The 54357-nt window shown below is 65.3% G+C and carries 47 protein-coding genes and 4 pseudogenes; 25 read left to right on the top strand and 26 right to left on the bottom strand.

What is annotated here, in order from left to right; genetic code table 11:
* Positions 1 to 277: 277 nt before the first annotated feature.
* The 7 genes from SJH88_RS06485 to rpmH form a co-directional block, all read right to left on the bottom strand.
* A complete protein-coding gene (locus tag SJH88_RS06485; RefSeq protein WP_274753950.1) occupies positions 278 to 1828 on the bottom strand; it encodes a class I SAM-dependent DNA methyltransferase in 1551 nt (516 codons plus the stop codon).
* A gap of 209 nt (positions 1829 to 2037) precedes the next feature.
* Complete coding sequence (locus SJH88_RS06480; protein ID WP_274753949.1) at positions 2038 to 3360, bottom strand: tyrosine-type recombinase/integrase; 1323 nt, start codon at positions 3358 to 3360, stop codon at positions 2038 to 2040.
* Between the two features lie 239 nt (positions 3361 to 3599).
* Complete coding sequence (gene mnmE / locus SJH88_RS06475) at positions 3600 to 5042, bottom strand: tRNA uridine-5-carboxymethylaminomethyl(34) synthesis GTPase MnmE (protein WP_274753948.1); 1443 nt, start codon at positions 5040 to 5042, stop codon at positions 3600 to 3602.
* Between the two features lie 204 nt (positions 5043 to 5246).
* Positions 5247 to 6950, bottom strand: a complete 1704-nt coding sequence (gene yidC / locus SJH88_RS06470; protein WP_234687297.1) for a membrane protein insertase YidC — start codon at positions 6948 to 6950, stop codon at positions 5247 to 5249.
* Positions 6947 to 7219: a membrane protein insertion efficiency factor YidD gene (gene yidD, locus SJH88_RS06465; protein WP_081770599.1), complete on the bottom strand. Its 273-nt coding sequence runs from the start codon at positions 7217 to 7219 to the stop codon at positions 6947 to 6949. The genes yidC and yidD overlap by 4 nt, the downstream gene beginning before the upstream one ends.
* Positions 7220 to 7222: 3 nt before the next feature.
* Positions 7223 to 7723 (bottom strand): ribonuclease P protein component, encoded by a 501-nt coding sequence (locus tag SJH88_RS06460; RefSeq protein WP_274753947.1) that lies wholly within the window; start codon positions 7721 to 7723, stop codon positions 7223 to 7225.
* Between the two features lie 61 nt (positions 7724 to 7784).
* The gene (rpmH, locus tag SJH88_RS06455) at positions 7785 to 7919 is read right to left on the bottom strand and encodes a 50S ribosomal protein L34 (protein ID WP_042412105.1); all 135 of its coding nucleotides are present in this window, start codon (positions 7917 to 7919) and stop codon (positions 7785 to 7787) included.
* Between the two features lie 344 nt (positions 7920 to 8263).
* Between rpmH and dnaA the strand changes: the two genes are divergently transcribed.
* From dnaA to SJH88_RS06430, 5 genes are all read left to right on the top strand, one after another.
* A complete protein-coding gene (dnaA, locus tag SJH88_RS06450; RefSeq protein ID WP_042412104.1) occupies positions 8264 to 9673 on the top strand; it encodes a chromosomal replication initiator protein DnaA in 1410 nt (469 codons plus the stop codon).
* 117 nt (positions 9674 to 9790) lie between these two features.
* Entirely contained in the window at positions 9791 to 10912 is a 1122-nt protein-coding gene (gene dnaN / locus SJH88_RS06445) for a DNA polymerase III subunit beta (protein ID WP_042412102.1), read from the top strand.
* A gap of 148 nt (positions 10913 to 11060) precedes the next feature.
* On the top strand, positions 11061 to 13643 hold the full coding sequence (gene gyrB, locus SJH88_RS06440; RefSeq protein WP_043378395.1) for a DNA topoisomerase (ATP-hydrolyzing) subunit B: 2583 nt from the start codon (positions 11061 to 11063) through the stop codon (positions 13641 to 13643).
* A gap of 214 nt (positions 13644 to 13857) precedes the next feature.
* Positions 13858 to 15645: an allophanate hydrolase gene (gene atzF / locus SJH88_RS06435; protein WP_274753946.1), complete on the top strand. Its 1788-nt coding sequence runs from the start codon at positions 13858 to 13860 to the stop codon at positions 15643 to 15645.
* An 83-nt stretch (positions 15646 to 15728) separates the two neighbouring features.
* Positions 15729 to 16412, top strand: coding sequence for a GntR family transcriptional regulator (locus tag SJH88_RS06430; RefSeq protein WP_043378390.1), 684 nt, complete (start codon positions 15729 to 15731; stop codon positions 16410 to 16412).
* Between the two features lie 57 nt (positions 16413 to 16469).
* Here the strand turns inward: SJH88_RS06430 and SJH88_RS06425 are convergent, their stop codons facing one another.
* The 5 genes from SJH88_RS06425 to SJH88_RS06405 all read right to left on the bottom strand — a co-directional run bounded on the left by SJH88_RS06425 (position 16470) and on the right by SJH88_RS06405 (position 20267).
* Entirely contained in the window at positions 16470 to 17288 is an 819-nt protein-coding gene (locus tag SJH88_RS06425) for an alpha/beta hydrolase (RefSeq protein ID WP_274753945.1), read from the bottom strand.
* Positions 17288 to 18088, bottom strand: a complete 801-nt coding sequence (locus SJH88_RS06420; RefSeq protein ID WP_274753944.1) for an ABC transporter ATP-binding protein — start codon at positions 18086 to 18088, stop codon at positions 17288 to 17290. Before SJH88_RS06420 ends, SJH88_RS06425 begins: the two co-directional genes overlap by 1 nt.
* Positions 18081 to 18941: an ABC transporter permease gene (locus SJH88_RS06415; protein ID WP_274753943.1), complete on the bottom strand. Its 861-nt coding sequence runs from the start codon at positions 18939 to 18941 to the stop codon at positions 18081 to 18083. The genes SJH88_RS06420 and SJH88_RS06415 overlap by 8 nt, the downstream gene beginning before the upstream one ends.
* 71 nt (positions 18942 to 19012) lie before the next feature.
* Positions 19013 to 19951, bottom strand: a complete 939-nt coding sequence (locus SJH88_RS06410) for an ABC transporter substrate-binding protein (protein WP_045265774.1) — start codon at positions 19949 to 19951, stop codon at positions 19013 to 19015.
* Between the two features lie 13 nt (positions 19952 to 19964).
* Positions 19965 to 20267, bottom strand: a complete 303-nt coding sequence (locus tag SJH88_RS06405; RefSeq protein ID WP_274753942.1) for a hypothetical protein — start codon at positions 20265 to 20267, stop codon at positions 19965 to 19967.
* Between SJH88_RS06405 and SJH88_RS06400 the strand changes: the two genes are divergently transcribed.
* The 5 genes from SJH88_RS06400 to SJH88_RS06380 all read left to right on the top strand — a co-directional run bounded on the left by SJH88_RS06400 (position 20266) and on the right by SJH88_RS06380 (position 23146).
* Positions 20266 to 20820 (top strand): PepSY domain-containing protein, encoded by a 555-nt coding sequence (locus SJH88_RS06400; protein ID WP_274753941.1) that lies wholly within the window; start codon positions 20266 to 20268, stop codon positions 20818 to 20820. The genes SJH88_RS06405 and SJH88_RS06400 overlap by 2 nt on opposite strands.
* 15 nt (positions 20821 to 20835) lie before the next feature.
* The gene (locus tag SJH88_RS06395; protein WP_042412082.1) at positions 20836 to 21153 is read left to right on the top strand and encodes a hypothetical protein; all 318 of its coding nucleotides are present in this window, start codon (positions 20836 to 20838) and stop codon (positions 21151 to 21153) included.
* 263 nt (positions 21154 to 21416) lie between these two features.
* Positions 21417 to 21818 carry a YkgJ family cysteine cluster protein gene (locus tag SJH88_RS06390; RefSeq protein WP_043378377.1) on the top strand — a complete coding sequence of 134 codons (402 nt, stop codon included), beginning with the start codon at positions 21417 to 21419 and terminating at the stop codon, positions 21816 to 21818.
* 24 nt (positions 21819 to 21842) lie between these two features.
* Positions 21843 to 22250: an NUDIX hydrolase gene (locus tag SJH88_RS06385; protein WP_274753940.1), complete on the top strand. Its 408-nt coding sequence runs from the start codon at positions 21843 to 21845 to the stop codon at positions 22248 to 22250.
* Between the two features lie 38 nt (positions 22251 to 22288).
* Positions 22289 to 23146: a protein NO VEIN domain-containing protein gene (locus tag SJH88_RS06380; protein WP_274753939.1), complete on the top strand. Its 858-nt coding sequence runs from the start codon at positions 22289 to 22291 to the stop codon at positions 23144 to 23146.
* Positions 23147 to 23294: 148 nt separating this feature from the next.
* Here SJH88_RS06380 and SJH88_RS06375 read toward each other — a convergent pair whose 3' ends face one another.
* The 3 genes and pseudogenes from SJH88_RS06375 to SJH88_RS06365 all read right to left on the bottom strand — a co-directional run bounded on the left by SJH88_RS06375 (position 23295) and on the right by SJH88_RS06365 (position 26352).
* On the bottom strand, positions 23295 to 24611 hold the full coding sequence (locus tag SJH88_RS06375; RefSeq protein ID WP_042412076.1) for a hemolysin family protein: 1317 nt from the start codon (positions 24609 to 24611) through the stop codon (positions 23295 to 23297).
* 54 nt (positions 24612 to 24665) lie between these two features.
* A pseudogene (locus tag SJH88_RS06370) lies at positions 24666 to 25513 on the bottom strand (undecaprenyl-diphosphate phosphatase).
* 350 nt (positions 25514 to 25863) lie between these two features.
* Positions 25864 to 26352, bottom strand: coding sequence for a hypothetical protein (locus SJH88_RS06365; protein WP_274753938.1), 489 nt, complete (start codon positions 26350 to 26352; stop codon positions 25864 to 25866).
* Positions 26353 to 26412: 60 nt separating this feature from the next.
* Here SJH88_RS06365 and dinG point away from each other — a divergent pair, with 60 nt between their 5' ends.
* The 4 genes from dinG to SJH88_RS06345 all read left to right on the top strand — a co-directional run bounded on the left by dinG (position 26413) and on the right by SJH88_RS06345 (position 31680).
* Positions 26413 to 28578 (top strand): ATP-dependent DNA helicase DinG, encoded by a 2166-nt coding sequence (gene dinG, locus SJH88_RS06360; protein WP_081770598.1) that lies wholly within the window; start codon positions 26413 to 26415, stop codon positions 28576 to 28578.
* Positions 28579 to 28939: 361 nt separating this feature from the next.
* The gene (locus SJH88_RS06355) at positions 28940 to 29293 is read left to right on the top strand and encodes a zinc ribbon domain-containing protein YjdM (RefSeq protein WP_234687311.1); all 354 of its coding nucleotides are present in this window, start codon (positions 28940 to 28942) and stop codon (positions 29291 to 29293) included.
* Positions 29294 to 29445: 152 nt separating this feature from the next.
* A complete protein-coding gene (locus SJH88_RS06350) occupies positions 29446 to 30735 on the top strand; it encodes a putative DNA modification/repair radical SAM protein (RefSeq protein WP_274753937.1) in 1290 nt (429 codons plus the stop codon).
* A 3-nt stretch (positions 30736 to 30738) separates the two neighbouring features.
* Complete coding sequence (locus SJH88_RS06345) at positions 30739 to 31680, top strand: TIGR03915 family putative DNA repair protein (protein WP_274753936.1); 942 nt, start codon at positions 30739 to 30741, stop codon at positions 31678 to 31680.
* Positions 31681 to 33116: 1436 nt separating this feature from the next.
* Here SJH88_RS06345 and SJH88_RS06340 read toward each other — a convergent pair.
* Positions 33117 to 33479, bottom strand: coding sequence for a Spy/CpxP family protein refolding chaperone (locus SJH88_RS06340; protein ID WP_274753935.1), 363 nt, complete (start codon positions 33477 to 33479; stop codon positions 33117 to 33119).
* Positions 33476 to 33658 carry a hypothetical protein gene (locus SJH88_RS06335; RefSeq protein ID WP_274753934.1) on the bottom strand — a complete coding sequence of 61 codons (183 nt, stop codon included), beginning with the start codon at positions 33656 to 33658 and terminating at the stop codon, positions 33476 to 33478. Before SJH88_RS06335 ends, SJH88_RS06340 begins: the two co-directional genes overlap by 4 nt.
* A 287-nt stretch (positions 33659 to 33945) precedes the next feature.
* Here SJH88_RS06335 and SJH88_RS06330 point away from each other — a divergent pair, with 287 nt between their 5' ends.
* Positions 33946 to 34938 carry a recombination-associated protein RdgC gene (locus tag SJH88_RS06330; RefSeq protein ID WP_274753933.1) on the top strand — a complete coding sequence of 331 codons (993 nt, stop codon included), beginning with the start codon at positions 33946 to 33948 and terminating at the stop codon, positions 34936 to 34938.
* Positions 34939 to 35109: 171 nt separating this feature from the next.
* On the opposite strand, the pseudogene SJH88_RS06325 reads toward SJH88_RS06330, so the two are convergent.
* The 3 genes and pseudogenes from SJH88_RS06325 to SJH88_RS06315 all read right to left on the bottom strand — a co-directional run bounded on the left by SJH88_RS06325 (position 35110) and on the right by SJH88_RS06315 (position 37958).
* Positions 35110 to 36017: pseudogene (locus SJH88_RS06325) on the bottom strand (sensor domain-containing diguanylate cyclase).
* Between the two features lie 391 nt (positions 36018 to 36408).
* Positions 36409 to 37596, bottom strand: a complete 1188-nt coding sequence (locus tag SJH88_RS06320) for an acetyl-CoA C-acyltransferase family protein (RefSeq protein ID WP_274753931.1) — start codon at positions 37594 to 37596, stop codon at positions 36409 to 36411.
* Between the two features lie 167 nt (positions 37597 to 37763).
* On the bottom strand, positions 37764 to 37958 hold the full coding sequence (locus tag SJH88_RS06315) for a heavy-metal-associated domain-containing protein (RefSeq protein WP_274753930.1): 195 nt from the start codon (positions 37956 to 37958) through the stop codon (positions 37764 to 37766).
* Between the two features lie 277 nt (positions 37959 to 38235).
* Here SJH88_RS06315 and SJH88_RS06310 point away from each other — a divergent pair, with 277 nt between their 5' ends.
* From SJH88_RS06310 to SJH88_RS06285, 6 genes are all read left to right on the top strand, one after another.
* Complete coding sequence (locus SJH88_RS06310) at positions 38236 to 39909, top strand: methyl-accepting chemotaxis protein (protein ID WP_274753929.1); 1674 nt, start codon at positions 38236 to 38238, stop codon at positions 39907 to 39909.
* A gap of 327 nt (positions 39910 to 40236) precedes the next feature.
* A complete protein-coding gene (gene mnmG / locus SJH88_RS06305) occupies positions 40237 to 42201 on the top strand; it encodes a tRNA uridine-5-carboxymethylaminomethyl(34) synthesis enzyme MnmG (RefSeq protein WP_042412060.1) in 1965 nt (654 codons plus the stop codon).
* Positions 42198 to 42869: a 16S rRNA (guanine(527)-N(7))-methyltransferase RsmG gene (gene rsmG, locus SJH88_RS06300; protein ID WP_042412058.1), complete on the top strand. Its 672-nt coding sequence runs from the start codon at positions 42198 to 42200 to the stop codon at positions 42867 to 42869. The genes mnmG and rsmG overlap by 4 nt, the downstream gene beginning before the upstream one ends.
* Positions 42870 to 43065: 196 nt before the next feature.
* Positions 43066 to 43836: a ParA family protein gene (locus SJH88_RS06295; RefSeq protein WP_274753928.1), complete on the top strand. Its 771-nt coding sequence runs from the start codon at positions 43066 to 43068 to the stop codon at positions 43834 to 43836.
* 61 nt (positions 43837 to 43897) lie between these two features.
* A complete protein-coding gene (locus SJH88_RS06290) occupies positions 43898 to 44464 on the top strand; it encodes an RBBP9/YdeN family alpha/beta hydrolase (RefSeq protein ID WP_274753927.1) in 567 nt (188 codons plus the stop codon).
* Between the two features lie 9 nt (positions 44465 to 44473).
* Entirely contained in the window at positions 44474 to 45388 is a 915-nt protein-coding gene (locus tag SJH88_RS06285) for a ParB/RepB/Spo0J family partition protein (protein WP_154164147.1), read from the top strand.
* 59 nt (positions 45389 to 45447) lie between these two features.
* Here the strand turns inward: SJH88_RS06285 and SJH88_RS06280 are convergent.
* Positions 45448 to 46275 (bottom strand): annotated as a pseudogene (locus SJH88_RS06280) (hypothetical protein).
* 62 nt (positions 46276 to 46337) lie between these two features.
* Positions 46338 to 47057, bottom strand: a complete 720-nt coding sequence (locus tag SJH88_RS06275) for a tetratricopeptide repeat protein (protein WP_231907197.1) — start codon at positions 47055 to 47057, stop codon at positions 46338 to 46340.
* Positions 47058 to 47128: 71 nt separating this feature from the next.
* On the opposite strand from SJH88_RS06275, the gene SJH88_RS06270 reads away from it, so the two are divergent.
* Positions 47129 to 47986, top strand: a complete 858-nt coding sequence (locus SJH88_RS06270) for a class I SAM-dependent methyltransferase (RefSeq protein ID WP_274753926.1) — start codon at positions 47129 to 47131, stop codon at positions 47984 to 47986.
* A gap of 60 nt (positions 47987 to 48046) precedes the next feature.
* Here the strand turns inward: SJH88_RS06270 and SJH88_RS06265 are convergent, their stop codons facing one another.
* Entirely contained in the window at positions 48047 to 48949 is a 903-nt protein-coding gene (locus tag SJH88_RS06265) for a helix-turn-helix domain-containing protein (protein ID WP_154164146.1), read from the bottom strand.
* Positions 48950 to 49021: 72 nt separating this feature from the next.
* On the opposite strand from SJH88_RS06265, the gene SJH88_RS06260 reads away from it, so the two are divergent.
* Positions 49022 to 50293 (top strand): MFS transporter, encoded by a 1272-nt coding sequence (locus SJH88_RS06260; RefSeq protein ID WP_420921722.1) that lies wholly within the window; start codon positions 49022 to 49024, stop codon positions 50291 to 50293.
* A gap of 244 nt (positions 50294 to 50537) precedes the next feature.
* Here SJH88_RS06260 and SJH88_RS06255 read toward each other — a convergent pair whose 3' ends face one another.
* Together SJH88_RS06255 and SJH88_RS19870 are read right to left on the bottom strand one after the other, a co-directional pair.
* The gene (locus tag SJH88_RS06255) at positions 50538 to 51950 is read right to left on the bottom strand and encodes an FAD-binding oxidoreductase (RefSeq protein WP_274753924.1); all 1413 of its coding nucleotides are present in this window, start codon (positions 51948 to 51950) and stop codon (positions 50538 to 50540) included.
* Between the two features lie 129 nt (positions 51951 to 52079).
* Entirely contained in the window at positions 52080 to 52508 is a 429-nt protein-coding gene (locus SJH88_RS19870; protein ID WP_479680501.1) for a hypothetical protein, read from the bottom strand.
* A gap of 68 nt (positions 52509 to 52576) precedes the next feature.
* On the opposite strand from SJH88_RS19870, the gene SJH88_RS06245 reads away from it, so the two are divergent.
* Positions 52577 to 53149, top strand: a complete 573-nt coding sequence (locus tag SJH88_RS06245) for a cob(I)yrinic acid a,c-diamide adenosyltransferase (RefSeq protein WP_274753922.1) — start codon at positions 52577 to 52579, stop codon at positions 53147 to 53149.
* A gap of 170 nt (positions 53150 to 53319) precedes the next feature.
* Complete coding sequence (locus tag SJH88_RS06240) at positions 53320 to 54219, top strand: LysR substrate-binding domain-containing protein (RefSeq protein ID WP_274753921.1); 900 nt, start codon at positions 53320 to 53322, stop codon at positions 54217 to 54219.
* 9 nt (positions 54220 to 54228) lie between these two features.
* Here the strand turns inward: SJH88_RS06240 and SJH88_RS06235 are convergent.
* Positions 54229 to 54357, bottom strand: a pseudogene (locus tag SJH88_RS06235) (amino acid dehydrogenase); the annotation flags it as partial.

Genomic DNA, 54357 nt, shown 5'->3' with positions numbered 1-54357 from the left:
CAGGCCAGACAGCAGTTCTTCGGGTACGTCGTGTTTCTTGGTGTTCATAGTGTTTACGGACAGGCCGGCTTGCGCCGGCTGTTGATTGGCCGTTTACACAAAATTTTGCACACCCTCGGTCTGTCGAAAGCTTGTGATTCGCCCGTCAGAGTTCGTCACGTCTCCCGTCTGGATAAACGGATACGGTCCGCCATAAAGGTGAGCTGCATCTCTTGGTCTGTGCTTCGACTTGCCTCGATCAAATTCCCCGAGCGAGGAAATTCTCTGCACCCTCCACTCAGAACTCATACCCCAGCCCCCCCAGCTTCGCCCGAATCACCGCATCCAGCTCCGCACCCTTGGCCATTTGCTCGCCCAGCTTTTCGGTGAGCTTTTGCATCTTGTCGGCAAACGCTTCGTCGTCGTCTTCCACCTCTTCCGCGCCCACGTAGCGGCCGGGGGTGAGCACATGGCCGTGCTGGGCAATCTCGGCCAGGGGCACGCTGCGGCAAAAGCCTTTCACATCCTCATAGCTGCCCGCGTCCGGCTCGCCGCGCCAGGCAGCCACCACGGCTTCGATGCGGGCGATGGTGTCGTCCGTCAACTCGGCCTGCACGCGGCTGATCATGCGGCCCTGCTTGCGGGCATCGATGAACAGCACCTCGCCCTTGCGCGTTTTCTGCTTGGCCAAAAACCACAGACAGGCGGGGATTTGGGTGTTGAAGAACAACTGGCCGGGCAGGGCCACCATGACCTCGACCACGTCGGCATTGACCATGGCGGCGCGGATCACGCCTTCATTGTTCTGGCTGGAACTCATGCTGCCGTTGGCCAGCACAATGCCTGCGCGGCCCGTTGGCTTCAAGTGGTGCAGCATGTGCTGCAACCAGGCGTAGTTGGCGTTGCCGTGGGGTGGGTCGCCATATTCCCAGCGCGGGTCGCCTTCCAGGCTGCCGTGCCACCAGTCGCTGATGTTGAACGGCGGGTTGGCCAGGATGTAGTCGGCCCGCAGGTCGGGGTGCTGGTTGCGGGTGAAGGTGTCGGCAGGCTCGCGGCCCAGGTTGTAGTCGATGCCGCGAATGGCCAGGTTCATGGCGGCCAGGCGCCAGGTGGTGGGGTTGGCCTCTTGGCCGTAGATGCTCACATCGCCCAGCTTGCCGCCGTGGGCTTCGATGAATTTTTCAGACTGCACAAACATGCCGCCCGAACCGCAGCACGGGTCGTACACCTTGCCTTCGTGTGGGGCCAGGATGGCGACCAGGGTTTTGACGATGCTGGCAGGCGTGTAGAACTGCCCGCCCCGCTTGCCCTCGGCACTGGCGAACATGCCCAGGAAGTATTCGTACACCTGGCCCAGCACGTCGCGCGCCACGGCGGGGTCGTCACCAAAGCCGATGGTGGACACCAGATCCACCAGCTCGCCCAGCTTGCCGTCAGGCAACTGCGCACGGGCATAGCGTTTGTCGAGGATGCCTTTGAGCTTGGGGTTCTCGGCCTCAATGAGGGTCAGGGCGTCGTCAATGCGTTTACCAATGTCGGGCTGTTTGGCCGCGTTGCGCAGGGCTTCCCAGCGTGCGCCTTCGGGCACCCAGAAGACGTTGGCCTCTTTGTAGTAGTCGCGGTCTTCCAGCTCGGCGGCAATGTCGGCGGGGTCGGCATCGCCGTAAAAGTATTCGTCGTTCGGGTCGGCCAGGCGCTGCATCAGCGTGGCGTGGTGCGCGGCGAAGGTGTCGGAGATGTATTTAACGAAGATGAGGCCGAGCACCAGGTGCTTGTATTCGGCGGCGTCCATGTTGGCGCGCAGCTTGTCGGCGGTGGCCCAGAGGGTTTTTTTGATGTCGTCGAGCATGGGGAAGAACAGGTACGGTCAGGGTCCCAAGAGACACTGGCTTGATTTGTAACTGCATTCATCTTAGCGGCGATCCGTAGGCCTCCCGGATGCCCAGGCGGCCTATCCGGCAGAGTGGCGCCAACCTGCAGGCCCAAAGATGAGCCCGCAGGCAGCGCCAGCAGAGGCATTGCCCCTGTCAAAGGCCGTGGGGGAGTCCCGACAGGGGCTCACGCCGCCTGGTACGTCTTGCCAAACCGACCGATGATGACTTTGCGACCCTCGTCAATCTGGTTGTCTACAAAGTCCGCCCACCACTGCAACATATCGCGGCGCTGCTCCGCATATTGCGCCCGGTTGTAAACGCCACGGATGCCTTTTTGCTCGTGCGCCAAGGACTTTTCAATCCAGTCTGAGTTGAAACCGGCTTCATGCAACAGGGTGGAAGCTGTACGGCGGAAATCGTGGATCACAAAATCCCGGACCTCCAGCTCCAAAGCACGCACGGCCACATTCAGGGTGGACTGAGAGATGGGTTGGTACAAGCTGCTGCGGCTGGGAAACACCCATTGCGACCCGCCAGCCAGGCCCTTCAACTCTTCAAACATGGCCACGGCTTGGCGCGACAGGGGGACAAAGTGAGGCCGGTCTTTCTTCATGCGCTCCATCGGGATGCACCACTCGGCGTTTTCCAGATCCAGCTCTTCCCAGCGGGCATGCACCAACTCGGTCTTGCGCACCATGCACAAGATGAGCAGGTGCAGCGCCAGCTTGTGTGCACGCTTCATGCCGGACTGGTAAATCCCACGCAGCAAGCGCCCCACTTCCTCGGGGCTGAGGGCCACGTCCCGGCTGCGCGCCTGGGCGATGAACTTGGCCTCGATCGCTGCCGCAGGATTGAATTGCATCTTCTGCCGCGCAATCGCATAGGCAAAAAGGCGCTTCAACACATTGCGGGTTTGCAATGCCATTTGGTCGGCGCCACGCGCTTTGATGCGGTCGGTGATGGCCAGCACATCCTCGACCGTTACGTCCGACACCTGCTGGGTCCCAATCGCCGGAATGATGTCCTTCTCCAGCACCCGCCGCACATTGCGCGGGTTGCTATTGGATGGTTCGGCAATCTCTGCAAACCAGCGCCACGCAAAGGCAGCCACCGAATCCTCTTGCTGGCGCTGCTCTTCTTTGGCACGGGCCTTCTCAGTCGTTTTCTGGCACCAGTGCTTCAGATAACTATCCGCCAACTCCTTGGCAGCAGGCGTGGCATCTGCAGACACCAGATCGCCCCGCTTGAGTGCCATCGGTGACACGCCCCGGGCCGCCAAGGCTTTGGATGCCTCCCGCCAAGCACGCGCATCCCCCAAGCTGTAGACCGGGTATTCACCCAGGGTCACTTTCTCCTGCTTGGCGCCACGCCCCCCCATGCGATAGCGCAAGCGCCATGTCTTTTGGCCACTGGGCAAGACCTCGACAAACAAGCCGCCTTCATCGGCTTCTTGGTACGACTTGTCGCGTGGTTTCAATGCTTTGAGCTTGGTGTCCGTCAGTGGCATGGGCGCAGTCTCCTCGAGGAGGTGTGCCCATGGGAAGCAAGGTGATTGCTTAAAAAATCATCAAGGGCACACCAACATATTTCTGATGGGCACACCATTCTCAAAATGGGCACACATCTGGGCACACATTCTGACGGATCCACGCGGAACATCCAAGAACAACCTGGATGAATATCAATGATTGATCAATGGGTTGCAGATCAGAAAACAGAACAATCCGGACCGTTGCGGAACCAAATTTATTTTCCGATGCAGAAGCTCGAGAAGATCACGCCCAGCAGGTCGTCGGATGTGAATTCGCCCGTGATGCTGTTCAGCGCCGTCTGCGCCAGGCGCAGTTCTTCGGCCAGGATGTCCAGCGCCGGGCCGGGCACGTTCAGCTGCGCGTGCGCCTCCTCCAGATGGGCGCCCACGGCCTGCAACGCCTCCACATGGCGCGCGCGGGCGATGTACAGGCCCTCGGCCGCCGACTGCCAGCCGGCCACCTGCAGCAGGCGCTGGCGCACGGCATCCAGGCCGTCGCCGGTGCGCGCCGACAGGCTCAGGCTGGCCTCGCTGCCCTGGCGGCCCGCCAAGGGCGCCAGCGGCTGCATCAGCGCGCCGGGTGCGGCCAGGTCGGTCTTGTTCCACAGGTCGATGACGGGAATGTTCGGCGCAATGCGGTCGGCCAGCGTGTGCGCAATCTCCAGATCGTCGGCGACGTAGCCGGCCTCGCCCATGCGCGAGAGGTCGTGCAGGAACAGCACGGCATCGGCGGCGGCGATCTCGTCCCAGGCGCGGGCAATGCCGATGCGCTCCACCTCGTCCTCGCTGTCGCGCAGGCCGGCGGTGTCGATCACGTGCAGCGGCACGCCGTCGATCTGGATGGTCTGTTGCACCTTGTCGCGCGTGGTGCCAGCGATCGGGGTGACGATGGCCAGCTCGGCCCCGGCCAGCGCGTTCAGCAGCGAGCTTTTGCCGGCATTGGGCTGGCCGGCGATCACTACCTTGATGCCTTCGCGCAGCAGCGCGCCCTGCTGGGTGCGCGCCAGCACCTGGCCCAGCTGGTCGCGCAGCGCGTCCAGCTGGCCATAGGCGTCGGCCTTTTGCAGGAAGTCGATTTCTTCCTCGGGGAAGTCCAGCGTGGCCTCGACCAGCATGCGCAGGTGGACCAGGGCTTCGCGCAGCTCGCCGATCTCGCGCGAGAAGTCGCCCGACAGCGAGCGGCTGGCGCTGCGCGCCGCGGCTTCGGTGCTGGCGTCGATCAGGTCGGCAATCGCCTCGGCCTGGGCCAGGTCGATCTTGTCGTTCAGAAACGCGCGCTCGGTGAACTCGCCGGGCTGGGCCAGGCGCAGGCTTGGCAGGACCGGGGCACCGTCGGCCCCCGGCGCCTGCGCGGCCTCCAGGCAGCGCGCCAGCAGCAGCTGCAGCACCACGGGGCCGCCGTGGGCCTGCAGCTCCAGCACGTCCTCGCCGGTGTAGCTGTTCGGGCCGGGGAAGTACAGCGCCAGGCCATGGTCGATGGGCGCGCCCTTGGCGTCCTTGAAGGGCAGGTAGCTGGCCTCGCGCGGCTTCAGGTCCTTGCCCAGCAGGTGGCGCACCAGGGCGCCGATGGCCTTGCCGGAGACACGCACAATGCCGACGGCCCCGCGCCCGGGGGCGGTGGCGATGGCGACGATGGGATCGGAATGGCGGGCAAGCATGGCGTCACGTCCTCAGTGGGGGCGGTGCCCATGATAGCCAGGGGCACGCAAAACAGGCTTTCAAAACAGGAGCACACTGCGCTCGGCACTCAACGACTTCGCAGTCAATCGGCTGCAAAACGCAGTCCCGGCGCGCGCAGTGCGCTCTTGTTTTAAAAACCAAAGGCCGCTTGCGCGGCCTTTGGGGGATGTCAGCGGGGCGGCTTACTTCTTCTTGCCGGCGTCTGCGGGCGCCGACTTGAAGCTGGGCAGGTTGAACTGCGGGGGCACGCCCATGCGGGTGTTGATGACCCACTGCTGGGCGATCGACAGGATGTTGTTGGTCAGCCAGTACAGCACCAGACCTGCAGGGAACATGAAGAACATGACGCTGAAGATCAGGGGCATGAACCACATCATCTTGGCCTGCATCGGATCGGGCGGCACGGGGTTCAGGGCCGTCTGCAGCAGCGAGGACAGGGTCATCAGCAGCGGCAGGATGAAGAAGGGGTCCTTGGCCGACAGGTCGGTGATCCACAGAATCCAGGGCGCGTGGCGGATTTCCACCGACGACAGCAGCACCCAGTACAGCGCGATGAACACGGGGATCTGGATCATGATGGGGAAGCAGCCGCCCATGGGGTTGACCTTCTCCTCACGGTAGATGCGCATCATCTCCTGCTGCATCTGCTGCGGGTTGCCCTTCAGGCGCTCACGCATCTCCATGATCTTGGGGTTGATGGCCTTCATCTTGGCCATCGAGGCGTAGGCCTTGGCGTTCAACCAGTAGAACAGGATCTTCAGGAACAGCACCAGACCGACGATGGACCAGCCCCAGTTGCCCAGGATGCCGTGGATCTTGTCCAGCAGCCAGTACAGGGGCTTGGCCAGGATGGTCAGCCAGCCGTAGTCCTTGACCAGCTCCAGGCCGGGGGCCAGGGCTTCCAGGGTCTTTTCCAGCTGGGGGCCGGCGAACAGGCGCGCCTGCACGGTCTTGGTCTCGCCGGGTTGCAGCGTGCCCACGGGGGTGATCATGCCGGCGGCGTACAGGTTGTCGCCCACCTTGCGCGCGTAGTTGTCGCGCTGGATGCCGTCACCCAGCAGCCAGGCGCTGGCGAAGTAGTGCTGCACCATGGCCACGTAGCCGCTGGTGGAGGACTTCTCGAAGTCGAGCTTGTCCTTGTCGATGTTCTTGAACTCGACCTTCTGGTACTTGGCGGTGTCGGTGTAGATGGCCGGACCGGTGAAGGTGGAGTAGAAGGCGTTGCCACCGTCCACCGCGTTGCCGTCACGCAGCAGCTGCAGGTACAGCTGGGGGGTGACGGCGGCCGTGCCGGCGTTCACCACCTCGTGCTGCACGCCGATGTCGTAGGCTCCGCGCTTGAGGGTGAAGGTCTTGACCAGCTTCACGCCGTCCTGCACGGGCGACTCGAAGCGCACCTGCAGCTCGTTCTGGCCGTCCTTGAGCGTGCGCTCGCCGGGCTGCACCGTCATCACGGTCTTGTGCGTGGGGTAGCTGCCGCCAATCAGGCCGGTCTGCGCCATGTAGACGCGGCTGCTGCTCTCGTCGAACAGCACGAAGGGCTGGCTGTGGTCGCCGTCGGCGGCGTACTTCAGCAGCTCGGCGTGCACCAGCGCACCGCCCTGGCCGTCAAAGGTCAGGCGCATCACGTCGGTGGTGACGGTGATCTTCTCGCGGGCCACCGGGGCGGCGTCCGCGCCACCGGGCACGTCGCTGGGCGACGCCGTCGCTGCAGCGGCCACGGCCGCAGGCACTTCCGCCGGCTTGCTCTCGGCAGGCGCGGTGGCCGTCACGGGCGTGGGGAAGAACGTGGCTTGCTTGCCGTTGTGGATTTGCCATTTGTCCCACAGCAAAACCATGGAAAAGCCAAATATCACCCACAAAATGGTGCGGCGAATGTCGTTCATGAAGACTTCTTTGGTGAGGAAGAGGAGGTCAAACCGGTAAACAGCTTGGGCGGGTGGTCGGGCACCGGATCATGCCCGCCATCACACCACGGATGGCAGCGTACCAGTCGCCGCAGTGTCAAATAAGTGCCGGCCGCTGCGCCATGCTGCTCTAACGCCTTCAAAGAGTAGGCGGAACAGGTCGGTTCAAAACGGCAGGCCGAGCCCAGCCACGGACTCAGGAAAAAGCGGTAGCCACGCACCAGGGCCATGAGCAGGGCGCGCACCATGGCTCAGCCCGCTTCCTGCACGAAGGCATCGGCCGCCGGCTTGGGCGCCTTGCGGCGCGTGGCGTGGGCCAGCAGTTGCTGCAGCTCCGCACGCACCGCCTGCTTCAGCGGCTCCGAGGTCGCGCTGATGAACTGCTTGCGGTCAAAGCCGGCACGCAGGCGCACCACATACGCCGCCGCAGGCAAGGCCTGCAGCTGCGCATCGAATTCGCTGGCCACGGCATAGATCTGCCGCTTGATGGTGTGCCGCGTCACCGAACGCTTGGCCCAGCGCTTGGGCACCAACGGGCCCAGCCACACCTGGGGCATTTGGCACCCGGGCACGACAAACAGGGCCTGCGGTGCCTGCTCAGAAAGCACGGCACCGGGCCCTGTTGGCACAGCGTCCTTGGCAACATCCGCAGCGCCCAGCACCAGGCGGTGCAAAGCAAAGTGCGGCGTCCGGGAAACGGTTCCCCCGGACAGCGTTGCCTGAAATTGGGGGCGCGTTTTGAGCCGTTGCATCACAACAGACCCTGCCATGCAGCAGGGATTGGTGTCAGGCAGTCGGCCAAGCGTGCTTGCCTTAGACGGCCAGACGCTTGCGGCCCTTGGCGCGGCGTGCGTTGATCACGGCGCGGCCGCCCTTGGTCTTCATGCGGACCAGGAAACCGTGGGTGCGAGCGCGCTTGGTCTTGGAGGGTTGGTATGTACGCTTCATGTTCGTTCCTTGAGAAGGTTCAGTTTTTTACTGGCCCATGCATTCCTCATGAATGCACACTGCCCAAATTTCCCCAGCCAAGCACATCTGCAAGGCGCCTGCCAGGGGCAAGCGGCCGCAAATAAAAGCTTCGCGCGGGGCTTATCACCCTGAACACATTCAGGGAAACCCAAAATTATCTCAGTGTTAGCCACCTCTTGCAATGACCCTCTAAAGATGGTCCAAAATACGCCCCCGCACCAGACCGGTGCAAAAGTCGTCCGTGTTTGTGGATAACCGTTTGAAAAGCTACAATCACAGCCCCATCACCGTTCCTCCTATCCACAAAAAGCGCTCCGATTGAAATGACCGAGGAACCCACCAACGACGCCGGCCTGGGCCTGTGGCTGGCCTGCGTCGAGCAGCTCGGCCAGGACCTGCCCGAGCAACAGTTCAACACCTGGATCAAGCCCCTGACCGCGCACGTGGCGGAGGATTTCTCCAAGGTGACGGTGTATGTCGCCAACCGCTTCAAGCTGGACTGGATCCGCGCCCAGTACGCCGCGCGCATCGCGGGCCTGCTGGAAGACCTGTATGGTCAGCCCGTAGCACTGGAGTTAGCACTCGCTCAGCGCGAAAGCGTGGTGCGCACGTATGTTCGCCCCTATGCCGGCGAGCGCAACACGCCCTCCGACAGCCCCAGCGCAGCGCCCACCTCCAGCCCCAGCGCGGAGGAACCGGCTTCGCCCGTCTTCCGCAACCGCCTCAATTCCGCCCTGACGTTCGAGACGCTGGTGGAAGGCACGGCCAACCGCATGGCCCGCTCGGCCGCCATGCACGTCGCCGCCTCGCCCGGCCACCTGTACAACCCGCTGTTCATCTATGGCGGTGTGGGTCTGGGTAAGACCCACCTGGTGCACGCTGTGGGCAACCAGTTGCTCAAAGACCGGCCCGACGCCAAAGTTCTCTACATCCACGCCGAACAATTTGTTTCAGATGTGGTCAAGGCCTACCAGCGCCGCACCTTCGACGAGTTCAAGGAACGCTACCACTCGCTCGACCTTTTGTTGATCGATGACGTCCAGTTCTTCGCCAACAAGGACCGCACGCAGGAAGAGTTCTTCAACGCCTTCGAAGCCCTGCTGGCCAAGAAGAGCCACATCGTGATGACGTCCGACACCTACCCCAAGGGTCTGGCCAACATCCACGAGCGCCTGGTCTCGCGCTTCGACTCCGGCCTCACGGTGGCCATCGAGCCGCCCGAGCTGGAAATGCGCGTGGCCATCCTGATCAACAAGGCCCGCGCCGAGAACGCCGAGATGCCCGAGGAAGTCGCCTTCTTCGTGGCCAAGAACGTGCGCTCCAACGTGCGTGAGCTGGAAGGCGCGCTGCGCAAGATCCTGGCGTACTCGCGCTTCAACCAGAAGGAAGTCTCCATCCAGTTGGCCCGCGAGGCGCTGCGCGATCTGCTGAGCATCCAGAACCGCCAGATCAGCGTGGAGAACATCCAGAAGACCGTGGCCGACTACTACAAGATCAAGGTCGCGGACATGTACAGCAAGAAGCGCCCGGCGTCGATTGCCCGTCCGCGCCAGATCGCCATGTACCTGGCCAAGGAGCTGACGCAAAAGAGCCTGCCCGAGATCGGCGAGCTGTTTGGCGGCCGCGACCACACCACGGTGCTGCACGCGGTGCGCAAGATTGCCGCCGAGCGCCAGCAGCTGACCGAGCTGAACCAGCAATTGCATGTGCTGGAGCAAACGCTCAAAGGCTGATGGAATTTTCCCTCGCCCAGCCCGGGCCTACCGGGCAAAATGAGGGGGTTTGGGTGGCCGCGAGAGGGAGGCTGCCCCATCCACAAGAGACCCGCATCCTGAAACACAGAGGTTGACATGATCGTCCTGAAAGCCACACAAGACAAAGTTCTCGCGGTCCTGCAATCGGTGTCCGGCATCGTTGAACGCCGCCACACCCTGCCCATCCTGGCGAACGTGCTGATCAAGAAGACCGGCAACGCCCTGCAGTTCACCACCAGCGACCTGGAAATCCAGATTCGCACCACGGCCGAACTCGGCGGTGACACCGGCGACTTTTCCACCACCATCGGTGCGCGCAAGCTGATCGACATCCTCAAGACCATGCCCGGCGACCAGACCGTGGGCCTGGAGTCGCAGCAAAGCAAGATGATCCTCAAGGGCGGCAAGAGCCGCTTCACGCTGCAGACCCTGCCGGCCGAGGACTTCCCGCTGGTGCAGGAGGCCGCCAACTTCGGCCCCGCCTTCAGCGTGCCGCAGAAGGTGCTCAAGGACCTGATGGGCCAGGTGTCGTTCGCCATGGCGGTGCAGGACATCCGCTACTACCTGAACGGCATCCTGTTTGTCGCCGAAGGCAACACGCTGAGCCTGGTGGCCACCGACGGCCACCGCCTGGCCTTTGCCAGCGCCGAGCTGGACGTGGACGTGGGCGAGAAGCAGGAAGTCATCCTGCCGCGCAAGACGGTGCTGGAGCTGCAGCGCCTGCTGTCCGACGTGGGCGGCGAGAACTCGCCCCGCATCGAGATGCAGTTCGCCAACAACCAGGCCAAGTTCACCTTTGGCGGCATGGAGTTCGTGACCAAGCTGGTCGAGGGCAAGTTCCCCGACTACAACCGCGTCATCCCGCGCAACCACCACAACAGCGTGACCCTGGGCCGCGCCCCGCTGCTGGCCAGCCTGCAGCGCACGGCCATCATGACCAGCGACAAGTTCAAGGGCGTGCGCCTGACCATCGAGCCCGGCACGCTGCGCGTGGCGTCCAACAACGCCGACCAGGAAGAGGCGGTGGATGAGCTGGACATCGACTACGGCGGCGACACCATCGACATCGGCTTCAACGTGACCTACCTGCTGGACGTGCTGGCCAACATGTCGCAGGACATGGTCAAGATCGAGCTGGCCGACAGCAACAGCTCGGCCCTGGTCAGCATCCCCGGCAACGACAACTTCAAGTACGTCGTCATGCCCATGCGCATCTGATGCGCCCGTGGACCGGCGTGTTAGCCTGTCCATCCCAAAAAAGGAGCAGCTGGCGTATGCCAGCACTTCTTTTTCAAATGATTTATTGGTAATTTCCAGGCAATACAAGCGCAAACAGCTCCTGTTATTGCAGCAGTAAGGCACCTTCATGACCGACGAGAACCAGCCAGAAAACCCCACCGCAGCACCCGCCAGCGCCCCCGCTGACACCGGCTACGGCGAAGGCGCCATCCAGATCCTGGAAGGCCTGGAGGCCGTGCGCAAGCGCCCCGGCATGTACATCGGCGACACCTCCGACGGCACCGGCCTGCACCACCTGGTGTTCGAGGTCGTGGACAACTCCATCGACGAAGCGCTGGCCGGCCACTGCGACGACATCCTGGTCACCATCCACGCCGACGGCTCGCTGTCCGTCATCGACAACGGCCGCGGCATTCCTACCGGCGTGAAGATGGACGACAAGCACGAGCCCAAGCGCTCGGCCGCCGAAATCGCGCTGACCGAGCTGCACGCCGGCGGCAAGTTCAACCAGAACAGCTACAAGGTCTCGGGCGGTCTGCACGGCGTGGGCGTGTCCTGCGTGAACGCGCTGTCCATCTGGCTCAAGCTGACCGTGCGCCGCGACGGCAAGGTGCACGAGATCGACTTCTCGCGCGGCTTTGTGCAAAACCGCCTGATCGAGGTGGTCGACGGCTTCGAGACCTCGCCCATGCGCGTCATCGGCGAGACCGACAAACGCGGCACCAAGGTGCACTTCCTGCCCGACCAGGACATCTTCAAGGAAAACTTCGAGTTCCGTTACGAAATCCTGGCCAAGCGCCTGCGCGAACTCTCCTTCCTGAACAACGGCGTGCGCATCCGCCTGAAGGACGAGCGCGATGGCAAGGAAGACGACTTCTCCGGCGCCGGTGGCGTGCAGGGCTTTGTCGGCTTCATCAACGCCAACAAGAAGGTGCTGCACCCCACCTCGTTCTACGCCACGGGCAGCCGCCCGGCCGACACCTACGGCGGCATTCCCGGCACCGAGATCGGTGTCGAAGTGGCCATGCAGTGGAACGACGGCTACAACGAACAGGTGCTGTGCTTCACCAACAACATCCCCCAGCGGGATGGCGGCACCCACCTGACCGGCCTGCGCGCGGCGATGACCCGCGTGATCGGCAAGTACATCGCCGACCACGAACTGGCCAAGAAGGCCAAGGTCGAAGTCAGCGGGGACGACATGCGCGAAGGCCTGTGCGCCGTGCTGAGCGTGAAGGTGCCCGAGCCCAAGTTCAGCAGCCAGACCAAGGACAAGCTGGTCAGCTCCGAAGTGCGTGCGCCGGTGGAAGACATCGTCGCCAAGACGCTGACCGACTACCTGGAAGAGAACCCCAACGACGCCAAGATCCTGTGCGGCAAGATCATCGAGGCCGCCCGCGCCCGTGAAGCCGCGCGCAAGGCCCGTGAAATGACGCGCCGCAAGGGCGTGCTGGACGGCATGGGCCTGCCCGGCAAGCTGGCCGACTGCCAGGAAAAAGACCCCGCGCTGTGCGAAATCTACATCGTCGAGGGTGACTCCGCCGGCGGCTCCGCCAAGCAGGGCCGCGACCGCAAATTCCAGGCCATCCTGCCCCTGCGCGGCAAGATCCTGAACGTGGAAAAGGCCCGCTACGAAAAGCTGCTGTCCAGCCAGGAAATCATCACCCTGATCACCGCCCTGGGCACCGGCATCGGCAAGGTCAGCGCCGATTCGGGCAAGAGCAACTCGGACGACTACAACCCCGACAAGCTGCGCTACCACCGCATCATCATCATGACCGACGCGGACGTGGACGGCGCCCACATCCGCACGCTGCTGCTGACCTTCTTCTACCGCCAGATGCCCGAGCTGGTCGAGCGCGGCCACATCTACATCGCCCAGCCGCCGCTGTACAAGGTCAAGAACGGCAAGGAAGAGCTGTACCTCAAGGACGGCCCGGCGCTGAACAAGTACCTGCTCAAGATCGCGCTGAACCACGCCAGCGTGCACACCGGCGGTGCCAACGCCCGCACCATCGAGGGCGAGGAACTGGCCAAGCTGGCCGACATGCACCTGGCCGCCGAGACCGTGATCGAGCGCCTGTCCAACTTCCTGGACCAGGAAGCCCTGCGCGCCATCGCCGACGGCGTGAAGATCAAGCTGGACACCCTGGAAGAAGCCCAGGCCTGCGCCCCCGTGCTGGAGGCCAAGCTGCGCGAGCTGACCACCACCGGCGTGCCCGCCGCCGTGACCGCCGAGATCGACCCCGTCAGCGAGAACCCGATCCTGCGCATCAGCCGCCACCACCACGGCAACATCAAGAGTTCCATCCTTACGCAGGACTTCGTGCGCAGCCACGACTACGCGGCCCTGTCGGCCGAGGCCGAAAGCTTTGCCGGCCTGCTGGCCGAAGGCGCCAAGGTCACGCGCGGCGAAGGCGAGAAGGCCAAGACCGAAAAGGTCGGCGACTTCCGCCAGGCCATGCAGTGGCTGATCAGCGAAGCCGAACGCACCACCGGCCGCCAGCGCTACAAGGGCCTGGGTGAAATGAACCCCGAGCAGCTGTGGGAAACCACCATGGACCCGAATGTGCGCAGCCTGTTGCAGGTGCAGATCGGCGACGCCATCGAAGCCGACCGCGTGTTCACCATGCTGATGGGCGACGAGGTCGAACCCCGCCGCAACTTCATCGAAGACAACGCCCTGCGGGCCGGCAACATCGACGTCTGATCTCAAAAATCAGAGCTGTCTGCGCAAGCAGTACAAGGCTTGGAGCCCCAAAAGGCTTCAAGCCTTTTTTCTTGGGCTCCCGCTGCTCCAGGGCTGGAGGGGGACGCAGTCGCACCCCGCCGCAACTTCATCGAAGCCAACGCGCCACGCAGCCGCTGCAATTGGCACGCAATCTGCTTTAACTCCGCATCTTGTATACATCTGGGTATTCATCATGCTGATTGGCACATTCGACGATTGGAAGCACGCCTACCACGGTGGCGCAGCGCCGGCTGCGCTGCTGGAGCAGCAGCGCCAGGCCTTGCAGGCCGATGACACGGCGTGGATCAGCATCGCCACGGCGGCACAGCTGCAGGCGCAGCTGCAGCAACTGCAGGCCCTGGAGCACGCCGTGGGCCGCGACCAGTTGCCGCTGTACGGCATTCCGTTTGCCGCCAAGGACAACATCGATGTGGCCGGTTTCACCACCACCGCCGCCTGCCCGGCGTTTGCCTATGTGGCGGCACAGGATGCCGTGGCCGTGCAGCGGCTGCGCCAGGCCGGCGCCATCGTGCTGGGCAAGACCAACCTGGACCAGTTCGCCACCGGCCTGGTGGGCGTACGCTCGCCCTATGGGGCCGTGCCCAACACCTTTGATCCCGCGCTGGTCTCGGGCGGCTCCAGCTCGGGTTCGGCCTCGGTGGTGGCGCGCGGGCTGGTGCCGTTTGCCCTGTCCACGGACACGGCCGGTTCGGGCCGCGTGCCCGCGGGATTCAACCAGATCGTGGGGCTCAAGCCCACACCCGGTGCCGTCAGTGGCACCGGTTTGGTGCCCGCCTGCCGCACGCTGGATTGCATCGGCGTGCTGGCCCTGAATGTGGCCGACAGCGCCCTGGCGCTGTCCATCATGGAGGGGCCCGACGCGCAGGATGCCTATTCGCAGGCGCGGCCCGCCACCCCCGCGCACCGGCCACTGGCGCAGCTGCGGGTGGCGATCCCGGGCGGGCGCCAACTGGCCGCCGATTACGAGGCCGCCTTCACCCAGTTTGCGCAGCGGCTGCAGCCCCAGGTGGCCAGCGTGCAGACCCGGGCCTTCGACACCTTGTTCGAGGTGGCCCAGCTGCTGTACTACGGCCCCTGGGTGGCCGAACGGGTGGTGGGCGCGCGCCGCCTGTACGAGCAGCAGCCCGAGGCCTTGCTGCCTGTGATCCGCCAGGTGCTGGACGTGCACCAGCGCTTCAATGCCGTGGACACCTTTGCCGCACAGTACCAGCTGCAGACGCTGCAGCGCGAGGCGGAAAAGATCTGGCAGGACTGCGACGTGCTGTGCGTGCCCACGGCGCCGCGCCACCCCAGCATGGCCGATCTGCAGGCCGAACCCGTGGCCGCCAATTCCGAGCTGGGCACGTACACCAACTTCGTGAATCTGCTGGGCTGGTCGGCCATCGCCATTCCGGCCGCGCAACTGCCCAGCGGGCTGCCGTTCGGCATCACCCTGATTGCGCCGGCCTGGCGTGAGCCCGATCTGGTGCGCTGGGCCCAGGCCCTGGAAGCCCAGACCCCACTGACCGCCGGCGTCACGGGTCTGCCCGTGCGCACCCTGGGCGCGCTGCCCCGCTGGCATGTGCCCACGCAGGGCGAGACGATTGCGCTGACCGTGGTCGGCGCCCACCTGCGCGGCATGCCGCTGAACCACGAGCTGCTGGCCTGCGGGGCGCGCTTCCGTGAGGCCACGCACACGGCACCCCACTACCGCCTGTATGCGCTGGCCGGCACGGTGCCCGCCAAACCCGGCCTGGCCCGGGCCGAGGACGGGGCCGCGATCGCCGTGGAGGTCTGGGACATGCCCGTCGCCAACCTGGGGCGCTTTGTGGCCGGTGTGCCCGCGCCGCTGGGCATTGGCACGGTCACGCTGCAGGATGGCCGCCACGTCAAGGGCTTCATCTGCGAAGGAGCTGCCCTGGCTAATGCCCAGGACATCACGCATTTCGGGGGCTGGCGCGCGTATTGCATGGCGGCGTAACACCCTGGTGCAGGGCGTGCACCTGAATCAGGCACGCCCTGCACCCGATACAACCGCATCCCCCATTTCCGCAGGAGACGCCCGTGGCGCCCACCAGCCTTGCCAACATGGCCTACGACAAGCTGCGACAGGCTTTCGACAATTTTCAGTACGTGCCCGGAGACCGTTTCAGCGAAAGCGAAATCGGCGCCCAGCTGGGCATGAGCCGCACCCCCGTGCGCGAGGCCCTGGTGCGCCTGCAGCGCGAGGGCTATATCTCGGTCATGCCCAAGATGGGCTGGGTGGTCAACAGCATCGACTTCGCGGTGTTCGAGCAACTGTACGACGTGCGCGCCGTGCTGGAGTGCGCGGCCGTGGACCTGCTGGTGGTGGCCCCGGACCTGGAGCAGCGCCTGGCCGCGCTGTGCGCGCTGTGGTGCGTGCCGCTGCAGGAGCGCCTGACGGACCAGCATGCGGTGTCGCACATCGATGAGCGCTTCCACATCGACCTGATGGAGGCCAGCGGCAACCTGGAGATGGCGCGCATCCACCGCGACATCACGGACCGCATCCGCATCGTGCGGCGCCTGGAATTCACGCGCAACTACCGCATCGACGTCACCTACGACGAGCACAGCCGCATCCTGCGCGCGCTGCTGCAGCACGACGGGCTGCAGGCCAAGGTGCTGCTGCAAAAGCACATCCGCGTCAGCCGCGACGAGGTGAAGAACATCACCTTGCACACCCTGCAAAATGCCAAGCCAAAAAGGCTGGAAGCGGCCGCCTGACCTGCGCGGACAGCTATGAACAACGCAGACTGACCGTCCGCGCGGTGCAGGTGTGGGTCAGGCCCGGTCCAGCGCCAGCAAGGCCTGCAGCGCCACACCCTGCGGATCGGCCAGGGCATTCAAAATACTGAAATGGTCCGCCCCCGGCACTGCCAGGCAGGCGCCCGGGGCGGCCTGGCGGTAGTGGGCAAAGACCTGGGTCTGCGCCTGCAGCTGCGCCAGCTCGGCCGTGCCATAGGCCAGCACCAGGGGTTTGTCGACCACCGGTAATTGCAGCGGGCTGAGCTGGTCCACTTCGGCCGGCGTCAGTTGCAGGGCCTGGTTCAGGTAGGTGTGGCGCACCGGCTCCAGCGCATAGATGCCGCTGATGCCCAGGCCGCCCACCACCCCGTCGCTGTCCAGGCCCAGGGCCGTCAGATGCCCGCCCGCCGACCAGCCGCACAGCAGGATGCGACCGCTGCCGCCGGCCGCCAGGGCCTGCCGGCGCACGGCGGCAATACCCTGCCGCACTTCCTGCACGATCTGCGTGAGGCGGGCCTGGGGCGCCAGCGTGTAGCCGATCAGGGCCGCCTGCACACCCTGCTGCAAGGCGCCCTGGACCACGAAGCGGAAGCTGTTCTTGTGCCGCATCTGCCAGTAGCCCCCGTGGATGAACAGCAGCGTGGGCGCACCGGCCGGACCGTGGAAGTAATCCAGCCGCTGGCGCGCGCCCGGGCCATAGGCCACGTCCAGATCGGCGGCGTGCTGCTGCACCACGGCCAGGCTGCGCGCTTCAAACGCCGCCAGCTGCTGGGTGCTGCTGGCCACGGCACGGGTGTTGTCATAGGCCGCATCGCGCACGGCCTGGGGCAGGTGGAGCAGGGTGTCGATCACCATCAGGCGGCCTTGGCGTGGTGGGCCACGTGGCTGCTGAGCAGCTCGGTCAGTTCCTGGCGCACGCGGTTGAACTCGGGGGCCGTGATGTGGCGCGGGCGCTCCAGCGGGATGCGGTAGTCGCGCTCCACCCGGCCGGGGCCGGCGGTCATGACCACCACGCGGTCGGCCAGCAGCACGGCTTCTTCGACCGCGTGGGTGACGAAGATCACGGTCAGCCGGGTCTTGGCCCAGATGTCCAGCAGCTCCTGCTGCAGCACTTCGCGCGTCAGCGCATCCAGGGCGCCAAAGGGCTCGTCCATCAGCAGCACCTCGCAGTCGTTGGCCAGGGCCCGCGCGATGGAGACACGCTGCTTCATGCCGCCCGACAGTTGGTTGGGAAAGTGGTCGGCAAACTTGCTCAGGCCGACCATGTGCAGGTAGTGGTCGGCGATCTCGCGCAGCTTGGCCTCGGGCAGGCCGCGCTGCTTGGGTCCGAAGGCGATGTTCTGGCGCACGGTCAGCCAGGGGAACAGGCCATAGTCCTGGAACACCATGCCGCGGTCGGGCCCGGGTTCGCTGATGGGCGTGTGGTACATCCGGGCTACGCCGGTGGACACGCTTTCAAAGCCGCCCATGATGCGCAGCAGCGTGGACTTGCCGCAGCCCGAGGCCCCGATCAGGCAGACGAATTCGCCCTTCTGGATCTGCAGGTTGACGTCCTTGAGCGCGTGGATGGGGCGGCCATGCAGGGAGAAGACCTTGCTGACGTTGGCAATGTCCAGGATGGGCGCGGGGGTGCGGTGGGCAAGGATCTCAGACATGGTGTTGCGGGCTCCACTTGAGCAGACGGTTGTTGAGGATGACCAGCAGGCGGTCGGTGACAAGGCCGGTGAAGCCGATGACCACCATGCCGGCGATCACCACGTCGGTGCGCGACAGCATGCGGCCATCCATGATGGCCGCGCCCAGGCCCTCGGGCACGCCCGTCATCTCGCCCACCACGATCAGGAACCAGGCGATGCCGTGGCCCAGGCGCAGGCCGTTGAAGATGGAGGGCATGGCCGCCGGCAGCACCACCTGGCGGAACATGGAGGTGCCCTTGCAGCCCAGCATGGCGGCGGCCTCGAACAGGCGCGGCTCGACCGACTTCACACCGAAGGTGGTGTTGATGACGATGGGAAAGAATGCCCCCAGGAACACCAGGAAGATGGCGGCATTCGGGCCCACGCCGAAGAAGATCATGGACAGCGGCAGCCAGGCCGTGACCGGCACCGGGCGCAGCATCTGCAGTGTGGGGTCCACGAAGCGGCGGATGGCGGCGTTCTTGCCGATCACCAGGCCCAGCGGAATGCCGGCCAGCGCGGCCAACGCAAAGGCCCCGTAGACGCGCGACATGGACTGCAGCCAGTGCGTGGGCAGGGTGGCGCTGAAGGCGTCGTCATAGATGCCGCCAAAGGCGAAATCCCAGAGCATCAGGCCCACCTCCTGGGGGGAAGGCACCAGCATGGTCCCCGTGGCGCGCACGGCCACATCCCAGGCCAGCAGCAGCAGCAGGGGCAGCACGGCGGGCACCAGCCAGGTGGTCATCCAGACACGGGCCGCGCTGGGCTGGGGCGGCATGGCCAGTGCCACCGGGGACGTGGCGGGTGTGAAAGAGGGGGGCGAAGACGACATGGCAGGCATTCCGGAAGCGGGCAGGGGAGGCCGGGGCCCGGCGGTGCAGCACACCGCCAGGCAGGGCGGGCTTACTGGGGGTTGAAGCCGGTGACGATGAAGCTGCTGTAGTCGGGCAGCTTGCGGATCTGCTTGCGCTCCAGCATCAGCGAGCCGTAGTACTTGCTGCGCGTGATCCAGTCCTCGTCGATCTTCCAGGTCAGCTCCACGTTGTCGGCCGCCAGGTTGGCCACGTCGGGGGCGAAGCCCAGCTTGGCACCGGCCATCTGCACCAGCTCGGCGCGGTGGGCCATGGCGTATTCGGAGGCCTTGCGGTGGATCTCCAGGAACACCTTGACCAGTTCCGGGTCCTTCTTGACCGTGTCGGCGTGCGTGGTCATGACCATGTTGACCTTGCCGGTGGGCGTGCTGTACGGAAACTCCAGCACCTTGCCCACGCCGCGGGTCACGCTGATGGAGGGGCCGGGCTCGGCACCAACGTAGGCGTCGATGTCACCGCGCTCCAGCGCGCCCGCCATTTCGCTGAAGGACACGCGCACGGACTTGATGTCCTTGAGGGTCATGCCTTCGGACTTCAGGCGGTCATTGAACACCGCCTCCTGGGTGGAACCCGGCAGGATGCCCACGCGCTTGCCCTGCAGGCCCTTGAAGCTGCCGATGCCGCTGTTCTTGCCCACCACGATCGCCATGCCGCCATTGCAGGTGGGCGCGACGATGACCACGGGCTCGCCCGCCGCCGCACCCAGCGTGGCGGCGGCCAGGCCGTAGGTGCCAAAGTCCACCGACTTGGTCACCACGGCGTTCTTGCCGTCGGTGGGGGTCTCGAAGGGGATCACCTCGATCTTGTAGCCGGCCGGCGTGAACTTGTCGTAGAAGTAGGGCGTGATGCCGTGGATGAGCTTGAGCGTGCCCACCTTGATCACCTTGTCCGCCGCCTGGGCGGGTGTGGCCACGGACAGGGCCAGGGCAGAAGAGGTCAGAGAAGCGAGCAGGAGGCGGCGAGACAGCATGGCGTTTCCTTCATCAAACAAGGGCTGTGACAGACGGACCGCACTTGAATACATCCTTGTACACAAGCCGGAACAGGCACAGTTCAGCAAGTGGCGTGCCAGTTTGGGAATGGATGTTTTTTGCGCCAAAACTCTGGAAATCGCCGACAAAATCCCCCATATCGTGAAAGGCGCACCATTTGTGCACAGCATGCCCCGCGCCATGCACCAGACTCGCCGCCAGCGGCGCGCGACGCGACCCCGTCCCACGCCCAGCAAGTGCCGCCTGGCTGAGGGTGTGCACCTGTCCTGCATCGTTACCAAGGAGAACTTTCATGAAGCATTGGCACCACCTGCTGTCCCACCGCATCGCCTTGCCCCTGGCCGCCGCCACGCTGGCCCTGGGCGCCCATGCCAAGACCCCGGCACAGTGGCAGGCGCTGACCGCGCCCGTGAAGATCAGCCTGGAGCAGGCCGTGCAGAACGCCACGCAGATGACGCCGGGCCAGGTGATCGAGATCGAGCTGGATGACGGCGACGGGGCCGGCGTGCGCTACGAGGCCCACATCCTCACGCCGCAGCAGCAGAGCATGGAGGTCTGGGTGGACGCGGTGACCGGCCAGGCCCGCCTGCACGAGAACGACGGCGCGGCCAAGCGCAAGGATGTGGAGCGCAGCCAGGCCGCCAAGATCGACATCCTGCAGGCCATCCGCGCTGCCACGGCACACACGCCCGGCAAGGCCATGAAGGCCGAGCTGGACAACCACTGGGGCACCATCAGCTACCAGGTCGATGTGCTGCAGGCCGACCACCGCCTGATGGAGGTCAAGCTGGATGCGGCCGACGGCAAGGTGCTGCGCGCCAAGCGCGACTGCCCCCCTTGTGACTGAACACCATCCCACCCCATGAACCGCACCCAAGCTGCACTGATCGCTGCGCTCACGGCCCTGCTCGGCTTTGCCGGCGGCTACTTCTTCTACGCCCACACCATGGCGCGCTACGACGCCGTCAGCAGCGTGTGCGTGGCCATGCAGGAGGCCGTGCGCCTGCAGATGCTGGCGCCCGAGCAGGTTCGCCAGCTGGGCATGGTCACGGGCAGCACGCTCAAGCGTGACCACCGTGCGGTGGCGGACAAGCTCAGCATCTCGGACCACAGCGCGCGCGAAGCCTCGCCCCAGTCCATGTGCAGCCAGTTCCTGCTGGGCGTGCACCAGTCACGCTGAGTCCCCGCGGGACCCACCTTGCCCCCGAAGCCTGCGCCTGGTGCGCAGGCTTTTTTACAGGCCGCCCCGGGCGATGCACCCAGCCGCTATAGTGCCTGCCGCAGGCGCTGCCGCCCGGTCACCGACAGGCAGCGCAGTCCAATGTATTCATAGCTGGCAGCGCAGTCTGGACCTGGTTTCCAACCATTTTTCTATTTGAAAACCTTGCAAAACGCGCGCTGCCTGCTCATCTTTCTGATAGCGCATCCAACCCCCTTTTTCGCATGAAACCCGCCATCCGCATCGTGGACGTAGACCGGCTCGACACCTGGAGCAAGTACAAGCCCGGCCTGTGCGACAGCTGCGCCGCCAACTGCTGCACCATGCCGCTGGAAGTGCAGCTGCCCGACCTGGTGCGCCTGGGACTGGTGGATGCGTTCGAGGTCGACAACGTCGACCACAAACTGATCGCCAAGCGCCTGCTCAAAGCCCGATTGATCGATCACTACAACCCCAAGCACAACATCTTCACCATGGCCCGCCGCGCCAGCGGGGACTGCAACTTTCTGGACGCCAGCACGCGCCGCTGCACGGTCTATGAACGGCGCCCCGAAACCTGCCGCCTGCACCCCAAGAAGGGCCCCAAGCCCGGCTGGTGCGCCTACGGCGACAAGCGCATGCGCTGAAGACCTTCTTTCCCCCTGATCCCCATGCACACCCTGCACCTGGCCACCGCCTGCCTGATCAACCCCGAACGCCAGCTGCTGGTCGTGCGCAAGCGCGGCAGCCCGTTCTGGATGCTGCCTGGCGGCAAGATCGACGCCGGGGAATCCGCACTCCAGGCCCTGCAGCGCGAACTGCAGGAAGAGCTGCAATGGCAGGCCCCCATGGACCGCCTGCAGCCCCTGGCCCACTTCGAGAACCGCGCCGCCAACGAGGCCGATACGCGCGTGCAGGCCCAGGTGTTCTACGCCCGGCTGGCGCACACGCCCGCCGTGCAGATCGCCGCCGAGATCGAGGCCATGGACTGGCTGGCGCTGGATGGCCCCCATCCCGCCACCCTGGCCCCGCTGCTGCACGAGCAGGTGCTGCCCGCGCTGCAGCAGTTGGCGGACTGAGCCAGCAGCGTGCCATCCATGCCTGGCAAGATGCCGACATGGATCATGAAACATCCCACACCGCCTGGAGCGATCAAGAAGTTGCTGTCGTTGTTCGCAGCTACCTCGACATGTTGACACTGGAGCTGGCGGGCCAGCGCTATCGCAAAAGCACCTACCGCGAGCAGGTGCTGGCACAGCTGTCCGGTCAACGCTCTTCCGGCGCCGTCGAATTCAAGTACTGCAACATCAGTGCGGTGATGCAGCTGTTGCAATACCCCAGCATCCAAGGCTACAAGCCCCGCAACAACTTTCAAAAAAGCCTGTTGCAAGAAGTGGAGCAGCAGGTGATGCAGCACCCGCATCTGGCGGCCACTGTGCAAGCCGCAGTGACCTTGCCCGCACACACACTGCCGCATCCTGCGTTTGACCATGCATGGCAAGCAGCCCCCGAAGCAACGCACCAGGTCAGTGAAACCAACGCTGCCTACGCCGTGCGCAGTCCTGCGCGCCGCGACTATCTGGCGCAAGAGGCACGCAACCAGGCGCTGGGCTTGGCCGGGGAGGAATTTGTTGTAGGTTACGAGCGCTGGAAACTGCAGCGCCATGGCCTGCCAGGTCTGGCCGACCGCGTAGAGCATGTGGCCGTCACCCTGGGCGACGGGTTGGGGTTTGATGTGCGCTCTTTTGACCTGGACGGCCAGGAATGCTGGATTGAGGTGAAAACCACCAGCTTTGCCAAGAACACCCCGTTCTACGTGACGCACAACGAGTTGGCGACGTCCCAGGCCGAAGCCGAAAAATTTCAGCTGTATCGGGTCTTCGAGTTTCGCAGGCAGCCCAAATTCTTTGCCTTGCCAGGCAATATCGCCAGCCATTGCACGCTGGACCCCGTGACCTACCGGGCTAGCCTCTAAGCAAGAGGCTCAGAGCAGTGTGCTGCTGCCAAGCGCAGACCATGCATTCACGGGGTCAGCCTCGCGCCTGAGCCCCCTCCAACTGCGGCACCAGCATAAAAAAAGCAGCCTTGCGGCTGCTTTTTTCAGGGTGTGCCCTGGCGGGGGATCAGGCCTCGTCGGAGAGATCGATCTCGGGGACTTCCACCTTGGTGGCCAGGATCTTGTCGATGATCTTGCCGTCCATGTCCACCACCTCGAACTCCCAGGCTTCCCAGACCACCTTGTCGGTCACGGCAGGTAGCTTGCCGGTCAGCAGCATCATCATGCCGCTCAGGGTCTGGTAGCGGCCCTTTTCCTCTTCGGGCACGGTCTTCAGGCCCAGGCGGTCCTTGAGTTCCACGACCGGGATGTGGCCGTCCAGCAGCCAGCTGCCATCCTCGCGCTCCACGGCCCAGGCGTCGCTGGGGTCCTCGGTCACGAACTCGCCGGTGATGGCCTCGGTCAGGTCACGCACGGTGACGATGCCTTGCACTTCGCCGTACTCGTCGATGACGAACGCCATGGGCGCGCCGGATTGCTTGAAGTTCTCCAGCAGCTCCATGCCGGTGATGGTTTCCGGGATGTAGATGGGCTTGTGGATCAGGTCCTTGGCGTCCTTGAGGTCACGCTGCCCCTTGAGGGCATGGGCCAGCCACTGGCGCGAGTTGATCACGCCCAGCAGGTTCTCAAAGTTGCCGTCGATCACGGGATAGCGCGCATGGTCCTGGGATTCCAGGATGGCCATGTTCTCTTCGAACGACAGGCTCACGTCCAGGCAGACCACGTCCGAGCGCGGCACCATCAGCGAGGAGATCTGGCGATCGTCCAGGCGGAACAGGTTGCGGATCATGGTGTGCTCGTTCTGCTCGATGGCACCCGAGGTGGTGCCTTCGGCCAGCACGGCGTGGATCTCGTCTTCCGTCACGCTGCTGTCGTTGGTCTGGCGCACGCCCAGCAGGCGCAGCAGGGCGAGGGTCGACCCCGTCAGCAGCAGCACAAAGGGCTTGGTCAGCTTGGCCAGCAGGTTGATGGGGCGGGCCACCAGACGGGCAATCGATTCGGGGTTGGTCTGTCCCAGGCGCTTGGGCACCAGTTCACCCACCACGATGGAGACATAGGTGATCAAGACCACCACCACGGCCGTGGACAAGGTGCTGGCGTAGTTGGACGCCATGCCCAGCTGCACCAGCCATTCCGCCATGGGCTGAGCCAGGGCGGCCTCACCAAAGATACCGTTCAGCACACCGATGGAAGTGATGCCGATCTGGATGGTGGACAGGAAGCGGGTGGGGTCTTCGCCGAGCTTCAGGGCGGCAGCTGCGGCGGAATCGCCCTCATCGATCAATTTTTGAAGCCTTGCCTTGCGTGCTGTGACCAGCGCGATTTCAGACATGGCAAACACGCCATTGAGCAGGATGAGGGCGATAAGTATAGGAATTTCCATGATGTGGTTGAGCGTCCTTTCAAACTCGCTCGGGGTAACAAAAACACTGCAAGGTTACTGGATAAATCCAAAATGCAGGCCCGCCAGGATGGCAAGCCCTAAAAGCACGCGGTAGATCACGAAGAAGCCGAAGCCCTTGTTGGAGATCAGCCGCATGAACCAGACGATGACCGCATAGCCCACGACAAAGGCGATCGCGGTCGCGATGAAGGTCAGCATCCATTGCTCGCCACTCATGGGATCGCGCTTGAACAGCAACTGGTAAAAGCCCGACAGCAGCACCGCCGGAATGGCCAGCAGGAAGGAAAAGCGCGCCGCCGCCTCGCGGGTCATGCCCAGCAGCAGGCCTGCAGTAATCGTGCCACCGGAACGTGACACGCCCGGGATCAGCGCCATGGCCTGGGCAAAGCCCAGCACGATGCCGTCACGCAAGCCCAACTGGCCAATCTGGCGCGTCTGGGTGCTGCGCTTTTCGGCCCAGCCCAGCAGAAGGCCGAAGACGATCAGCATCACGGCCGTCAGCGCCAGCGTGCGGAAGGTGGTTTCAATCCAGCTGCGCAGCAGCAGGCCCAGCACACAGATGGGGATGGTGCCCAGGATCACCAGCCAGGCCAGCTTGGCGTCGGGGTGCAGGGCTTCACCCGGGCGGCGGCTGCCAATCACGGGCAGGCTGGCAAACCAGGCCACCAGCATGCGCAGCACATCCTTGCGGAAGTAGATCAGCACCGCCAGTTCGGTCCCCAGCTGGTGATGGCGGTGAAGGCCGCGCCCGGATCGGCGCCACCGGGCAGCAAGGGACCCAGGATGCGCAGGTGAGCGCTGGAAGAGATGGGCAGGAATTCGGTCAGACCCTGGACCAGGCCCAGGATGAGGGCGTCCAGCCAGCCAAAAGTGGCGTTCATAGGAATCAGTGGAAAAAAGCGGAAACGGAGCGCTGTGCAGTGTAGCGCCCGGGCCTGCCACGCAGGCGGCGCCAACTCCCGGCCCCGCAGTGGCCAGGGGCCCTGCGAAACCTCGGCGCTGGGCGCCCGCCACCGCCGTCAACCGCCGCCGCCATGGCAGCTGCAGGCTTCAGCCCGCCGCATCGCGTGCCATGGCCGTTATTTTTTATACAAAACCTATCTCATCATCTTTATTTCATAAAAAAATACACAAGCATCCAAGTGCATCAGCGATGTTTGTCGGTGTTTTTGAAAACAAATACACAAAATTACAAGTCATCGCCACCAGAGGCACGGTCAAGAAATAATTTTTACAACAAAGCAATTGCATGCGCTGCAGCGTTGACCCCATCCATGCAGTATGGTGTGCCTGCACGCCGGCACCATCGCATGCAGCGCCCATCTGCACACAGACTGTGGATAACTTTGCACGCCAGAATGTGGACAAATTTTCCAACCCGCTTGGACTCTCTTTTTAATTTATCCACAGCTGCATGCATCCAGCAGGCTGTGCACAAAGATGTGTTGATTGAAAATATTTTTTCAACATCTTCACACCATGCTTCCCGGGATTTTCCACAGGGTTTATGCCACAGGGCGTGGTGCAATCCAGGTGGCATCCCAGGCACCGACAGGTTAACCATCCACAATCTATAATCAATTGTCCACAGCAGAGTGGCTGGCAGAAATTTGCCGGATGGTGCACTTGTCAGACCCTCTTTGGTGCTGAAAAAATCAGCAGAACATCCGATATCGCACAGGATGTTGATAAAGAAAAAGATGCATGTGGTGCTTTGCATCTGTATTGAAAACAATTTTTCAGTCTTCTTGGCCGGATTGCCCGGTCTGAAATTCCCGCAATGAGCCAAAAAAAATGGGCCACCGAGGCCCTGGAATCCTTTGACGCCGTCGTCGCTGCCATCCCGGGGTTCCGGGTGCGCGAGGGCCAACGCCAAATGGCGGCCCAGATCGCGCAGACCCTGGCGGCCGCCCAGCTCGGCAAGGTCGAAGAGGGGGCTCCGGAACCGAAAAAATCCATCGCCGTCGTCCAGGCGGGCACAGGGGTGGGCAAGTCGCTGGCCTATGCCGCCCCGGCCATCGCCATGGCCCTGGCGCGTGGCACGCGCGTGGTGATTTCCACGGCCACGGTGGCGCTGCAGGAGCAGCTGGTGAACAAGGACCTGCCGGCGCTGGCGCAGCAATTGCCGATGCCGTTCAAATTTGCGCTGGCCAAGGGGCGAGGCCGTTTTGTCTGCAAGCTCAAGCTGGAGCGCCTGGCCAGCTCGGGCGAAAACAGCGAGGACGCGGACGATCTGTTCGCCGAAGAGGCGGCCGAGCAGCGCAAGGCGCGGCCCCGCGCCGAGACCGAGGCGCGCATGCAGTTCTATGCCTCGATGGCCGATGCCCTGGCCAGCGGCGAATGGAACGGCGACCGCGACAGCCTGCCCAATCCGCCCGAAGCCGAGGCCTGGGGCCCCGTGGCGGCCGAGGGCAGCTCCTGCACCGGCAAGCATTGCCCGGTGTTTTCCAGCTGCACCTACTACGAGCGCCGCAAGGACATGGTGGCGGCGCAAGTCATTGTCGCCAACCATGATTTGCTGCTGTCCAGCCTGGGCGCGCGCCTGCTGCCGGAGCTCAGCGACAGCCTGCTGATCCTGGACGAGGCCCACCACCTGCCGCAGACGGCGCTGTCGCAGTTCGCCTGCGACATGGACCTCAGCCGCCTGCAATGGATCGACAAGCTGGCCAGCCGCGCCCTGCGCGTGGGCCAGCTGATGGAGGTGGACGAGCTGGCCGACATCGCAGGCCACAGCAGCGGCCTGCGCGAGCACCTGAGCGAGCTGGCGCGCCTGGTGATGGAGACCTATGGCGACACCCTCAAGGGCCAGCGCGATCGCTTCGGCCCGGCCCGTGTGCGCGTGCCACGCGGCGATCTGCCCCCGGCCCTGCTGGATCCACTGGCCCAGGTCATGCACCACGCCAGCGGCTTTCTGGACGTGCTGCGGGCCATTGCCAAGGCCCTGAAGGCCGAGATCAAGGACAAGCCCGATGAAGCCCAGCGCCTGTCCCAGCTGTACGCCCAGGTCGGCACGCTGGCGCCGCGCCTGGAGGCCGTGCACGATACGGCCCAGCTGCTGAGCCAGCAGCCCGAGACGCGCGAGGACGGCTCCGAGAGCGTGCCCAACGCCAAATGGTTCACCGTGGAGGTGGAGGGCGACTACATCGTCGTCAAGGCCCATGCCAGCCCCATCCTGCCCGGCGCCACGCTGCGCCACCACCTGTGGAGCCAGGTGCGCGGCGCGGTGCTGACCAGTGCCACGCTGACCAGCTGCGGCAGCTTCGACTTCTTCCTGCGCGAGGCCGGCCTGCACGGCGATGCGGCCGTGCAGACGCTGGAGGTGGCCAGCCCCTTCGACTATGCGGCCCAGGGCACGCTGGTGGCGCACCAGACTCGGGCCGACCCGCGCGAAGCCGCCGCCTTCACGCAGGAGATGGTGGAGCGGCTATTGCACGACCTGAGCCAGGTGCAGGCCGGGGCGCTGGTGCTGTTCACCTCGCGCGACCAGATGCGCCAGGCCGTCGATGCACTGCCCACGGCCATGCGCAGCCAGGTGCTGGTGCAGACGGCCATGCCGCGCGCCATGCTGCTGGCCGACCACCGCCAGCGCGTGGAACAGGGCCTGCCCAGCATCATCTTCGGCATGCAGTCCTTCGGCGAAGGCCTGGATCTGCCGGGCGCACTGTGCGAGTCGCTGTTTATCACCAAGCTGCCGTTTGCCCCACCGGACGACCCGGTGGGCGAGTCGCGCGCCGAGTGGCTGCGCACCAGCGGGCGCAACCCGTTCAACGAACTGGTCGTGCCCGCCACCGCCATCCGCCTGGCGCAGTGGGTGGGCCGCGCCATCCGCACCGAGGAGGACCAGGCCCACGTCTACTGCTACGACCGCCGCCTGGTGGCCACCAGCTACGGCCAGCAGTTGCTCAACGGCCTGCCACCGTTCACGCTGGAAAAGCGCGCCGCGTAGGCGCGGCCGGCGCTGTGCACACCGCCGTGGCGGTGACCCGCCACCGGCCTGAAGCCGCGGAGGCCGCCGATGCGGCGCCGTGGGCACCCCGGCGGCACCACGCTGCCGCAGAAGCAACCATGGCCCGCGGCACGGCCGGCAATACGACCCAGCATGCCAGCGGGGGTCCTGCACGGTGCGACCTTGCAGCGCCAGCCCGCAATCCGGCCAGGGACTGCGGCCTGCCCAGATCGCTAAAAAAGGAGCTGTTTGCGCGCAATATGACTTGCATTCAAGACTAAATCGCTTGGAATTCAAGAAATCACCTACGCTGGCAGCTATTCATTTCATACCACTTGCACCGATCCAGAGAGGGATTGCCATGAGCGCCACCGAGTTTCCAGCCTGCCCCCAATGCGGCCAGCCCAACACCTACCCCGACGCGGACCTGTTCATCTGCCCCGACTGCGCCCATGAATGGTCGGCGCAGGCCACCGCGGACGAGGACGACACCGGCCCGCGCGTCATCAAGGACGCCCACGGCACGCCCCTGGCCGATGGCGACAGCGTGATCCTGGTGAAGGACCTGAAGGTCAAGGGCTCATCCACCGTGATCAAGAAGGGCAGCAAGATCAAGGGCATCCGGCTGGTCTACGACAACGGCGACCACGACGTGGACTGCAAGACCGAGCAGGGGCCTTTCATCCTCAAGTCGGAATTCCTGAAAAAGGCCTGAAGCAGGTCTTGAAAACCATAGCTGCCAGCGCTTGCCATATGAGCGCTGGACGGCAAAAACATATCAAAACGCCAGGCCTGCGGCCCACCCGCTGCAGCCTGGCGTTGGCATTTTCAGGTGCACAACATGGCAGATAACTGTATATTTATACAGTGGACCTGCAAAACAAACTCGCCATCCTGGCGGATGCCGCCAAATACGATGCTTCCTGTGCCTCCAGCGGCAGTGCCCAGCGCACGGCACAGGCGGGCGGCATCGGCTCGACCGCCGGCATGGGCATCTGCCACAGCTGGACGCCCGACGGGCGCTGCGTGTCGCTGCTCAAGATCCTGCTGACCAACTTCTGCCTCTACGACTGCAAGTACTGCGTCAACCGCGTCAGCTCCAACATCCCGCGCGCCCGCTTCTCGGTGGCCGAGGTGGTGCAGCTCACGCTCGACTTCTACCGGCGCAACTGCATCGAGGGCCTGTTCCTGTCCAGCGGCATCATCCGCAGCCCCGACTACACCATGGAGCAGTTGGTCGGCGTGGCCCGCAGCCTGCGCCTGGAGCATGGCTTTCACGGCTACATCCACCTCAAGACCATCCCCGACGCCGATCCGGCCCTGCTGGCCCAGGCCGGCCTGTACGCCGACCGCCTGAGCATCAACATCGAACTGCCCACGGTGCAGGGCCTGGCACAGCTGGCACCCGAGAAAAGCAGCGCCAGCATCCACCACGGCATGGGCCAGCTGCACCAGCACATCCGCAGCGCCCAGGCCGAGCGCCAGTCCGCGGCCCGCAGCGCCATCGTCTCGCGCCCCCAGGCACGCCGCACGCGGCCGGCCCGGCCCCCGGCCTTTGCGCCCGGCGGGCACAGCACGCAGATGATCGTCGGTGCCGACGCGGCGGACGACGGCGACATCATCCTCACCAGCGCCCGCCTCTACAGCGGCTATGGCCTGCGCCGCGTCTACTACTCGGCGTTCAGCCCCATCCCCGACGCCAGCGCCGAGCTGCCGCTGATCGCCCCACCGCTGGTGCGCGAGCACCGGCTGTACCAGGCCGACTGGCTGGTGCGCTTCTACGGCTTCGAGGCCGGCGAGCTGGTGCCCGCAGGTGCCCCCGGCCAGCGCATGCTGTCGCTGGAGCACGACCCCAAGCTGGCCTGGGCCCTGGCCCACCGCGAGCGCTTTCCCGTCAACCTCAACACCGCCGCGCGCGAGCTGCTGCTGCGCGTGCCCGGCCTGGGCGTGCTGTCGGTCGACAAGCTGCTGGCCGCGCGGCGCTGGCGCCAGCTGCGCCGGGCCGACCTGGAACGCCTGCGCGTGCCCTGCGCCCGGATCCTGCCGTTCGTGGAATGCCTGGACTGGCACCCCGGCCGCAGCCTGGACGATCCCCGGCTGGCCCGCCGCCTGGTCCAGCCCGTGGCCCCGCAGCCGCAGCAAGCCAGCCTGTTCTGAGCCATGGACCGCCAGCACCTCATCCTGCCCGGCGACGGCACCGATTTCGCGCACTGGCGCCGCCTGGCCAGGTGGCTGTGGGCGCAGCAGGTGCCACCGCAGTTGGTGGAATGGCAGACCGAAGCGGCCCACGGCCAGCACCCCGACCTGTTCACGCCCACGCCGCAGGTCACCCCCTGCGAGGATCTGCCGCCGACGCAGCAGCGCCCGCTGACCGTGCCGCGCTGGTGGCCGGAGCTGGCCGAGCACGCGCTGCTGCACCACAGCCCCGAGCGCTTTGCCCTGCTGTACCGCCTGCTGTGGCGCATGCAGCACACACCCAGCGTGCGCCACGATCCCCTGGATGCCGACCGCGTGCACCTGCAGTACCTGTGCAAGGCCGTGCGCCGGGAGGTGCACCAAATGCATGCCTTCGTGCGCTTTCGCCCCGTGGCCCTGGCCGATGCCCTGCACGACGGCAGCGGCCCGCTGCACGTGGCCTGGTTCGAGCCCCAGCACCACATCGTGCATGCCGTGGCCCCCTTCTTTGTCGGCCGCTTCAGCAACATGCGCTGGGCCATCCTGACGCCCCAGGCCTGCCTGCGCTGGTGGCCCCAGGCGCCCAGCGTGGCGGCGCTGGCCGACCACGGCATTGCCCCGCAGCAGGCCTTGCAACCCCTGGCAGGGCGGCCGGGTGTGCTCAGCTGGGGGCCCGGTGCCCGTGCCGATGCCGCACCGCCCGCCGATGCCGGCGAGGCCCTGTGGCTGACCTATTACGCCCACATCTTCAATCCCGCGCGCCTGAAAGTGGCCACCATGTGCCGGGAAATGCCCCGCCACTACTGGGCCCACCTGCCCGAGGCACAGCTCATCACCCCGCTGGTCCAGGCGGCCCAGGCCCGCAGCGCGGCCATGCTGGCCAGTGCCCCGTCCATGCCCCAGCGCAAGCTGCCACGCCGCGCCTGAGGGCCTGTGGTGGCTGCTGGCCGCCTCGCCCACCAGGGCAGCTTGCGGGGGAGTGCCAGCCACTGTGCCCAGGCTGCAGGGCCTGGGTGCCCCCGTTGGGCAGTGGCCCACCACCAGCATTGAATTTTTTTGAATGCCCTTGCCGCGGTGCAGTAGCGCGATCGCCCCAGTTATCCAGAGGCTGGGATAACTTCCTGTGGACAGAAGCACCTTCCAGGATAAGTCCCGTCCCCAGCGTGGCAAGCAACTGAAAAACCGTTTTCAAGCGCAGCGCGTAGGAAACGTGATCCTGCACACCAGGCGTGGCGGTCTTTGCCTGTCCCACCAACCGCTTACGTGCTCCGCATGATCGGGATCCTGCCCCTGCGGTGCTTGCCTCTGACTTGTTCTTTGTTTTTTTTAATAAGGATAGTAGGTAGTAGTAAGCATCCCCAGGGATTGTGGACAACTGCACTTTTCATCCGGATATCAAGCACTTGTGTCCCTGCCAATCATGTGGGGCAGGCCCTGTTCCTGCTGTCCTGCATTCAGGGATAACTTCCCGATGGCGTGTTTTTTGTGGATATCTCGTTTTTTCAAAACGATTTATCCACATGGCCTGCTTGTCTCTGATGTAACTTTGTTTTTGCTATTTTTTCTTGTCAATACGTCACATATTGCTATTTTTTTTGATGTGAATAACTGAAATGGACGGTGTTTTACGCAGAACCGTCCCCACTGTGAACAGCACATCCGCCGGCGCCAGGCTGAATACCGGAAAAAAACGGAACACTGAAAAAAATGCAACAACGGAAAAGGCGCGAATTTTTTCGCGCGGTAATTATCTCTATGTCTTCTATTTTTAATTGGTAGTAATAGTAGGGATGGGCTGTGGGTGTGGATAAGGTGAAATACTTTTTTCAGATCAAGGACTTGCCCTTGCCCAAACCATGTGTCTGAACCCAGGGACGGTGACGACCGGATTTGGGTACAAGTTGCAGCGGCTGGAAACGCTTGTGGATAAACAGCAGGTTGCTATTTTTTTCTACCCACGTTTATCCACAGGCCCTGGCCAGGGCGGCGAGCGGCTGGTGGCGCCACGTAATCGCGTTACAAAAATGAGAGCATATCGGGCTTGTAATCTAATTACAGGGAAAACCCGGAGTTACCAAAACCCCTGCGTGGATGCAGCAAGTGCTTGTTTTGATGGAGTTTTGTCGGGTTACCGGAATCCGCGGTCGACCGTGCGGGCAGGCGGACCCGGGTGTGGTGTACCAGTGGGGAGGGCGGGACCTCCGGATGTCGGGGCGGTGCCGGCCAGCGGCGTGCTACAGGCCATGCACACCCTGGACATGGCCTGCGCGCGGTGTGCGCAACTGAAAAAACTTTTGCAGTCCGGGGCGCAACCGGCGAAAAAAAGCAGGTCCTGGGACCTGCTGGGTGGGAGTGGAGGGGGCTTATGCGCCACGGCCCATGGGTTGGCCGACGGGGCCGTGGGGGTGGCCGGGCTGGTGGCCCATGCGCTCGCCCTGGCCGCCACGGTGGAACTTGCCGGGGCGGTGGGCCGTCAGTTCGTCGAAGGCCTTTTGCTGGCTGGGATTCAGGCTGTTGTAGAAGCTGCGGGTGGCTTGGTCACGCTGTTCGGCGTGGGCCGTGTGTTCCTTGCGCATCTTCTGGGCCAGATCCAGGCGCTCGGGGGTGGTCAGCTTGCGCAGGTCGGGGCGCTCGCCCGCAGCGGGGCGGGGCTGTGGCGTGGTGGCCTGCACATACTTGTCCCAGGCGGCTTGCTGGTTGGGCTGCAGCTGCAAAAGGGTTTTCATGCGCTCGGTGCGTTCGGCGTGCCGCTTGGCAAAGTCGGGCGCTGGTGGCGCGCTGCCGGTGCGGTGGCGGCTGGGCCGGCCGTGGGGGCGGCGGGTTGGGCCGAAGCCGGCAGTGCAAACGCACCGGCCAGGGCGGCGGCTGCGACAGCGGCGGTCAGGCTACGTGGGAAGAGGGCCATGGTGTACTCCTTGGTGGTGGTTTCCATCGGATCTGCCAAGAGGTTCGGCAGTGCATGGCTGCAAGTGTGCGGTTTCTGTGTAAGCCGTTGGTGAGGCTTTGCTGCTGCTGTGTAAAGTAATACAAAGCTGGGTTGTCGCGCCGCGGTCAGGCGGTGGGTGGTTGTAAGTGTTTTTGCCACCCAAGCCAGGCAGAACGGGCGCTGACAGCTCTTATTTTCATGACGGAACGGCCCGCAGGCCGGGCCCCGTCACAGACTTTGATGCAGATTCAGGAAAAGGTGGCTGCGTGTTCAAGAACATGATCGTGTACCGCATTGCGGCGCAATGGCAGGGCTCGCTGGAGCAGGTGGAAGCGGCGCTGCAGAAGGCGCCATTCCAGCCCTGTGGTGCCACACAGGAGCAGTCGTCGGGCTGGGTGCCGCCACGCGGCGAGGCCCACGGCCTGCTGGCCGAAAGCGTGGGCGGACAGTGGATCCTGCGCTTCATGAGCGAATCCAAGATGCTGCCGGCCAGCGTGCTGAACCGCAAGGTGCAGGAAAAGGCCGATGCCATCGAGCTGGAGTTTGGCCGCAAGCCGGGCAAGAAGGAAAAGCGCGACCTCAAGGACGAGGCCAAGCTGGACCTGCTGCCCATGGCCTTCACCAAGCAGACCAGCATGTGGGTGTGGATCGACCCCCAGGCCCAGCTGCTGGTGCTGGACACCGGTGCCCAGGGCAAGGCCGACGAGGTGGTGAGCCTGCTGGTGGAAAGCCTGCAGGGCTTTGGCGTGGCCCTGGTGGACACTCAGACCAGCGCCCAGGCGGCGATGGCGCACTGGCTGCTGACACAGGAAGCGCCGGCGGGCTTTTCCATCGACCGCGAATGCGAGCTCAAGGCCGCCGACGAGTCCAAGGCCGTGGTGCGCTATGCCCGCCATCCGCTGGACATCGACGAGGTCAAGCAGCACGTGGAACACGGCAAGCTGCCCACCAAGCTGGCCATGACCTGGGACGAGCGCGTCAGCTTTGTGCTGACCGATGCCCTGCAGGTCAAGAAGATCGCGCTGCTGGATGCCGTGCTGGACCAGGCTGGCGACGAGGGGGGCTTTGACACCGATGTAGCGATTGCCACCGGCGAGCTGAGCAAGCTGATCCCCGACCTGTTCACGGCCCTGGGCGGCGAAGGTCGCACCGCCGTGGGCGATGCGGTGGGCACTGCCTTGCCTGCCGGCCGCAAGGGTGTGGTGACCGGCGCCGCGAGCGCACCGGCGGACACGGCCCCGGAAGAGGCGCCGTTCTAAGGGCAGCCCACGCAGGCCTGGGGGTGTGGTGGCTGGGCCGGGTCGTACGCACGTCCGGTCCGCGGCTGCGCACCTCGTCTCTAGCGCCCATCTCCGAGGAACGGGGTTGTGTGGGCCGCTTGAAGATCACAGGCCCCAGGTCTGGCTGGCCGCAGCGGGGGCTGGGGGCGTTCAGTGCAGGGCGCTGCCGGGGCGCCCACCCCGGGGGTGGCGCAACTGCTTGTCGTGGTACATGGCGTGGTCGGCCTGCTGCAGTGCCTGGTCGACGCTGAAGTCGCCGGACACCGGTACCACGCCCACGCTGGCGCCAGGGTAGTGCAGGTTGCCCCCCTGGGGCAGCACCAGGTCGCAGACCGAGGCTGCGCGCAGCCGCTGCTCCAGCCCCTGCTGCGCCACGGCCACCTCGCGCGCCGTGCCGTCGACCGGCGTGACCACCACAAACTCATCCCCGCCCATGCGGGCCACCATGTCGCCCGCACGCAGGCTGTGGTGCAGCTGCTGTGCCAGGGTGCGCAGCAACAGGTCGCCCGCCGCATGGCCGTGGCGGTCGTTCACGGCCTTGAAGCCGTCCAGGTCGATGAAGGCCACCAGCACGCTGCTTTGCGTGCGCTGGGCGCGCGCCAGCAGGCGCTGCAGCTCCTCGCGCAGCGCGGCGCGGTTGGGCAACTGGGTCAGCGGGTCGGTGAACGCCTGGTGGGCCAGCTGCGCGTTGTGGGCCTGCAGGCGTTGCAGCAGCTGTTCGCGCTCCACATGCTGGGCGATCAGCTTGGCAAACAGCTGCAGCACGCTTTCGGTGTCCGGCGGCAGCAGGGTGGTCTGGGCGCTGGCTGCGCACAAGGTGCCGTACAGGTGGCCGTCCGACATGCGCACGGGCGCGCTGACATAGGTCTGGATCCCCAGTGCCCGTGCCGCCTGCGAGTCACCCCAGCATTCGGCCACATCCGTGGTGCACATGCGCCCTCGCTCAGGGCGCGCCGGCACAGCGTGTCCTGCCACGGCACGGACAGGCCTTCGGGGATCTGCATCTGCCGCGTGTTGCGTGCATAGAGGACGTGCTGCAAGTCCTGCTCCAGATCGATGCGGGTGAGCTAGGTGGACTCCAGCTGGGTGACCTGCTCCAGCATTTCCAACAGCGGGCGGACCAATTCTTCCTGGCTCTGGGCCTGGTGCAAAGAATGGGAGAGGCGAGTCAGCAGGGGATCCATGGCAAACAACCGTCAGCGTGCCGCAGGGGCGTGGGGAAGGGACATCGGAACCGCCGAGCATAGTGGCTGTCGCGCGCTGTCTGGACCATGCTTTCCGCCGTACTGGCAGGGTTTTCGCGTGGGGGCGGGGGCAGTTTTCAGAAACAGGAGCTGCTTGCGCAGACTGCGTGCGGGCCAGCGCCTGAAAAGATGTGGAATGGTGCAGCCCCGCGCCGGCAGCCCGGATGTGCCAGTCCCGGGACCTGCCGGAGCGGGGTGGCGGCGCTTAGACGCGCTCGAAGATGGCGGCAATCCCCTGGCCGCCGCCGATGCACATGGTCACCAGGGCATAGCGGCCGCCGGTGCGCTGCAGCTCGTAGATGGCCTTGGTGGTGATGATGGCACCGGTGGCGCCCACGGGGTGGCCCAGGGAGATGCCCGAGCCGTTGGGGTTGACCTTGGCGGGGTCCAGGCCCAGCTCCTGCGTGACGGCGCAGGCCTGGGCGGCAAAGGCCTCGTTGGCCTCGATCACGTCCATGTCCTGGACCTTCAGGCCGGTGCGTGCCAGCACCTTCTGGGTGGCCGGCACGGGACCGATGCCCATGTAGGCCGGATCGACCCCGGCGTGGGCATAGCCCACCAGGCGGGCCAGGGGCTTGACCCCCAGGGCGGCCAGGCGGTCGCCGGCCACCAGGGTGACGGCCGCGGCGCCGTCGTTGATGCCCGAGGCATTGCCGGCGGTGACGCTGCCGCCTTCCTTCTTGAACGCCGGCTTCATGCCGGCCAGCACCTCCAGCGTGGTGCTGGCGCGCACGTGCTCGTCGGTGTCGAACAGCACCGTGCCTTTGCGCGTGGAAATTTCCACGGGCACGATCTGTTCCTGGAAGCGCCCGGCTGCGATGGCGGTCGCGGCGCGCTGCTGGCTGGTGAGGGCCAGGGCGTCCTGCATCTCGCGGCTGATCTTGTAGCGCTCGGCCACGTTCTCGGCCGTGATGCCCATGTGCATCTTCTGCCAGGGATCGTGCAGGATGCCCAGCATGTAGTCGATGCTCTTGGCATCGCCCATGCGTGCGCCCCAGCGTGCGGCCTGGTCAAAGTAGGGGCCGCGGCTCATGGATTCGGAACCACCGCCGATGGCCACGTCGCAATCCCCCAGGGCGATGGCCTGGGCCGCCGAGACGATGGCCTGCAGGCCGGATCCGCACAGGCGGTTGACGTTGAAGGCCGGGGTCTCGATCGGGCAGCCCGCGTCGATGGCGGCCACGCGCGACAGGTAGGCGTCCTTGGTATCGGTGGGAATCACATTGCCCATCACCACATGGCCGACGGCGGCGGGGTCCAGGCCGGAACGTGCGATGGCGGCCTTGACGGCGGTGGTCGCCAGCTGGGTGTTGGCAACGTCTTTCAGGCTGCCGCCAAAAGTGCCAATGGCGGTGCGGGCGGCGCTGACGACAAAAATCTCGCGGGTGCTCATGCGGTGTCTCCAAGAATTGTTTCGAACATGGCTTGAAAGATTGTGCAACTGCAACATGAACTCGCCAAGCCTGCCCGCCCGATTGGACCGACACCGCCGCCACGGCACAACGGGCGGCTGTCTCGTGCGGTACACCGCGCACGGCACGCCGCCCTTGCGCTGGGCGATCAGGCGACGGTGTAGCCTTCTTCCTGGATGGCCTGGGCCAGAACCTCGCGCGTGCTGCTGCTCTGCACCACGACCCGGCCCGTGGCCAGGTCCACGGTGGTCGTGGCCTGGGCATCGATCTGGGCGACGGCCTGTTTCACGGCGCGTTCGCAGTGGCCGCATGTCATACCTTGGACTTGGAAAACGTGTTCCATGGGGGGCTCCTTCAGTGGGTGGTGGAAAGTACGACTGTAGCGCTGCGGCCCGCCTGTTCCACGTGGAACACGGTGGTGGCCCATGCATGCCGTAGAGTGTTTCTGGAAGTAACCATAAGACGGGGTTTTCTTTAGCCTTTGTTGTCAGTCTTGTCTGGCAAACTCTGCCCGTGGTTCTTGCGCGCCTGCATGCTTCGGTCTGCATGCCGGAGATGGTTGGTACAGGGCATCTGGCGCTGTGCTGGGTGATGTCAAGCGATAGAGAGGAAATCAGATCATGGGTCTGTTTGCACTGATGCGAATGTTCACCATCCGGGTGCGCATGCTCGGCGCCATTGCGGTGGTGCTGGTGTTGTTGGGCCTGTTGGGCGGTGCCGGGATGTTCGGCATGTTCCGCATTTACGACCTCAACCAGAGTTTTCTGAATGGTCCTTTCCAGCAGGCGGGCCTGGTGGCCAAGCTGCAGGGCAGCCTGACCCAGGTGCGCAACCTGGAGAAGGAAATGATCTTCCAGTATGAGCAGCCCGAACAGCTGAAGAAGACGCACGCCGAATGGACGACCAGCCTGCAGGCGGTGCAGGCCGCGGGCGCGGCCCTGGCCCAGGTGGCCCCGGCCCAGGATGGCGCCGTGGTGCAGCAATTGCTCAAGCACCTGGAGCAGTACCAGACCCTGTTTGCGCCGGTGGCCCGCCAGCTGCTGGACAACGGCTATGACAGCGCCACCGTGGCGCAGCGCGTGGGCCGCCGTGCTGGCGCCGAATTTGTCGAGGCCGAGAAACAGCTGCAGACCCTGGAGCAGCTGCTGCAGGCCCAGGCCCAGGCCGCCGAGGCCCGCGGCAGCCAGGTGGCGTCGCAGACCCAGTGGCTGTTTGTGCTGGCGCTGGTGATCACCACCTTGGTGGTGGCGCCGCTGACCCTGCTGAACATGGTGTCGATCTGCCGTCCGCTGACCGATGCCAAGCGCCTGGCCGATGCCATCGCCAAGGGCAATCTGACGGAGCAGCTGGACGTGGTGGGCAAGGACGAAGTGTCCGACCTGCAGAATGCACTGAAGGCCATGCAGGACAACCTGAACCGCATGGTGGGCCGCGTGCGCGACGCCAGCGGCAACATCGCGACCGCCAGCCAGGAAATTGCCGTCGGCAACGGCGACCTGTCGGCCCGCACCGAACAGACCGCCAGCAACCTGCAGCAGACCGTGGCGTCGCTGATGCAGCTGACGGCGACGGTGCAGCAGACCGCCTCGTCGGCGCAGATGGCCAACCAGCTGGCGGCGTCGGCCTCGCAAACCGCGGCGCAAGGCGGCTCGGTGGTGTCGCAGGCCGTGGAGAGCATGCACGAGATCTCGAGCTCCAGCCGCAAGATCGGCGACATCATCGGCCTGATCGATTCGATCGCCTTCCAGACCAACATCCTGGCGCTGAACGCCGCCGTGGAAGCCGCGCGCGCCGGCGAGCAGGGCCGTGGCTTTGCCGTGGTGGCCGGTGAAGTGCGCCTGCTGGCACGCCGCAGCGCCGAAGCGGCCAGCGATATCAAGCGACTGATCCAGAGCAGCGTGAACGCCGTCGATGGCGGTGTGCGCCACGTGGAGTCGGCCGGCAAGACCATGCAGGAAATCATGGGCAGCATCCAGCGGGTTGGCGACATCATCGGTGAGATCACCGCTGCGGCCAACGAGCAGTCCACCGGTATCTCGCAGGTCAACCAGGCCGTGGGTGACATCGACCAGATGACCCAGCAGAATGCGGCGCTGGTCGAGCAGTCGACCGCGGCCGCCGAGTCGCTCAAGGAACAGACCCACCAGCTGTCGGACGTGGTCAGCCAGTTCATCCTGAGCAACCAGCCCGCAGCGCTGTCTGCTGCGACACGCCCCCACAGCCTGCCACGCGCTGGCGGCGCCGTGCCTGTGGCATCCACCGCGCAGCGCGCCGATGCGCCGCTGCTGGGCTGAGTGCGGCCACCCTTCGGGGTGGTCTCCGGCGAAAAAGGCTTCCCGCAGGAAGCCTTTTTTCATGGCCGGGCGAGAGTGGTATGCCACCGGGGCAAGTCGGTGTTGGATGGGGCTTGCCAGGTCGCGCAGGCCGGACCAAGACCATGGCCCCGTCCTTGCGGCGGATGGTGAAAGTCCTGCTCGCTCAATGGGTCAAAGACATCCCTGGGAAAGGGTGGGAAAATCAAGGGTTTGCCCATGCCTCACTCCCGACCGCGTGGGCCGCAGCCGTGGAATGCCCCCGGCTGCCACAGGTGGATGAACACGCCACTGCGATGGAGCTTGAACATGCTGTACCCCCAAGAATTTGATGTGATCGTCGTCGGCGGCGGTCATGCTGGCACCGAAGCGGCGCTGGCGGCTGCCCGCATGGGCTGCCAAACATTGCTGTTGACCCACAACATTGAGACCCTGGGCCAGATGTCGTGCAACCCGTCCATCGGTGGCATTGGCAAGGGCCACCTGGTCAAGGAAGTGGATGCCCTGGGTGGAGCCATGGCCCTGGCCACCGACATGGGCGGGATCCAGTTCCGCATCCTGAACAGCTCCAAGGGGCCGGCTGTGCGGGCCACGCGTGCCCAGGCGGACCGCATCCTGTACAAGGCCGCGATCCGCGAGATGCTGGAGAACCAGCCCAACCTGTGGCTGTTCCAGCAGGCCGTGGACGACCTGATGGTGGAGGGCGACCGCGTGGTGGGCGCCGTCACCCAGGTGGGCATCCAGTTCAAATCCAAGACTGTGGTGCTGACCGCAGGCACCTTCCTGGACGGCAAGATCCACGTGGGCCTGGACAACTACGCCGCGGGCCGCGCCGGCGATCCCCCGGCCGTGACGCTGTCGGCACGCCTGAAGGAGCTGAAGCTGCCCCAGGGACGCTTGAAGACCGGCACACCACCACGCATCGATGGGCGCAGCATCGACTTCAGCCAGTGCACCGAGCAGCCCGGCGACGGCATGCCCGGCGGTGTGAACGAAGGCCATGTGCCGGTGTTCAGCTTCCGTGGTCATGCCGACATGCACCCGCGCCAGATGCCTTGCTGGATCACGCACACCAACGAGCGCACGCACGAGATCATCCGCAGCGGCTTTGACCGCAGCCCCATGTTCACCGGCAAGATCGAGGGCGTGGGCCCACGCTACTGCCCCAGCGTGGAAGACAAGATCAACCGCTTTGCCGACAAGGACAGCCACCAGATCTTCCTGGAGCCCGAAGGGCTGACGACCCACGAGTTCTATCCCAACGGCATTTCCACCAGCCTGCCCTTCGACATCCAGTACGCCCTGGTGCGTTCGATGAAGGGCCTGGAGAACGCCCACATCCTGCGCCCCGGCTACGCCATCGAGTACGACTACTTCGATCCCCGGGCGCTGAAGTCCAGCTTCGAGACCCGCCAGATCCAGGGCCTGTTCTTTGCCGGCCAGATCAATGGCACGACGGGTTACGAGGAAGCTGCCGCCCAGGGCCTGTTCGCCGGCATCAATGCCGGGCTGCAGGCGCGTGGCCAGGACGCCTGGACCCCACGCCGCGACGAGGCCTACCTGGGCGTGCTGGTGGACGACCTGATCACCAAGGGCGTGACCGAGCCCTACCGAATGTTCACCAGCCGGGCCGAGTTCCGTCTGCAGCTGCGTGAAGACAATGCCGACATGCGCCTGACCGAAATCGGTCGTCAGCTGGGCGTGGTGGGGGATGCGCAGTGGGACATGTTCAACCGCAAGCGCGACGCTGTTTCACGTGAAACAGAACGCCTGAAGGCCACCTGGGTGAATCCGCGCAGCCTGCCTGCGGCGGAAGCCGAGCGCGTGCTGGGCAAGAACATCGAGCGCGAGTACAACCTGTTCGACCTGCTGCGCCGCCCCGGCGTGGAGTACGGCACGCTGGTGTCCATGGACGATGGCAAGTACCAGTCGGAAGCGGTTTCACGTGAAACACTGGGCGAGCTGCACGAGGCCGTGCTCGAGCAGGTGGAGATTGCCGCCAAGTACTCCGGCTACATCGATCGCCAGAAGGACGAGGTGGAGCGTGCCGCGCACTATGAAACCCTGAAGCTGCCGGCTGAGCTGGATTACATGCAGGTCAGTGCCCTGTCGATCGAGGTGCGTCAGAAGCTGCAGAAGCACCGCCCCGAAACCCTGGGCCAGGCTTCGCGCATTTCCGGGGTGACACCGGCCGCCATCTCGCTGCTGATGATCCACCTGAAGAAGGGCGGCTTCAAGGAGTTCACGACCGCGGCTGCCAAGGAGTCCGCATGAGTGCCGATCTGCGCAAGCAGCTGGAACAGGGCGCTCAGGCGCTGCAACTGAATCTGTCCACGGCCCAGGTGGACCAGCTGATGGCTTTTCTGGACCTGCTGCAGAAGTGGAACAAGGTCTACAACCTGACGGCCGTGCGCGACCCGCAGGAGATGATGACCCACCACCTGCTGGACAGCCTGGCCGCCGTGCCGGCGCTGCGGCGCCATGTGCAGTCGCTGGGCAAAGCCGCGGGCGAGCGCACGGCCCAGCTGGATGTGGGCTCGGGTGGGGGACTGCCCGGTGTGGTGTTTGCTGTGTGCTGCCCCGAGGTGGACATCCACTGCGTGGACACCGTGGCCAAGAAGGCCGCCTTCCTGCAGCAGGCCGCCGTGGCACTGAAGCTGCCCAATCTGCGCGGCATCCATGCACGTGTGGAATCGCTGTCCGGTCCGTATGACATCGTCAGTTGCCGCGCCTTTGCCTCGCTGGTGGATTTCACCACCTGGTCGCGTGCCGCGATGGCGCCGCACGCGGTCTGGCTGGCCATGAAGGGCAAGCACCCGCAGGACGAAATCGACGCACTGGGGGCCGGCGTGCAGGTGTTTCACGTGGAACCATTGACCGTCCCCGGCCTGGATGCCGAGCGTTGTATTGTGTGGATGAAGCCGGTGGCCGACACACTTTGACAGTGCATGCGGCGTGCAGCTCGCATAAACTCGGGTTTTCAATACCGGGTGCCTGCAGTACGGCAACGCATCGCGCACCGGCTGTATTGAAAGGCCTCAGCCTCCGCGCTGGGCCTTTTTCCGTTGTGCGGCCAGTGTGTGCGGCCCGCCTTGTGTGTTCTCCGGGTGCCCGGTCACTTTCCATCAGCAATCTCTCATGGCCAAAATTTTCTGTATTGCCAATCAAAAGGGTGGCGTCGGCAAAACCACTACCGCAGTGAATCTGGCGGCGGGTCTGGCCAAGATTGGTCAGCGTGTCCTGTTGGTGGACCTGGACCCCCAGGGCAATTCCACCATGGGCTCCGGCATCGACAAGCGGGCCATGGAGCAGAGCGTGTACGACGTGCTGCTGGAGTCGTCGTCGATCCAGGAAGCCGCCGTGCTGTCGGAAAAGTGCGGCTACCACGTGCTGGGCGCCAACCGTGAACTCAGCGGTGCCGAGATCGAGCTGGTGGCGCTGGAGCGCCGCAACGAGCGCTTGAAGGCGGCCCTGGAGGTGGTGCAGTCCGACTTCGACTTTGTGCTGATCGACTGCCCGCCCAGCCTGTCCATGCTGACGCTCAACGGCCTGTGCTCGGCCCACGGCGTGATCGTGCCCATGCAGTGCGAGTACTTTGCGCTGGAAGGGCTGACCGACCTGGTCAACACCATCAAGCAGGTGCATGCCAACATGAACAAGCACCTGCAGATCATCGGGCTGCTGCGTGTCATGTTCGATCCGCGCACCACGCTGCAGCAGCAGGTCAGCGACCAGCTCAAGGCCCACTTCGGCGACAAGGTGTTTGACACCGTCATTCCGCGCAATGTGCGGCTGGCGGAAGCCCCCAGCTACGGCGTGCCGGGCGTGGTGTTCGACCCCGCGGCCAAGGGCAGCAAGGCCTTCATCGAGTTTGCCGAAGAGATGGTCCAGCGCATCCAGAAGATGTGAGGGGCGTTGGGGTTTTAAGCCAAAAAGGCCTCCAGCCCCGATGCAGCCAGCGCTGACAGCTATGAATCACGAAGTCATGACCCCCAACCCATCTGCCCGCGTCCTGCTGCTGCCCGGCTGGCAGAACTCGGACGCGCTGCATTGGCAAAGCCAGTGGGAAACCCTGTACGGCTACGAACGCCTGCAGCAGCACGACTGGCAGCGCCCGCTGCGCGGCGACTGGTCGGCGCGTCTGCAGGAGACGGTGGTGGACAGTGCCCAGCCCGTGGTGCTGGTGGCGCACAGCCTGGGCTGTGTGCTGACCGCCTGGTGGGCCGCCCATTCGCCGCTGGCCCGCACGCGGGTGCTGGGCGCGCTGCTGGTGGCCCCGGCCGATACCGAGGCCGAGCCGGTGGCGGCACAGCTGCCCGGCTGGCAGCCCGTGGCCCAGGCCCGGCTGCCGTTTCCCAGCATCGTGGTCGCCAGCCAGGACGACCCGTATTGCCGCTGGGACCGCAGCCAGCATTTCGCCCAGGCCTGGGGGGCGGAGCTGGTCGATCTCGGGCCTGCGGGCCACATCAACACCGCCAGCGGCCTGGGCCGCTGGGATGCCGGGCATGCGCTGCTGCGCGGCCTGATCAAGGAATAAGGAACAAGCATGGCAACCAAGAAACCCAAGGGTCTGGGGCGTGGTCTGGAAGCATTGCTCGGCCCCACCGTGGACGACACCCCGGCCGCTGGCAGCGGCAGCGACCTGCCCAACAGCCTGCCAGTGACCGAGCTGGTGGCGGGCCAGTACCAGCCGCGCACGCGCATGGACGAAGGCGCGCTGTACGAGCTGGCCGAAAGCATCAAGGCCCAGGGCATCATGCAGCCCATCCTGGTGCGCAAGCTGGCCCAGGGGGCACACGCTGGTAAGTACGAAATCATCGCCGGTGAGCGCCGCTTCCGCGCCTCCAAGCTGGCCGGCCTGGACCGCGTGCCGGTGCTGGTGCGCGACGTGCCCGACGAGGCCGCCGCCGCCATGGCGCTGATCGAGAACATCCAGCGCGAAGACCTGAACCCGCTGGAAGAGGCCCAGGGCCTGGCGCGCCTGGTCCAGGAGTTCCACTACACGCACGAGCAGGCGGCGCAGTCGGTGGGGCGCTCGCGCTCGGCCGCGTCCAACCTGCTGCGCCTGCTGAACCTGGCCGAGCCGGTGCAGACCATGCTCATGGCCGGCGACATCGACATGGGCCATGCGCGCGCGCTGCTGGCCCTGGACAAGGCCGAACAGATCACCACGGCCAACCAGATCACGGCGCGCAAACTGTCCGTGCGCGAGGCCGAATCCCTGGTCAAGAAGGTCGCCGAGGCCGACGACGGCACGGCGGCCAAGGCCCGCAAACCCGCCAAGTCGCGCGACGTGCAGCGGGTGGAGGAAGAGCTGTCCGACCTGCTGATGGCACAGGTCGAGGTGCGTGTGAAAAAGCGCGTCAAGCGCCACGGCAAGGTCCAGGACATGGGCGAAGTCTCCATCCAGTTTGGTTCGCTGGACGAGCTCAATGGCCTGATCGAACGCCTGCGCGGCTAGCGCAGGTGCGCCATGTAAAAAGGCCTTCGTTAGAAGGCCTTTTTGATGTTCCCAAAAGTTTACTTGCCAACTTTGAGCTGTCCGCCGCGGCCGAGTCCCCCCTTCACTTCTTGGGCCTTGTAGTTGCGCAGTGATACAACCATCTTGTTGTAGGCATCCATGAAGGCTGCTACGGAAGCTTTGCCCTCAGGGGTACGCGAGAAGCCACCCAAGCTGCCGCCTGCGCCGCCCCCAAAAGCACCCAAGGCTGCACCATAGTTGGTGGCCGTGGCATTGCCTTCCGAAATAGACAGCTGTACGCCGGAGCGTATGTCATACATGGTCATGGTCACGACCGACTGTTTGCTTTGTAGCGAACCTGCCAAGGCACCGGCTACACCACCAAACAGCCCTCCGAGATTGGAGGCCAGACCACCCACAGACTCATTGTTGATGATGATGGCCGGTTCCAGGAAGTAGTCGGCCGCAACGCGCTGGCCCTTTTGTTGCTTCGATCACGCACGGAATTCACCAGAGTTGCGCTGCTTGTCGGTGATGGCGCCAAGTTTGCTTTCCGTACGGTTGTTGCCGATCGACGTAATCACGAAGCAGTTGGACTGTTGCACGGCCAAGCGGATTAGAGGCTCGATAGAGGTGACTTGGGTGGCTGCTCCAAAGCTGGCATACCACTCCTTGCCACGACCATCGTCCACGGCCAGGGTGCCTAGCGGTGCGTCACAACGCTCCAACGAAGCATTCGCATCCACACTGGTGGCGCCACCGGCTGCGCCGCTGGCGGCTGTGGGGGCACTGCCCGTGCTGATCGTGCCGCCGGGGGTCACGCAGCCCGTCAGGGCGAGTGCCGATGTCAATGCCAGTAGCGGCAGGCTGATCTGGGTCTTGGTCATGGAAAAGGGTCCTCTCTTTGGAATGGATCAAAAAAATAAAAATGGGGTTGCAAGCCGGCGCATCAGCGCAAGATCCAGCCGGCGTCGCTCCAGTACCAGTAGTACGACGTAGATGCGTACCAGTGGCCCCACGATTTGCGCGCAAGCTCGCGCACTTGGTACTGCGCCTGTTCGCTTTGCTGTGCAGCTTGTGCTTGTGGCAGCAGTTGTTGGGCCTCACGATTGCCTTGCGCAGCGGCACGGCTCAACCATGCCGCTGCTTCAGCAGGATCGGCACCCATTTCTTCAAACCCCACCAAGTACAGGCGGCCCAGGGCCATCTGTGCTTCGGGCAGACCGTGGTCACCGGCTTTGCGCATCCATTCCAGTGCTTGGTAACTGTTGCGTTCGACGCCATCCCCGCGCAAGAGGCGCAGTGCTAGGTCGTAGGCCGCTTTGGGATTGCCTTCTGCCATTTGGGTCAACACGGCCAAACGGCGCTCGGCCTGTAGATCGGTGGGCGTGCTTTGGAACGTGACAGTGTTGCGGTCCTGGCTCACACAGCTGGAGCCGGTACACACCCGCACATTTGGAGTGCGCACCAATTGATCTGATGGGCTCTGGGCCGCACAGCCCAGCAGCACAAAGCTGGTGCTGAAAGACACCGTCAAAAATTTCCACATGCTCTCTCCGCTCTTTTGTTTGTAGGTATTTTTAGATTTTTGTGTTTTTCTTCGGTTAGTGCTTACTTGGTTTCTTTTAGATACTTTTTGGTGCGTTTTCCCGCCGTAAGGCACTTGCATAGACACAGTTTTTGTTGCTTCACATCGGACATGCAGGTGCTGATATCGGGCACCATGCTGGAATGAAGTGTATGAATCGGCTGATCTGGCCCCTGCCGGCCTTGTTGGTGTGGGCCCTGGCATGGCTCAGTTTTGGCGTGCTCCAGTCCTGGGCCCCCTGGTGGGCGGCGCTGGGCGCGGCCTTGCTGGTCGGGCTGGCCGGCAGTTTGCTGGGGGCCACCTGGTGGCGGCGGCTGATGATGGCCCTGGGCTTTCCGCTGTCGTGGCTGGTGGTGTCGGCCGGGGCCGTGCCTGCCTGGCTGTGGCTGCTGCCACTGGCCGTGATGTTGCTGGTCTATCCCCTGAATGCCTGGCGCGATGCGCCGGTGTTCCCGACGCCGGCCGGTGCGCTGGATGGCCTGTCGGACCGCATTGCCCTGCCCGAGGGCGCGCGCGTGCTGGATGCCGGCAGCGGCCTGGGCGATGGTCTGATGGCCTTGCACCGTGCTTGGCCGCAGGCCCGTGTGCATGGCGTGGAATGGAGCTGGCCGCTGCGCTGGGCCAGCGCCTTGCGCTGCCCCTGGGCCACGGTGCGGCGCGGGGACCTGTGGCAGGTCGATTGGGGCGATTACGCCCTGGTCTACCTGTTCCAGCGGCCCGAGAGCATGAGCCGCGCCGCCGTCAAATCGCTGGGCGAGATGCGTGCCGGCAGCTGGCTGGTCAGCCTGAACTTCCCCATCCCCGATGCGACGCCGGTGCATGTGGCCACGCTGGCGGATGGCCGCGAGGTCTATGCCTACCAAGCGCCGTTGGCCGAGGTGGACCATGCCAGCGTCGAGGACGACGAGGTGGCCGGCATGCTGCCGCTGCGCACCCCGGGGATCCAGGTCAACGGGCAGAACCTGTATCCGCGCAAGGGCCGCCCGGGCGGGCGTCGGCGCTCGCACTGAGCACGTCCATCCACGAGCAGGGGAACGCACCAATGCTGCAGCCGCGATCGCTGCGTAGCCTCAGGGTGCACCCAGGCCCTGGCCCAGGAAGGCGGCAGCGGTCATGCCCACGGTGCGCCGCACCAGGGCGCTGAAGGCGCTGGGCGTGTAGCCCAGCTCGGCGGCGATCTGGGCAATCGACCAGTGCCGCGCCGCCAGGGCCACGGCCTGGGCCAGCACCACCTGCTGGCGCCACTGGGTGAAGGTGCAGCCCAGCTCGCTGCGGAACAGGCGCGCCACGGTGCGCAGGCTGGCCCCGGTGTCCAGCACCCAGTCCTCCAGGCGTTCGTGCCGCGTCGGGTCCTGCAGCACGGCCTCGCACAGGTTCTTCAGGCGCTTGTCCTGGGGCAGCAGCACCCCGAGGTGCATGATGCGGGCGCGGCGCAGCTCCTCGCAGATCAGGGCGCTGAGGTGGTGCTCGCGCGCCACGACGGCGGGCGACAGCGGGGCGGCTTCGTCGCTGCCGGTGTCCATTTCCACCACCAGGGCGCGCAGCAGGGGGCTGGCTTCCAGCACGCGGCACTGCTGCCAGTCCGGCGCCGCCATCCAGCGCGCCTGCGGGCCGCCACCATGCGCTTCGGGCAGGAAGTACAAGGTGTACAGGCGCGCGGTCTCCACCATGGTCACGGCGTGCTCCACCCCGGGCGGCACCCACACGGCGCGGTGCGGGGGCACGATGTAGGTGGCGTCGGCCAGCGACAGGCGGATCACGCCGCCGGTGGAAATGGCCAGCTGTGCCCAGGCGTGGGCGTGCGGCATGATCAGCGTGTCGCGGTCCAGCTCGCGCATCTTGGAGCGCACGGGGCGCTGCGCATGCGGCTGGTAGAGCACCGGGTCCAGCAGCGGAATTTGCGCCAGCGTGCGCGCGTGGCGGTGGGGGTTCACGCCGGCGGCGGCCGGTGGCAGCACAAAGTGGGCAGACATGGTGCGTGGTTGGCAGTTTTGCGATAGCTTTTGGCCGACTATCGCATACCTGCCGCGCTCCTGCTGCCTAAGATGCGACGCATGACTGCTTCCGAGATTGCAACGGCTGCCCCCGAGCGCCGCGACGCGCGCACCATTGGCCTGGTGGGCCTGGCCCATGGTTCCTCGCACTTCTTCCACCTGCTGCTGCCGCCGCTGTTCCCCTGGCTGATCGCCGACTTCAACACCAGCTACTCGCAGCTGGGCGCCATGGTGTCGCTGTTCTTCGTGGTCTCGGGCGTGGGGCAGATGCTGTCGGGCTTCCTGGTCGACAAGGTGGGTGCGCAGCGCGTGCTGCTGGCGGCGCTGAGCAGCTTTGTCGTGGCCGGCCTGATGGCGGCGGCCGCGCAGAACTACGCCATGCTGCTGGCGGCCTCGTTCTTCGCCGGTCTGGGCAATGCACCCTTCCACCCGGTGGACTTCACCATCCTCAACAAGCGCGTCACGGCGCAGAACATCGGCCATGCGTTCTCGGTGCATGGCATCTCCGGCAACATCGGCTGGGCCATGGCCCCGGTGTTCATGATGGGCATCACCACCTGGACTGGATCGTGGCGCATCGCCTGCGTCTGCGGCGCCTTGTTTGCCGCCAGCGTGCTGGTCACCATGTGGTGCAATCGCCGCTGGCTGGACGACCGGGCGTTCGATACCGCCGCGGGCAACGCTAAGGCCCGAGCGGCGGCCGCCGCCTCGGGCGAGAGCCCGTTCGCCTACCTGAAGCTGCCCGCCGTGTGGATGTGCTTCGCCTTCTTCTTCTTCAGCACCGTGGCGCTGAGCGCCATCCAGAACTTCGCCAGCACCGTCCTGCACCTGATGTACGAGCTGCCGCTGACGCAGACCGCCCTGGTGGTCACGGGCTTCATGCTGTGCGGTGCCGTGGGCATGGTTGGCGGCGGCTTTCTGGCGCAGCGCACGCAGCGGCTGGAAAAGATCATCGCCACCTTCCTGCTGCTGGCCGCGGCCTGCCTGGCCCTGGTGGCCACGGGCTGGCTGCCGGGCACGCTGGCGCTGGTCGTGGCCTCGGTGGCCGGCTTCGGTCACGGTCTGGCCGGCCCCTCGCGCGACATGCTGATCAAGCGCGCCACGCCGGCCGGGGCCACGGGCCGTGTCTACGGCACGGTGTATTCGGGCCTGGACACGGGCTTTGCCGTGGCGGCGCCGATGTTCGGCTGGATGATGGACCACCAGCTGCACAGCCAGGTGTTCTTTGGCGCCTCGCTGGCCCTGGCCATCAGCGTCCTGGCCGCCAGTGCGGTGGGCGTGCAGCTGCACCACAAGCGCATGGCGGCGCAGGCGGTCGCCTGAGCACCATTGCTTCACCCCACCAATACAAAAGGCCGCAACCGCGGCCTTTTTTTGTAGCGGTTAGCGCTTGTCCCTGCTGGATTTCAAAAGAAAAAAACCTTGAAATCCAGCGATGACCAGCGCGAGTCGCTTTGATATTTGGAGCAGATCATGCCACCCGCAGTGCGTCGTTGCCTTGCCGTACCGGGTGTGCGGTCTGCGGTTGCACGCTGGGCCTCGACCACCAAGCGGCGGTGGGCGGCGCTTACAGCGCAAAGATCTTGCCGGGGTTCAGGATCTGCTTGGGGTCCAGGGCCAGCTTGATGGCGCGCATCATGGCGATGGCGCCGTCGCCGCATTCCTCGCGCAGGAAGTCCTGCTTGTGGATGCCGATGCCGTGCTCGCCGGTGCAGGTGCCTTCCATAGCGATGGCGCGGCGCACCAGGCGGTGGTTCAGGTCTTCGGCGCGGGCGCGTTCGTCGGCGCTGTCGGGGTCGATCAGGTAGCCGAAGTGGAAGTTGCCGTCGCCCACGTGGCCGACCAGGAAGTAGGGCAGGCCGCTGGCATTCACCTCGTCGATGGACTCCAGCAGGCAGTCCGCCAGGCGGCTGATGGGCACGCAGGTGTCGGTGGTGATGGAGCGGCAGCCCGGGCGGCTCTGGATGCCGGCAAAGTAGGCGTTGTGGCGCGCGGTGAACAGGCGCGTGCGCTCCTCGGGCGTGTCGGCCCATTCAAAGCCCTGGGCGTTGAACTCGGCCGCAATGTCCTGCACCAGCTCGGCCTGTTCCTTCACGCCGTTGGGCGAGCCGTGGAACTCCATCAGCAGCATGGGTTCCTCGCGCAGCGTGAGGTGGCTGTGCTTGTTGACCATGGCCACGGTGGCGGCGTCCACCAGCTCCACGCGCGCGATCGGCACGCCCATCTGGATGGTCTGGATCACGGTGTGCACCGCATCGGCAATCGTGGGGAAGGAGCACACGGCGGCGCTCACCGCCTCGGGCAGCGGGAACAGGCGCAGCGTGATCTCGGTGAAGATGCCCAGCGTGCCTTCGCTGCCCACCATCAGGCGGGTCAGGTCGTAGCCGGCTGCGCTTTTCTTGGCGCGGTTGCCGGTGCGGATGACCTCGCCGCTGGCGGTCACCACCTCCAGCGCCAGCACGTTCTCGCGCATGGTGCCGTAGCGCACGGCATTCGTGCCGCTGGCGCGCGTGGCGGTCATGCCGCCGATGGACGCGTCGGCCCCGGGGTCGATGGGGAAGAACAGGCCCTGGTCCTTGATGGCGTCGTTGAGTTGCTTGCGCAGGATGCCGGGCTGCACGGTCACGGTCATGTCCTCGGCGTTGACGCGCAGCACCCGGTTCATGCGGCTGACGTCGATGCTGATACCGCCCTGCACGGCCAGCAGATGGCCCTCCAGCGAGGAGCCGGCACCGTAGGCGATCACCGGCACGGTGTACTGGTCGGCCAGCTGCACGGCATCGGCCACGTCCTGCGTGCTTTCGGCATAGACCACGGCGACGGGCGGTGGGGCCTGGATGGAGCCTTCGTCGCGGCCGTGCTGTTCGCACACGGCCTGGGCGGTGGAGCACTGCTTGCCGAAGCGGGCCGCCAGGGCCTCCAGAAACGCGGGCGCAATGGCGCGGGGTTGCAGGTGGGCGGGGGCGGTGGGGGCATTCATGTGGCGGACTCCAAGACAGGGGCAAAAGAATACCACCGGCACCGCGGGCGTTGCGCCCGCCATCGGCTGGGGCCGCACTCGCCAAGCGGGGGCCCTGGGGCGGCCTGGGCGCCGGGCCGCAGACGCTGCTCAGCGTGCAGGCTGGGTGTGCTGCAGGAACTCCTGCAGCGACAGCTGGCCGTTGCCGTCGCGGTCCCATTGGTCGAACTGCGCGGCCACGCTGGGCAGGTGCTCGGCCTCCTCGCGCGAGAGCTGGCCGTCGCGGTTGCGGTCGGCGCGCTTGAACACGGCCGTCGGGGTGATGGCCAGCGTGGCCGTGGTGGTGGTCGTGGCTGTGGCGGTGCTGGTGGGGGGGTGCCCTTGTCCTGGGCCATCACGGCGGCGGTGCCGCCCAGGGTCAGACTGGCGAACAGCAGTACGCTGCGCACATCGAAAGCATGCAGTTGGCGTCGGCTGGTGGGCATGGCAAGGCTCCTGGGAAAGTTCAACAGGCTTGCATTGCACCGTGGGCGCCAGGGCATGTCCACGCTTTTTGCAGGCTGTTTCCCGGGTGAACATCTGCCTGCGCTATGTAACGCACAATCGCGGCAATGCCCGGCCGGGGCGTTCATGCAGGAGTTTTTCGGATGGGCAATCGCCTCACACAAATCGCCACCCGCACCGGGGATGACGGCAGCACGGGTCTGGGCGACAACACCCGGGTGTCCAAGCACAGCGGACGCCCGCATGCCATGGGCGATGTGGACGAGCTCAATTCCCACATCGGCCTGTTGCTGTGCGAGCCGCTGCCTGACGACGTGCGCGCGCTGCTGGTCGAGGTGCAGCACCAGCTGTTCAACCTGGGTGGCGAGCTGTCCATGCCCGGCTACGAGCTGCTCAAGGACGACGCGCTGCTGCACCTGGACACGGCCCTGGCGCACTACAACGCTCAGTTGCCGCGCCTGCTGGAGTTCATCCTGCCGGCCGGCACGCGCGCCGCGTCGCAGGCCCATGTCTGTCGCACCGTGGCGCGCCGCGCCGAGCGCCATGTGGTGGCCCTGCAGGAGCAGGAGGCCATGCGCGCCGCGCCGCGCCAGTACCTGAATCGCCTGTCGGACCTGCTGTTCGTGCTGGCGCGCGTGCTCAACCGCGTGGACGGTGGCGACGATGTGTACTGGAAGAGCGAGCGCCTGGCGCAGATGCAGAGCGACGGCGAGTGAGCCTCGCACTGAAAAAGTGAGCGGTTGATGCTGTCTGGTTGATGGTTGTGAATTGAAAAAGCTTTGAAAACCAATTCTGACCATCGCCAGCTGCTCTTTTTGTTGAAGCGGTTGCGCGGTGCAGGCCGCAGATCGACAAGAATCACAGGGCCGCAACAAGGAGCCCGGGCATGCGTTTACGTCACATCGAGGTGTTCAATGCCGTCATGCAGACGGGCAGCGTCAGCGCGGCCGCGCGGCTGATCAACGTCACCCAGCCCGCCGTCAGCCGCACCCTGCAGCACGCCGAGCTGCAACTGGGCTTCGCCCTGTTCGAGCGCGCCCGCGGGCGGCTGACGCCGACCAACGAGGCCATGGCGCTGTTCCCGCATGTCGAGAAGCTGTACGAGCAACTGGACGAGGTGCAGCGCCTGGCTGCGGGCCTGCGCCACGGCGCCGTCACCGACCGCCTGCAGGTGTTGACGGTGTTCGCCCTCAGCCGCGAGGTGCTGCCGCACGCCGTCGCGGGTTTCCGCCAGAGATACCCCCAGGTCCAGGTCACGGTGCAGGCCCTGCACACGCCCCAGGTGGTGTCCGGCCTGCTGCTGCAGGAGGCCGATGTCGGCTTCGTCATCAGCTCCGCCGGCCAGCACGCGCTGGAGCGCGAATCCCTGGCCGAGGTGGACATGCACTGCATCGTGCCCAAGGGCCTGCTGCCGCCTTCGCGCATCAAGCCGGCGGGCATGGCGCTGCAGGACCTGGCCGACCTGCCGGTGGTGGCACTGGACGCCCGCGACCCGCTGGGCATGCGCATCAACCAGGCCTGCCGCGAGCACGGCGTGGGCCTGTCGCCCGTGGTCACGGTGCAGACCTACCACGCCGCCCTGTCGATGGCGGAATACGGGCTGGGGATTGCCATCGTGGATGGCTGCACGGCCTCGGCGGCCGACCGGCGCAAGGTGCACGTGCTGCCCCTGCTGCCGCGCATCACCGTCAGCGTGAACGCCTTGCACCTGGCGCAGCGGCCCAGCTCGGTGCTGGCCCGCGCCATGACGCAGGAGATGCGCAAGGCCCTGCGCGAGCTGCTCTAGGACCGTCCCTCAGGCCTGGGCCAGTGCGGCCACCAGGCGCTGGGCCGAGCCGAAGGACAGCGTCAGCCCCAGGGCGCCGTGGCCGGTCTGCAGCCACAGGTTGCGCGGCCCGCCGGCGGCGCGGCCGGTGAGGGGCAG

Source organism: Comamonas sp. GCA5 (assembly GCF_036541385.1).
Classification (GTDB): Bacteria; Pseudomonadota; Gammaproteobacteria; order Burkholderiales; family Burkholderiaceae_C; genus Comamonas; species Comamonas aquatica.
The sequence above is the reverse complement of the archived record's forward strand: the minus strand, read 5'-3'. Positions and strand labels throughout refer to the sequence as shown.

Bases quoted from the DNA above. Each gene is read 5' to 3' on its own strand.
- SJH88_RS06485 (WP_274753950.1), bottom strand. From the start codon at position 1,828: ATGCTCGACGACATCAAAAAAACCCTCTGGGCCACCGCCGACAAGCTG.
- SJH88_RS06480 (WP_274753949.1), bottom strand. From the start codon at position 3,360: ATGCCACTGACGGACACCAAGCTCAAAGCATTGAAACCACGCGACAAG.
- mnmE (WP_274753948.1), bottom strand. From the start codon at position 5,042: ATGCTTGCCCGCCATTCCGATCCCATCGTCGCCATCGCCACCGCCCCC.
- yidC (WP_234687297.1), bottom strand. From the start codon at position 6,950: ATGAACGACATTCGCCGCACCATTTTGTGGGTGATATTTGGCTTTTCC.
- yidD (WP_081770599.1), bottom strand. From the start codon at position 7,219: ATGGTGCGCGCCCTGCTCATGGCCCTGGTGCGTGGCTACCGCTTTTTC.
- SJH88_RS06460 (WP_274753947.1), bottom strand. From the start codon at position 7,723: ATGCAACGGCTCAAAACGCGCCCCCAATTTCAGGCAACGCTGTCCGGG.
- rpmH (WP_042412105.1), bottom strand. From the start codon at position 7,919: ATGAAGCGTACATACCAACCCTCCAAGACCAAGCGCGCTCGCACCCAC.
- dnaA (WP_042412104.1), top strand. From the start codon at position 8,264: ATGACCGAGGAACCCACCAACGACGCCGGCCTGGGCCTGTGGCTGGCC.
- dnaN (WP_042412102.1), top strand. From the start codon at position 9,791: ATGATCGTCCTGAAAGCCACACAAGACAAAGTTCTCGCGGTCCTGCAA.
- gyrB (WP_043378395.1), top strand. From the start codon at position 11,061: ATGACCGACGAGAACCAGCCAGAAAACCCCACCGCAGCACCCGCCAGC.
- atzF (WP_274753946.1), top strand. From the start codon at position 13,858: ATGCTGATTGGCACATTCGACGATTGGAAGCACGCCTACCACGGTGGC.
- SJH88_RS06425 (WP_274753945.1), bottom strand. From the start codon at position 17,288: ATGGTGATCGACACCCTGCTCCACCTGCCCCAGGCCGTGCGCGATGCG.
- SJH88_RS06420 (WP_274753944.1), bottom strand. From the start codon at position 18,088: ATGTCTGAGATCCTTGCCCACCGCACCCCCGCGCCCATCCTGGACATT.
- SJH88_RS06415 (WP_274753943.1), bottom strand. From the start codon at position 18,941: ATGTCGTCTTCGCCCCCCTCTTTCACACCCGCCACGTCCCCGGTGGCA.
- SJH88_RS06410 (WP_045265774.1), bottom strand. From the start codon at position 19,951: ATGCTGTCTCGCCGCCTCCTGCTCGCTTCTCTGACCTCTTCTGCCCTG.
- SJH88_RS06400 (WP_274753941.1), top strand. From the start codon at position 20,266: ATGAAGCATTGGCACCACCTGCTGTCCCACCGCATCGCCTTGCCCCTG.
- SJH88_RS06405 (WP_274753942.1), bottom strand. From the start codon at position 20,267: ATGAAAGTTCTCCTTGGTAACGATGCAGGACAGGTGCACACCCTCAGC.
- SJH88_RS06395 (WP_042412082.1), top strand. From the start codon at position 20,836: ATGAACCGCACCCAAGCTGCACTGATCGCTGCGCTCACGGCCCTGCTC.
- SJH88_RS06390 (WP_043378377.1), top strand. From the start codon at position 21,417: ATGAAACCCGCCATCCGCATCGTGGACGTAGACCGGCTCGACACCTGG.
- SJH88_RS06385 (WP_274753940.1), top strand. From the start codon at position 21,843: ATGCACACCCTGCACCTGGCCACCGCCTGCCTGATCAACCCCGAACGC.
- SJH88_RS06380 (WP_274753939.1), top strand. From the start codon at position 22,289: ATGGATCATGAAACATCCCACACCGCCTGGAGCGATCAAGAAGTTGCT.
- SJH88_RS06375 (WP_042412076.1), bottom strand. From the start codon at position 24,611: ATGGAAATTCCTATACTTATCGCCCTCATCCTGCTCAATGGCGTGTTT.
- SJH88_RS06365 (WP_274753938.1), bottom strand. From the start codon at position 26,352: ATGCAAAGCACCACATGCATCTTTTTCTTTATCAACATCCTGTGCGAT.
- dinG (WP_081770598.1), top strand. From the start codon at position 26,413: ATGAGCCAAAAAAAATGGGCCACCGAGGCCCTGGAATCCTTTGACGCC.
- SJH88_RS06355 (WP_234687311.1), top strand. From the start codon at position 28,940: ATGAGCGCCACCGAGTTTCCAGCCTGCCCCCAATGCGGCCAGCCCAAC.
- SJH88_RS06345 (WP_274753936.1), top strand. From the start codon at position 30,739: ATGGACCGCCAGCACCTCATCCTGCCCGGCGACGGCACCGATTTCGCG.
- SJH88_RS06340 (WP_274753935.1), bottom strand. From the start codon at position 33,479: ATGAAAACCCTTTTGCAGCTGCAGCCCAACCAGCAAGCCGCCTGGGAC.
- SJH88_RS06335 (WP_274753934.1), bottom strand. From the start codon at position 33,658: ATGGCCCTCTTCCCACGTAGCCTGACCGCCGCTGTCGCAGCCGCCGCC.
- SJH88_RS06320 (WP_274753931.1), bottom strand. From the start codon at position 37,596: ATGAGCACCCGCGAGATTTTTGTCGTCAGCGCCGCCCGCACCGCCATT.
- SJH88_RS06315 (WP_274753930.1), bottom strand. From the start codon at position 37,958: ATGGAACACGTTTTCCAAGTCCAAGGTATGACATGCGGCCACTGCGAA.
- SJH88_RS06310 (WP_274753929.1), top strand. From the start codon at position 38,236: ATGGGTCTGTTTGCACTGATGCGAATGTTCACCATCCGGGTGCGCATG.
- mnmG (WP_042412060.1), top strand. From the start codon at position 40,237: ATGCTGTACCCCCAAGAATTTGATGTGATCGTCGTCGGCGGCGGTCAT.
- rsmG (WP_042412058.1), top strand. From the start codon at position 42,198: ATGAGTGCCGATCTGCGCAAGCAGCTGGAACAGGGCGCTCAGGCGCTG.
- SJH88_RS06295 (WP_274753928.1), top strand. From the start codon at position 43,066: ATGGCCAAAATTTTCTGTATTGCCAATCAAAAGGGTGGCGTCGGCAAA.
- SJH88_RS06290 (WP_274753927.1), top strand. From the start codon at position 43,898: ATGAATCACGAAGTCATGACCCCCAACCCATCTGCCCGCGTCCTGCTG.
- SJH88_RS06285 (WP_154164147.1), top strand. From the start codon at position 44,474: ATGGCAACCAAGAAACCCAAGGGTCTGGGGCGTGGTCTGGAAGCATTG.
- SJH88_RS06275 (WP_231907197.1), bottom strand. From the start codon at position 47,057: ATGCAAGTGCCTTACGGCGGGAAAACGCACCAAAAAGTATCTAAAAGA.
- SJH88_RS06270 (WP_274753926.1), top strand. From the start codon at position 47,129: ATGAATCGGCTGATCTGGCCCCTGCCGGCCTTGTTGGTGTGGGCCCTG.
- SJH88_RS06265 (WP_154164146.1), bottom strand. From the start codon at position 48,949: ATGTCTGCCCACTTTGTGCTGCCACCGGCCGCCGCCGGCGTGAACCCC.
- SJH88_RS06260 (WP_420921722.1), top strand. From the start codon at position 49,022: ATGCGACGCATGACTGCTTCCGAGATTGCAACGGCTGCCCCCGAGCGC.
- SJH88_RS06255 (WP_274753924.1), bottom strand. From the start codon at position 51,950: ATGAATGCCCCCACCGCCCCCGCCCACCTGCAACCCCGCGCCATTGCG.
- SJH88_RS19870 (WP_479680501.1), bottom strand. From the start codon at position 52,508: ATGTTCACCCGGGAAACAGCCTGCAAAAAGCGTGGACATGCCCTGGCG.
- SJH88_RS06245 (WP_274753922.1), top strand. From the start codon at position 52,577: ATGGGCAATCGCCTCACACAAATCGCCACCCGCACCGGGGATGACGGC.
- SJH88_RS06240 (WP_274753921.1), top strand. From the start codon at position 53,320: ATGCGTTTACGTCACATCGAGGTGTTCAATGCCGTCATGCAGACGGGC.